The 57,221-nt window shown below is 44.9% G+C and carries 56 protein-coding genes (2 of these 56 cut by a window edge); 35 read left to right on the forward strand and 21 right to left on the reverse strand.

Features of this window, described 5'->3' with window-relative positions; all coding sequences use genetic code 11:
* Both ykgO and L4C44_RS09515 read left to right on the forward strand, forming a co-directional pair.
* Positions 1-24 carry the end of a type B 50S ribosomal protein L36 gene (ykgO, locus tag L4C44_RS09510; RefSeq protein ID WP_123301017.1) on the forward strand. Its footprint begins 102 nt before the window's first position, so only the last 24 of its 126 coding nucleotides appear in the window; its start codon lies beyond the left edge, outside the window; its stop codon occupies positions 22-24.
* A 388-nt stretch (positions 25-412) separates the two neighbouring features.
* Positions 413-1,999 carry an AbgT family transporter gene (locus L4C44_RS09515; protein ID WP_146492087.1) on the forward strand — a complete coding sequence of 529 codons (1,587 nt, stop codon included), beginning with the start codon at positions 413-415 and terminating at the stop codon, positions 1,997-1,999.
* A gap of 110 nt (positions 2,000-2,109) precedes the next feature.
* Here the strand turns inward: L4C44_RS09515 and L4C44_RS09520 are convergent, their stop codons facing one another.
* From L4C44_RS09520 to L4C44_RS09535, 4 genes are all read right to left on the reverse strand, one after another.
* Positions 2,110-3,039, reverse strand: a complete 930-nt coding sequence (locus tag L4C44_RS09520; protein WP_428804947.1) for a hypothetical protein — start codon at positions 3,037-3,039, stop codon at positions 2,110-2,112.
* 9 nt (positions 3,040-3,048) lie between these two features.
* Positions 3,049-4,212 carry a BamA/TamA family outer membrane protein gene (locus L4C44_RS09525; RefSeq protein WP_428804948.1) on the reverse strand — a complete coding sequence of 388 codons (1,164 nt, stop codon included), beginning with the start codon at positions 4,210-4,212 and terminating at the stop codon, positions 3,049-3,051.
* Between the two features lie 165 nt (positions 4,213-4,377).
* Positions 4,378-4,827, reverse strand: a complete 450-nt coding sequence (locus L4C44_RS09530; RefSeq protein WP_060982534.1) for a YaiI/YqxD family protein — start codon at positions 4,825-4,827, stop codon at positions 4,378-4,380.
* A 55-nt stretch (positions 4,828-4,882) separates the two neighbouring features.
* Positions 4,883-5,170: a hypothetical protein gene (locus L4C44_RS09535; protein WP_017069390.1), complete on the reverse strand. Its 288-nt coding sequence runs from the start codon at positions 5,168-5,170 to the stop codon at positions 4,883-4,885.
* 747 nt (positions 5,171-5,917) lie between these two features.
* On the opposite strand from L4C44_RS09535, the gene L4C44_RS09540 reads away from it, so the two are divergent.
* Positions 5,918-6,436, forward strand: a complete 519-nt coding sequence (locus L4C44_RS09540) for a GNAT family N-acetyltransferase (protein ID WP_146492090.1) — start codon at positions 5,918-5,920, stop codon at positions 6,434-6,436.
* Here the strand turns inward: L4C44_RS09540 and L4C44_RS09545 are convergent.
* Positions 6,402-6,710 (reverse strand): DUF3301 domain-containing protein, encoded by a 309-nt coding sequence (locus L4C44_RS09545; RefSeq protein WP_017060748.1) that lies wholly within the window; start codon positions 6,708-6,710, stop codon positions 6,402-6,404. The genes L4C44_RS09540 and L4C44_RS09545 overlap by 35 nt on opposite strands.
* A 114-nt stretch (positions 6,711-6,824) precedes the next feature.
* Complete coding sequence (locus L4C44_RS09550; RefSeq protein ID WP_428804949.1) at positions 6,825-7,865, reverse strand: DUF3549 family protein; 1,041 nt, start codon at positions 7,863-7,865, stop codon at positions 6,825-6,827.
* A gap of 87 nt (positions 7,866-7,952) precedes the next feature.
* On the opposite strand from L4C44_RS09550, the gene L4C44_RS09555 reads away from it, so the two are divergent.
* Positions 7,953-8,267, forward strand: a complete 315-nt coding sequence (locus tag L4C44_RS09555) for a YqcC family protein (protein WP_146492092.1) — start codon at positions 7,953-7,955, stop codon at positions 8,265-8,267.
* Entirely contained in the window at positions 8,267-9,016 is a 750-nt protein-coding gene (gene truC / locus L4C44_RS09560; protein ID WP_146492093.1) for a tRNA pseudouridine(65) synthase TruC, read from the forward strand. The genes L4C44_RS09555 and truC overlap by 1 nt, the downstream gene beginning before the upstream one ends.
* A 126-nt stretch (positions 9,017-9,142) precedes the next feature.
* Here truC and L4C44_RS09565 read toward each other — a convergent pair whose 3' ends face one another.
* The 3 genes from L4C44_RS09565 to map form a co-directional block, all read right to left on the reverse strand.
* Positions 9,143-9,526, reverse strand: coding sequence for a DUF3461 family protein (locus L4C44_RS09565; RefSeq protein WP_004734354.1), 384 nt, complete (start codon positions 9,524-9,526; stop codon positions 9,143-9,145).
* 181 nt (positions 9,527-9,707) lie between these two features.
* Entirely contained in the window at positions 9,708-12,329 is a 2,622-nt protein-coding gene (gene glnD / locus L4C44_RS09570) for a bifunctional uridylyltransferase/uridylyl-removing protein GlnD (protein ID WP_146492094.1), read from the reverse strand.
* A 139-nt stretch (positions 12,330-12,468) separates the two neighbouring features.
* On the reverse strand, positions 12,469-13,347 hold the full coding sequence (map, locus tag L4C44_RS09575) for a type I methionyl aminopeptidase (protein ID WP_146492095.1): 879 nt from the start codon (positions 13,345-13,347) through the stop codon (positions 12,469-12,471).
* Positions 13,348-13,804: 457 nt separating this feature from the next.
* Here map and rpsB point away from each other — a divergent pair, with 457 nt between their 5' ends.
* The 21 genes from rpsB to L4C44_RS09680 all read left to right on the forward strand — a co-directional run bounded on the left by rpsB (position 13,805) and on the right by L4C44_RS09680 (position 36,548).
* Positions 13,805-14,536, forward strand: coding sequence for a 30S ribosomal protein S2 (gene rpsB, locus L4C44_RS09580; protein WP_009847420.1), 732 nt, complete (start codon positions 13,805-13,807; stop codon positions 14,534-14,536).
* Positions 14,537-14,674: 138 nt separating this feature from the next.
* Positions 14,675-15,520: a translation elongation factor Ts gene (tsf, locus tag L4C44_RS09585; RefSeq protein WP_017630772.1), complete on the forward strand. Its 846-nt coding sequence runs from the start codon at positions 14,675-14,677 to the stop codon at positions 15,518-15,520.
* Between the two features lie 150 nt (positions 15,521-15,670).
* On the forward strand, positions 15,671-16,402 hold the full coding sequence (pyrH, locus tag L4C44_RS09590) for a UMP kinase (RefSeq protein WP_017630771.1): 732 nt from the start codon (positions 15,671-15,673) through the stop codon (positions 16,400-16,402).
* 97 nt (positions 16,403-16,499) lie between these two features.
* The gene (gene frr, locus L4C44_RS09595) at positions 16,500-17,057 is read left to right on the forward strand and encodes a ribosome recycling factor (RefSeq protein WP_017060741.1); all 558 of its coding nucleotides are present in this window, start codon (positions 16,500-16,502) and stop codon (positions 17,055-17,057) included.
* Between the two features lie 98 nt (positions 17,058-17,155).
* On the forward strand, positions 17,156-17,908 hold the full coding sequence (uppS, locus tag L4C44_RS09600) for an undecaprenyl pyrophosphate synthase (RefSeq protein ID WP_017063364.1): 753 nt from the start codon (positions 17,156-17,158) through the stop codon (positions 17,906-17,908).
* 15 nt (positions 17,909-17,923) lie between these two features.
* Positions 17,924-18,766, forward strand: a complete 843-nt coding sequence (locus tag L4C44_RS09605) for a phosphatidate cytidylyltransferase (RefSeq protein ID WP_146492096.1) — start codon at positions 17,924-17,926, stop codon at positions 18,764-18,766.
* Between the two features lie 51 nt (positions 18,767-18,817).
* Positions 18,818-20,026, forward strand: coding sequence for a 1-deoxy-D-xylulose-5-phosphate reductoisomerase (ispC, locus tag L4C44_RS09610; protein ID WP_285954316.1), 1,209 nt, complete (start codon positions 18,818-18,820; stop codon positions 20,024-20,026).
* A complete protein-coding gene (rseP, locus tag L4C44_RS09615; RefSeq protein WP_428804950.1) occupies positions 20,023-21,381 on the forward strand; it encodes a sigma E protease regulator RseP in 1,359 nt (452 codons plus the stop codon). The genes ispC and rseP overlap by 4 nt, the downstream gene beginning before the upstream one ends.
* A gap of 48 nt (positions 21,382-21,429) precedes the next feature.
* The gene (gene bamA / locus L4C44_RS09620; RefSeq protein ID WP_060982524.1) at positions 21,430-23,835 is read left to right on the forward strand and encodes an outer membrane protein assembly factor BamA; all 2,406 of its coding nucleotides are present in this window, start codon (positions 21,430-21,432) and stop codon (positions 23,833-23,835) included.
* A gap of 27 nt (positions 23,836-23,862) precedes the next feature.
* On the forward strand, positions 23,863-24,363 hold the full coding sequence (locus tag L4C44_RS09625; protein ID WP_004734343.1) for an OmpH family outer membrane protein: 501 nt from the start codon (positions 23,863-23,865) through the stop codon (positions 24,361-24,363).
* A gap of 5 nt (positions 24,364-24,368) precedes the next feature.
* Entirely contained in the window at positions 24,369-25,400 is a 1,032-nt protein-coding gene (gene lpxD / locus L4C44_RS09630) for a UDP-3-O-(3-hydroxymyristoyl)glucosamine N-acyltransferase (RefSeq protein ID WP_146492099.1), read from the forward strand.
* Positions 25,401-25,493: 93 nt separating this feature from the next.
* Complete coding sequence (fabZ, locus tag L4C44_RS09635; RefSeq protein ID WP_009847408.1) at positions 25,494-25,946, forward strand: 3-hydroxyacyl-ACP dehydratase FabZ; 453 nt, start codon at positions 25,494-25,496, stop codon at positions 25,944-25,946.
* Between the two features lies 1 nt (position 25,947).
* Positions 25,948-26,736, forward strand: a complete 789-nt coding sequence (gene lpxA, locus L4C44_RS09640; protein ID WP_146492100.1) for an acyl-ACP--UDP-N-acetylglucosamine O-acyltransferase — start codon at positions 25,948-25,950, stop codon at positions 26,734-26,736.
* Positions 26,737-26,865: 129 nt separating this feature from the next.
* Positions 26,866-28,062: a lipid-A-disaccharide synthase gene (gene lpxB / locus L4C44_RS09645; RefSeq protein WP_428804951.1), complete on the forward strand. Its 1,197-nt coding sequence runs from the start codon at positions 26,866-26,868 to the stop codon at positions 28,060-28,062.
* Positions 28,063-28,095: 33 nt separating this feature from the next.
* A complete protein-coding gene (rnhB, locus tag L4C44_RS09650; RefSeq protein ID WP_048606660.1) occupies positions 28,096-28,716 on the forward strand; it encodes a ribonuclease HII in 621 nt (206 codons plus the stop codon).
* Positions 28,717-28,858: 142 nt separating this feature from the next.
* Positions 28,859-32,338: a DNA polymerase III subunit alpha gene (gene dnaE, locus L4C44_RS09655; protein WP_019821617.1), complete on the forward strand. Its 3,480-nt coding sequence runs from the start codon at positions 28,859-28,861 to the stop codon at positions 32,336-32,338.
* Positions 32,339-32,383: 45 nt separating this feature from the next.
* Positions 32,384-33,343 (forward strand): acetyl-CoA carboxylase carboxyl transferase subunit alpha, encoded by a 960-nt coding sequence (accA, locus tag L4C44_RS09660; protein WP_017060731.1) that lies wholly within the window; start codon positions 32,384-32,386, stop codon positions 33,341-33,343.
* 124 nt (positions 33,344-33,467) lie between these two features.
* Positions 33,468-34,805, forward strand: a complete 1,338-nt coding sequence (gene tilS, locus L4C44_RS09665; protein ID WP_428804952.1) for a tRNA lysidine(34) synthetase TilS — start codon at positions 33,468-33,470, stop codon at positions 34,803-34,805.
* A gap of 58 nt (positions 34,806-34,863) precedes the next feature.
* The gene (locus L4C44_RS09670; protein WP_048661228.1) at positions 34,864-35,175 is read left to right on the forward strand and encodes a c-type cytochrome; all 312 of its coding nucleotides are present in this window, start codon (positions 34,864-34,866) and stop codon (positions 35,173-35,175) included.
* A 130-nt stretch (positions 35,176-35,305) separates the two neighbouring features.
* Complete coding sequence (glnB, locus tag L4C44_RS09675; RefSeq protein ID WP_004738609.1) at positions 35,306-35,644, forward strand: nitrogen regulatory protein P-II; 339 nt, start codon at positions 35,306-35,308, stop codon at positions 35,642-35,644.
* Positions 35,645-35,705: 61 nt separating this feature from the next.
* On the forward strand, positions 35,706-36,548 hold the full coding sequence (locus tag L4C44_RS09680; protein ID WP_146492103.1) for an endonuclease/exonuclease/phosphatase family protein: 843 nt from the start codon (positions 35,706-35,708) through the stop codon (positions 36,546-36,548).
* A gap of 40 nt (positions 36,549-36,588) precedes the next feature.
* On the opposite strand, the gene L4C44_RS09685 is transcribed toward L4C44_RS09680, so the two are convergent.
* The 3 genes from L4C44_RS09685 to gloB form a co-directional block, all read right to left on the reverse strand.
* On the reverse strand, positions 36,589-37,275 hold the full coding sequence (locus L4C44_RS09685) for a YIP1 family protein (RefSeq protein ID WP_061018600.1): 687 nt from the start codon (positions 37,273-37,275) through the stop codon (positions 36,589-36,591).
* Positions 37,272-38,843: a LysM peptidoglycan-binding domain-containing protein gene (locus L4C44_RS09690; protein WP_428804953.1), complete on the reverse strand. Its 1,572-nt coding sequence runs from the start codon at positions 38,841-38,843 to the stop codon at positions 37,272-37,274. The genes L4C44_RS09685 and L4C44_RS09690 overlap by 4 nt, the downstream gene beginning before the upstream one ends.
* 70 nt (positions 38,844-38,913) lie before the next feature.
* Positions 38,914-39,672 (reverse strand): hydroxyacylglutathione hydrolase, encoded by a 759-nt coding sequence (gene gloB / locus L4C44_RS09695; protein ID WP_146492105.1) that lies wholly within the window; start codon positions 39,670-39,672, stop codon positions 38,914-38,916.
* A 53-nt stretch (positions 39,673-39,725) separates the two neighbouring features.
* Between gloB and L4C44_RS09700 the strand changes: the two genes are divergently transcribed.
* The gene (locus tag L4C44_RS09700) at positions 39,726-40,508 is read left to right on the forward strand and encodes a class I SAM-dependent methyltransferase (protein WP_146492106.1); all 783 of its coding nucleotides are present in this window, start codon (positions 39,726-39,728) and stop codon (positions 40,506-40,508) included.
* Positions 40,509-40,627: 119 nt separating this feature from the next.
* On the opposite strand, the gene rnhA is transcribed toward L4C44_RS09700, so the two are convergent.
* A complete protein-coding gene (gene rnhA, locus L4C44_RS09705) occupies positions 40,628-41,092 on the reverse strand; it encodes a ribonuclease HI (RefSeq protein WP_017069372.1) in 465 nt (154 codons plus the stop codon).
* A 56-nt stretch (positions 41,093-41,148) separates the two neighbouring features.
* On the opposite strand from rnhA, the gene dnaQ reads away from it, so the two are divergent.
* Entirely contained in the window at positions 41,149-41,916 is a 768-nt protein-coding gene (dnaQ, locus tag L4C44_RS09710) for a DNA polymerase III subunit epsilon (protein WP_017060722.1), read from the forward strand.
* A gap of 9 nt (positions 41,917-41,925) precedes the next feature.
* Entirely contained in the window at positions 41,926-43,173 is a 1,248-nt protein-coding gene (locus L4C44_RS09715; RefSeq protein ID WP_285954322.1) for a TIGR03503 family protein, read from the forward strand.
* Between the two features lie 112 nt (positions 43,174-43,285).
* Here the strand turns inward: L4C44_RS09715 and fadE are convergent, their stop codons facing one another.
* Positions 43,286-45,751, reverse strand: coding sequence for an acyl-CoA dehydrogenase FadE (gene fadE / locus L4C44_RS09720; RefSeq protein WP_285954323.1), 2,466 nt, complete (start codon positions 45,749-45,751; stop codon positions 43,286-43,288).
* 329 nt (positions 45,752-46,080) lie between these two features.
* Between fadE and lpcA the strand changes: the two genes are divergently transcribed.
* Both lpcA and L4C44_RS09730 read left to right on the forward strand, forming a co-directional pair.
* Positions 46,081-46,656 carry a D-sedoheptulose 7-phosphate isomerase gene (gene lpcA, locus L4C44_RS09725; protein ID WP_017063379.1) on the forward strand — a complete coding sequence of 192 codons (576 nt, stop codon included), beginning with the start codon at positions 46,081-46,083 and terminating at the stop codon, positions 46,654-46,656.
* 67 nt (positions 46,657-46,723) lie between these two features.
* The gene (locus L4C44_RS09730) at positions 46,724-47,569 is read left to right on the forward strand and encodes a class II glutamine amidotransferase (protein ID WP_146492110.1); all 846 of its coding nucleotides are present in this window, start codon (positions 46,724-46,726) and stop codon (positions 47,567-47,569) included.
* Between the two features lie 125 nt (positions 47,570-47,694).
* On the opposite strand, the gene purN is transcribed toward L4C44_RS09730, so the two are convergent.
* Complete coding sequence (gene purN / locus L4C44_RS09735) at positions 47,695-48,369, reverse strand: phosphoribosylglycinamide formyltransferase (protein ID WP_327783583.1); 675 nt, start codon at positions 48,367-48,369, stop codon at positions 47,695-47,697.
* 132 nt (positions 48,370-48,501) lie between these two features.
* Positions 48,502-49,542: a phosphoribosylformylglycinamidine cyclo-ligase gene (purM, locus tag L4C44_RS09740; RefSeq protein ID WP_428804954.1), complete on the reverse strand. Its 1,041-nt coding sequence runs from the start codon at positions 49,540-49,542 to the stop codon at positions 48,502-48,504.
* 169 nt (positions 49,543-49,711) lie between these two features.
* Between purM and upp the strand changes: the two genes are divergently transcribed.
* Complete coding sequence (gene upp, locus L4C44_RS09745) at positions 49,712-50,338, forward strand: uracil phosphoribosyltransferase (RefSeq protein ID WP_017060716.1); 627 nt, start codon at positions 49,712-49,714, stop codon at positions 50,336-50,338.
* 141 nt (positions 50,339-50,479) lie between these two features.
* On the opposite strand, the gene L4C44_RS09750 is transcribed toward upp, so the two are convergent.
* Entirely contained in the window at positions 50,480-51,718 is a 1,239-nt protein-coding gene (locus L4C44_RS09750; RefSeq protein ID WP_146492112.1) for a uracil-xanthine permease family protein, read from the reverse strand.
* 277 nt (positions 51,719-51,995) lie between these two features.
* On the opposite strand from L4C44_RS09750, the gene L4C44_RS09755 reads away from it, so the two are divergent.
* Entirely contained in the window at positions 51,996-53,252 is a 1,257-nt protein-coding gene (locus L4C44_RS09755) for a DUF2066 domain-containing protein (RefSeq protein WP_146492113.1), read from the forward strand.
* Between the two features lie 112 nt (positions 53,253-53,364).
* On the opposite strand, the gene L4C44_RS09760 is transcribed toward L4C44_RS09755, so the two are convergent.
* The 4 genes from L4C44_RS09760 to bepA form a co-directional block, all read right to left on the reverse strand.
* Positions 53,365-53,802 (reverse strand): DUF2069 domain-containing protein, encoded by a 438-nt coding sequence (locus tag L4C44_RS09760; protein ID WP_146492114.1) that lies wholly within the window; start codon positions 53,800-53,802, stop codon positions 53,365-53,367.
* A complete protein-coding gene (gene wrbA / locus L4C44_RS09765; RefSeq protein WP_146492115.1) occupies positions 53,799-54,392 on the reverse strand; it encodes an NAD(P)H:quinone oxidoreductase in 594 nt (197 codons plus the stop codon). Before wrbA ends, L4C44_RS09760 begins: the two co-directional genes overlap by 4 nt.
* 6 nt (positions 54,393-54,398) lie before the next feature.
* A complete protein-coding gene (arsC, locus tag L4C44_RS09770; protein WP_061018581.1) occupies positions 54,399-54,749 on the reverse strand; it encodes an arsenate reductase (glutaredoxin) in 351 nt (116 codons plus the stop codon).
* A gap of 121 nt (positions 54,750-54,870) precedes the next feature.
* A complete protein-coding gene (bepA, locus tag L4C44_RS09775) occupies positions 54,871-56,325 on the reverse strand; it encodes a beta-barrel assembly-enhancing protease (protein ID WP_327783584.1) in 1,455 nt (484 codons plus the stop codon).
* A 178-nt stretch (positions 56,326-56,503) separates the two neighbouring features.
* Here bepA and L4C44_RS09780 point away from each other — a divergent pair, with 178 nt between their 5' ends.
* Both L4C44_RS09780 and L4C44_RS09785 read left to right on the forward strand, forming a co-directional pair.
* The gene (locus L4C44_RS09780; RefSeq protein ID WP_004738640.1) at positions 56,504-56,743 is read left to right on the forward strand and encodes a sulfurtransferase TusA family protein; all 240 of its coding nucleotides are present in this window, start codon (positions 56,504-56,506) and stop codon (positions 56,741-56,743) included.
* Positions 56,736-57,221: the 5' portion of an AI-2E family transporter gene (locus L4C44_RS09785; protein WP_146492117.1), read on the forward strand. Its footprint extends 591 nt past the window's final position; the window shows 486 of its 1,077 coding nt (coding positions 1-486); its start codon is at positions 56,736-56,738; its stop codon lies beyond the right edge, outside the window. Before L4C44_RS09780 ends, L4C44_RS09785 begins: the two co-directional genes overlap by 8 nt.

Consider the following 57,221-nt stretch of genomic DNA (forward strand, 5'->3'; position numbering starts at 1 on the left):
AGATTCAAAGCGGTTCAGAAATAAGCCGTCAATTTGATGTGACACGTGTGTAAAAAACGAGGGGAAAGTCAAACTTCATTCATTTGACTGCTTTTCTTTTCCCTCAAGAGGAACCGGATTAAAGATAGAGTGTTTATTTAGCGTACGATGTGTTTTATTTTTAAGTGAATCAATAGGTTATATCGTTAGATATATTTGTAGTGAATGCGTGGTTGTGAATTATAAATCTAGATTTTGTATTTAATGTAGATTTATTTGCTAATTAATTGTTCAAATAGAGTTAAAAATCACCGTTTGTTACACATTTTGTAACATTTTGAATTTCTAATTGATAATTTTGTCGCGTACCCTTCGCTGGCAATTTGAACATTTTTGTCACAATTGCATAGGAATCACTACAAGGAGGGAACTGATGAGTTCATCAGCTTCAATAAAAAACAACTCGCCAAAGAAACCTATTTTTACCCGTTTTCTCGATGGTGTTGAATATTTGGGGAACCTATTACCCCACCCAATCACTCTTTTCGCAATCTTCTGTGTCGCTATTCTAGTTACTTCAGGTATCGCTGGATATTTTGAAGTATCTGTTATGGACCCTCGCCCAGAAGGTGCTCCAGGTCGTTCTGCTGACGGAATGATCTATGTTGTAAGCTTACTGAATGCTGAAGGCTTACAACTCATCGTAACTAATCTAGTTAAAAACTTTGTTGGCTTTGCGCCATTAGGTACCGTGCTGGTTGCAATGCTAGGTGTAGCAATTGCTGAGCACTCAGGTCTATTATCTGCTGCGATGCGTGGCATGGTAATGGGCGCATCTAAGCGCATGGTTACGGTAACTGTAGTTTTTGCCGGTATCATCTCTAACACGGCTTCAGAGCTGGGTTATGTAGTACTTATCCCGCTTGCAGCAATGCTTTTCCACTCTTTGGGGCGTCACCCATTAGCGGGTCTAGCGGCAGCATTTGCTGGTGTATCTGGTGGTTACTCTGCAAACCTTCTGATCGGTACGGTTGACCCACTGCTTTCTGGTATCACAGAAACAGCAGCACAAATGATTGACCCGACTTACAGCGTTGGTCCTGAATCAAACTGGTACTTCATGTTTGTTTCTACTTTCTTCATCGCTATTACAGGTGCATTTGTAACTGAGAAGATTGTTGAGCCAAAACTGGGTAAGTACAACGACGAAGAAGCGTCTGAAGATTTATCAAATGATTCAATGGGCAAGCTAACAGACGTTGAGAAGAAAGGCCTTAAGCTTGCGGGTATCGCAGTGCTAGCGGTTTCAGCGCTTCTTGCTTGGACGATTGTTCCAGCTGATGGTGTTCTACGTTCAGCCGCAGGTACGGTTTCAGGTTCTCCATTCCTGAAAAGTATCGTAGCGTTCATCTTCGTATTCTTCGCGGTTCCTGGTTTTGTTTACGGTAAAGTTACCGGCACAATGAAAACAGACCGTGATGTGATCGAGGCAATGTCTAAGTCGATGTCTTCAATGGGCATGTACATCGTACTTGTGTTCTTTGCTGCTCAGTTTGTCGCTTTCTTCAAGTGGACTAACTTTGGTCAAGTATTCGCAGTTGCAGGTGCTACTTTCCTACAAGATATCGGCCTAACGGGTCCAATGTTGTTCTTCGCATTCATCCTAATGTGTGGCTTCATTAACCTGATGATCGGTTCAGCTTCTGCTCAGTGGGCAGTAACAGCGCCTATCTTCGTTCCAATGCTAATGCTAGTAGGTTACGCTCCTGAAACGATTCAAGCGGCTTACCGTATCGGTGATTCAACAACCAACATCATTACTCCAATGATGAGCTACTTCGGTCTTATCCTTGCGGTAGCGACGCGTTACATGAAGAACCTAGGTATCGGTACTCTGATTGCAACTATGCTTCCATACTCAATCGTGTTCTTGGTTGGTTGGAGCTTAATGTTCTACGTTTGGGTATTCGTATTTGGCCTACCAGTAGGTCCGGGCGCTGCAACGTACTACACGCCTTAGTCTTGAGTACTATATTTGTTTATAGACGGTTCGTTCTTATAGACAGTTCTCTATTAGAGAACAAAAAAACCTGCGTTTATCGCAGGTTTTTTTCGTTATGCCATTGGGAACTAGTAGGAGTAAGTCATGATGACATTGATGATTTTTCTACCCGGGCCTCCGATAAACTCTAAATTAGCTCCGTAAGTTTTCGTGATATTCCAGTTTGCTCCGATGATTGCAGAGTAGTCTTCAGCGCTCTGTTGAGATAATTGGTAAGACAGTCCATCCACACCTAGCGCGTTGTTTTCTTGGGTTAGCCCTTCGCTATGCATGTAAGCGGCACCAATATAGGGGAAAATGTTACCCCAGTTTTCAGTTTGGATAAGTTGGCCAACTCGTGGACTGAACAACATTGTTTTGGTGTTAGTACGCTCATCATCAGTGCGAGAGTGCGTCATACTGGCCGGAAGCACATAAGTGAAATCCCCAACTTGACCTACAATATTCATTGAGAAACCCCAATTCGAACCTTCAACATCGGGATAAAACTCCGGAGTGCTGACGGATTCTTTAGCGCAAGTGGGTAATCTTGGATGATTGTCGCAAGCTTTAAAGAGTGAGGTCGGTATTTCGGCTGTTAATTGTGTTCCTCCCGAGAAACGGCCTACATGCACACCCATTTGTAAGAAAGGAAACACCCAAGTCGCAGCGCGCAGTTGCATGCTTTTGCTCTCGATCTCAGGAGTACCAAAGGACACCTGAGAAAGCTCGTATCTGTCTCCTAAATCTACATCGCCAACTTGCACGCCCAAATCATACATTTCGATGTTTTGCTTAGAAGCGTTACCTATAAATGAAACAGAAAATGGTAGAGGCAGAGCGTAACCTAGATCAATTGCTTTTTGGGCATGAAAGGGCAAAGCATGCTCCCACTTTTTATTCAGCTTTTGCTGTGTTTCAGCATCAGGGAAATCGACTCGTGCACCGTCCTCTGCCTTACTTGGTGTTGAGCCTATAGCCAATGCGACAGCGGCACCTAACGTTGTGAATTTCGTCATGATGGCCTCTTAAAACGCTTCGTTGATCGACAAGTAAAGGCCTTGGGCATCATTGGATCCAAACCCGAGATCAACACGAACATTCATACGAGGTTGTAGTTCATAGCGATAACCAACGCCATAGCTGTAAATTTTATCTTGATACAGGTCATTGGTGTTTTCAGCTGTTGTAGCGAGACCTGCCCACATCGTAAAGCCATGTTTGGTGTAATCACCATTGTTCATAAATGACTGGCGATACTCCATGGTGTGCTCGATGCTGTGCATATCACGGTAGCGTCCGTAATAGATGCCACGCATAGAATCTTGGCCGCCAAAGGTCGGCAGTTCGTAATAGGGCACATCGCCTGTACTTAGGTTGGCAGTATTGAGAAAAGCGAAGGTGGCGCCTTTGATTGGTGTCCAATAAAGACGGTAATCGGCTTCGGCTTTTTCAAAATTGGAGTCACTGCCAAAGTTGTCCTGGTAGCTCGCGTATTCAAGGCTTAGAAACTGACCTTGACGTGCATTTACTGCGATGTCTCGAGTATCCCACTGTAAGGCTACCCCTAGCCCTAAAGTGAAGGGATTATCTTGACCGTAGACAAAATCGGCATCTTGAGCGACGTTTGATGAAATCGACTCTTCGATGGCCTTTTTGTACTGCAGGCGAAGTATTGGCCCTAGGTAAATGTTGTTACCTAAGTGCATTCCTAGATCGGCATTGTAAGTGACGAAATCATAGTCGACTAAGTTCTCTTCATCTTTGCCGGTATTTACCCCCGATTGATAACCTGTACCGAAATAGTACAAGCTTTGTTTTCCCATCGATAATTGGCCGAAGTAACGAAGTCGATTCTGTGGAGAAAATATTTTTTGCTTAGAGCGAACACCAAACCCTACACCGCTATCCATTTCATTGGCGATACCCACTAATGTGATAGAAGAGCGTTGAGTTTTGCTCGGTTGTTCCGGTGTGGTGTTAAATGAGTACAATCCTCCGATGGCAAGCATAAAGCCAGTTTCAGGCATGTAAGCTGGTCCCCCAAGCAGTGAAAATAATCCGTTATCTTTGTTATCTGGTGGCGAGGGGAGAACTGTATCTTCTTGTGCTAAAGAAGTAGAAGAGAATCCAAGGAGCAGGGAGCAGATCCATTGCAACGAGCCAAAAATAGTCGTTGTTTTATGTAGCATGGTGCACTCATGTGTTCACTAAAAGAGGGAGTATCTATGTCTGTGCTACGAGGAGGTAATGATCAGTTTCAATATCTGATATGTGTTAACTGTATATCTTTGTTGGGATAAGGCTTGGAGCACCATCTTGACCGGCTTCAAAATGGTGCACACAAAATAAATTGGCTATTTTGGTCGCTTAGCGAGGATTTTATCAAGGTGGTTGGCAAACTCTCGACGATCGGTTTGAGAAAGGGTACTTGGTCCGCCAGTTTGGATGCCACTTGAGCGCATAGTATCCATGAAGTCACGAATGTTCAGACGTGCTTTGATGGTCTCTTTGGTATAAAGCTCGCCACGAGAACTGAGTGCTTGCCCACCTTTGGTGATCACTTCGTCGGCCAGAGGGATATCGGATGTAATTACAAGGTCGCCAGGTTCAGTGCGTTTTACGATTTCATCATCAGCAATATCAAATCCGCTTGGCACTTGAATCGAGTGAATGTTATTGCGTTTAGGAACGGGAACCAGATGGTTTGCCACAAAGGTACATTCAACCCCTGTGCGCTCAGCTGCGCGTACGATTGTTTCTCGGATAACCTTTGGACAAGCGTCCGCATCAACCCATATCTTCATAGTGTTCTAATTTCTCTGTTAGCTTATTTATCGGTCAACTTATTGCTCAGTTGCCTTATTGATCAGTTAGTTTAGCTTCAAGCATGGCAACGCGAGCAGTGAGTTCAAGGATTTGCTTTTCCAGTTGGCTAACACGATCAAGTGCAGGCTCTTCTTGTGTCGCGACTTCAACTTTAGGAACGCGATTGGCGCTTTTCCAGCTCTTGATGGTCGTAATTAAAGCTGGCATCGGAACGGATGTGCTCATACGAGCCTTAACTAAAGCAACTGTCGGTTCTTTGCCTTGCGCTTGCAGTCCTTCAAGCACTGATTTCAACTCTTCAGAAACATCTTTTGTCAGCATGTTGATCTCCATTTTTAGTCTTCAGTCATTTTACTCGCTCTGGTGAATGATAGCGAATCATAAAACCGCCCATGGCTTGTGAGAGATCTCTTACAAAGGCTGTGAGATAACACGAATACATCGCTAGAGAGATTGATGTGCATATAGTTAAGGTATTGAATTTTATTTGTTTTATATAATTAACAACTTTTTCGGATTCAAAATGTGATGTAAATCTATTGTCCGAAACCCTAAATCGCGTAAATTAAACCTTGTCGGAAGGATTCTGACACGGAACAGGAAAGCACCAAGGATTTGGTTATCTTCAGGATGAAGATTTGGTTACTTAGGATTGAGTGATCAAGCATGGAGCGTAAGGATATTGTAGGGATACAGTCAGTTAACAGGAAGTTAGCTGCAACGGAATGACAATGGACACCTTTAGGATTAAAGGGTTGGATTAGCATCAGGATGATGTAAAGGACACCGCTCACGGAACAAGTGATGTGCGCTAACTAGGATTGTTAGCTTTCAGGAAGATTGGACACCGCTAGGACGGCGAAGTAAAGGAAAGAGCTGAAGGATTACAGCCACTATTATGGATGATGCATGGAGCATTAATTAGTAGCCGGACTGCTGCGAGTAAGACCCTAGCCCTGACACTTCGGTGTCGGGGCTTTTCTTTTCTTGGCGTTTTATTTAGGCGCTGCTCTTTATTTAAGAGCACTACATCTGCTTTCTGCTAATGGTCAACACAAGGAGTGTTTTATGACGATAGCAACCTCAAGAACGCTGTTGGTTCCTTATACCGAACAGCTACAACACGACTTTATCAAGTTGAATTGCTGCCCCATTAATCGTGCTGAAATGAATGGGCCGCACTCTATTGCCTCTGCTAAGCACTTATTTCAAGAGATACTGCAAGACAACGTCGGCTTCTGCCGTGCGATCATCCACAACCAAACCCGTGAATATCTTGGGCATGTCTTTGTTTCATCGGAAGAGGGGAAGCATGAACTTGGTTTTATTTTGGATAAAGAATACTGGAATCAAGGTCTTGCTAGTGAGGTGCTAAAACCTTTCTTTAGTTTGGTGTGTTTTGAAGAACGTCTAACGAATGTTGTCGCGACTGTAAATGTTGGCCATAACCCATCAATTAAATTATTGGAAAAATTAGGCTTTGCATTTAAAGAGACCAAACAAGATCAGTTTGGCCCTTACCATGAATATCTCTATACCGCGTATTGTGACGTTACATTCTATGAGGCTGTAGCTCAAACCGCATAGAGCGGAAGCCTACCATAGTCAGTTTGCCTTGGTACAGGTCATCACCTAACGCTGAAAATTCAAATTGGTACACTGTATGCCAGCGCCAAATCGTGGTTAACTCATGGCGCATCTTAAGCTTATGGCCACTGAAAGCAACACTCAACAATTGTAAATCCAGCTCTTTACACTTTCTCGCAATGGCAGCCTTCGCAAGCTCTGATTGCCTGCGCTGCTGCCAAAATAGAAAGCAAAAGAAGCACAGCATCAAAATAGCCAATAAGTTATCTATCATTTAATCCATACTTCCTTTTATCTCTCTATTCCAATCGTGATTTGAGCTTATTCTTACGAGCTATTGGGGTTGAGCCAGACTGCTATTAAGTCGTTCAGCTTTTGATTTATTCGACTATTGCGACTTAGCCGCTTGTTGTAACTCAACAAGTGCATTGGCGAGTTCTGGTGATGGGTTCGAGTTCAATAATGGTAAAAATACCATTCTCAGTGTCGGAATCATCACTAAATCTGCAAATAACTGATTGAACAGGTTCTGGTTGCCTGTTTGTGCGAGGCGCAACAAGAATTGCTCAGCAATCGCTGGATCTTGTAGTGCGTGCCAGCTGCGACCAGCCAAACCAATTAACACCTCTTGGTGGCTTAGGCGTGGGCTAGCCAAGACTTGATTAATCACGGCATTCGTTGTGTTTTGCTCTGCGCCAGAAAGGGCACGTACCAGTGCTGAAAGCAAGAACAGATCCGGTTCTTGGCTATTAATCTCGCTTTCAGTCATCTCTTGTAAGCGTTGAGCCAGCTTGTCATTGATTTGCGTGTGTTCAAGTGCCCCTAGTGTTGCGTATAGAGGTTCTGATGGCAGTTTGTTCAATGCTTTACGAATCGCGACACCGTTTTGCTGGCTGCCTAGGCGAGCACACATATCGGTGATGCCTTGAAGACCAACAGTTTTCCAGTTGTCCCAGCCTAGATCGCCAGTGAAGTAGCGTTGAGCGTGTTCGTAGTATTGGCTCGTCGCCAGATCTAAACCGGCTCTTACTTGGCTATGGAACACGGCCATCTTGTCTTCTGAAGGCTTAAACGTGTATGGGTTGTTAGACAGCTTTTGTTGTTGCTCTTCGCTGATCTCGCCGTTTAAACGTGTGCCCATTGCTTCGATAACAAACTTAAGGAAGTTGCCTACATCGCCTTGATGCAATAGGCCTCTTTCGTCCAGTTTAAACTTTAGGAACCAAATCCAAGGTTGCTTGTGTTCGTTCCAGTAACTAATCGCTAAGTGAGCTTGTTTCTGAAGTGGAAATGGGTACGGCTGTTTCCCTTGCTCAACATCAGAGAATAAGGTGTTGTCGATCTTCTGAATGCGACGACCTAGGTCGTAGATATCGTATTGGCAACCGCTATTCTTTAGTAACTGAGTGAGCGTGTGAATCGTTTCCATAGTAATAAAGCTCCTAACTTTCTTTCCTAAATAGATGGTACTCTATGCCCCAATTTCAAGGTCACTAGATAAATAACTTGGTGAAAAATGACAGCTGCCACAAAGTTACCTCCTTTACTTCAACAATTAGAACAACAAATGCGCCAATGTTCGCTGTGGAGCGATGTTTCGCCTTCGGATGAAGCGCTTGTAAGCGTTGAACCTTTCGCTATTGATTCGCTACAACCTGAAGAGTGGCTGCAGTGGATCTTCATCGTTAAGATCAATGCAATGATGGATGCACAAATGAGCCTACCTAAAGGCTTTGCTATTCATCCTTATTTTGGTGAAGTGTGGAAAAATGAGGCAGACAAAGCTGAACTGCTAGTGACGATTCTGAGCATTGATGAGGTATGCGCGTAATGTTAGAGATCATTTATCAAGATGAGTATTTTGTCGCGGTGAATAAGCCTGCGGGTATGCTAGTGCATCGCTCATGGTTGGATAAACACGAGACTCAGTTTGTGATGCAGACTCTGCGCGACCAAATTGGCCAGCACGTCTTTCCTCTGCATCGTTTAGACCGACCAACATCTGGTGTGTTGGTGTTTGCACTGTCGAGTGAGGTTGCCTCTGAGGTGATGCCGATGTTCGCCAACCACGAGATGCAAAAAACCTATCATGCGATTGTGCGTGGGTGGATAGAAGAGGGCGATACGCTCGATTATGCGCTTAAGGTTGAACTGGATAAGATCGCAGATAAGTTCGCGAAAGAAGACAAAGAAGCGCAAGAGGCGGTGACAGTTTATGAACCGCTAGCAAAAGTGGAAGTACCATATTCTACGGGGCGTTTCCCAACGAGCCGTTACTGCTTGGTTGAGATGATGCCAAAGACTGGTCGCAAACATCAGCTGCGTCGTCACATGGCTCACCTAAGACACCCAATTGTGGGTGATACTTCACATGGTGATGGTAAGCACAACCGATTGTTTCGTGATGATTTAGGTTCGCACCGTTTGTTGCTACATGCGTCTGAATTACGTTTCATTCATCCTTTCACTAAAGAAGAGTTGGTAATGAAGGCCAACCTAGATGAAACGTGGTTAAGGTTGTTTGAAACTTTTGAGTGGGACACCAACTTAATCAATGCTAAAGCGTGTTCGTCTAAGTAAAAATACACGCACCTAAGTAAGCATAGAAAGTAAAACAAAGGGCTGATAGTGATATCAGCCCTTTTTAATGTCTGCGTGATCTGAGCGTAACAACTCATCGTGGTTGTTAGTTATCTTTTCTCGGGATCATTTTAGCTTTTCTAGATCGGCTTCGATCTCAGCGATCTTACTTGATACCACTTTCTCTAGATGGCGTAAGTCGGTAAGGATCTTCTGCTTCACATCCACCTCAGCCGTTGGCGTAGGTTTGGTGATTTTGTTGAGCTCATCAATTACAAGAGTGAGGTTGCGGTTAATCTCGGTCACTTCTTTGTATTGATTATTGCCACCGCTAACAAGCACACTTTTTACTTGTCGTGGGTACTTAAACTTAACGCTTTTTGCGAACAGTTCACCTTTCTGCTTACGAAAGTAAATCTTCAGGATATCTTTGTGCGCTTCTTGGCGAAGGGAGTAACGTTCAATCTGTTTAGGTTCGTGGATACCTAAGCCAGTGAGGTTTGGATACATAAGCGACCTCTAGGTTATGAATGTAATACTTTTATGTAATTGACTTGATCAATGTAGCAGCCTAACGACGAGCTAGATAGTTGATATCTGTGAATTGATTGTAAGTTGTGGGCAAGATCGCTCTCTATCTTTACCCACTCTTATTTAGTTATTAAACCTGGTGATAGCCTGCATTAGCTTTCTAAGGTGCGAGTTCCGAAACGTGCTCGGTTAATCGTTCTCTTAGCGCCTGTTCTTGTTCTTCAGACAGCCTTCCCCCTGCTTCACTGGTCAGAATAAACAAATCTTCTGCACGTTCACCGATGGTTGTGATTTTCGCACCGTGTAAGTTGATGTCTAGTTCCGCAAAGGTTGCACCCACTTGAGCCAATAACCCCGGCGTATCAAGGGCTCTTAACTCCATCAAGGTGCGCTTTTTGCTCTTGGTTGGCAGGAACTCAACTAAGGTTTTGACCTTAAAGTGCTGCAAGTTACGTGGCGTGCGACGCGTCTTTATCTTCGTCGGGCGGCCATCAGCCAATACATGAGTCAAATGTTTAGCAACGGCTTTGTGTCTCGCTTCATCAATCGCTTCACCATGTTGGTCTAGTACGATAAAGGTATCCAAAACATGGCCATCTTTGCTGACCATGACCTGCGCGTCATGAACGTTAAAGTTGCGCCTGTCGAGTTCGGCAACCACGGTCGCAAACAGTGCCGCTTGGTCTTTACAGTAAACGAACACCTCGGTACCGCCCCGTGTCGCTTTCTTACTGATCAGTACTAATGGTTGGCTTGGATTTTCCAGGCGAAGTAAGTGCTCACAATGCCAAGCGATTTGTTTGTGCGTATGACGTAAGAAGTAATCGGCCTTGAAACGCTGCCATAGCACTTCAATTTCACGAGCTGTGAAGCCTTCTTTACGCAGCAGTGCCGATGCCATTTGTTGATTGTGACGAATACGATCTCTAACATCGACCGGGTTTTCCAAGCCACGGCGCAGCGCACGCTGAGTTGAGTGGAATAACTCTGCGAGTAGGGTCCGTTTCCAACTGTTCCATAACTCAGGGTTCGTCGCACAGATATCAGCCACGGTTAAACAAACCAATAGTTCGAGTGACTCTTCATCACGAACTTTTTTGGCGAATTCGGTGATCACATCTGGGTCATAGATATCACGGCGCTGAGCCGTTACTGACATCAACAGGTGATTTTGTACCAACCACGCCACTTGTTTAGCTTCAGGTTTCGATAGCCCGTGCTCGATACAGAAAGAATAAGCCTCAACTGCACCAATCTCAGAGTGGTCTCCGCCACGGCCTTTGCCGATGTCGTGGAAGATAGCAGCAAGGATTAATAACTCTTTCTTTTGTACTCGTGGGTACACTTCACAGCAGATAGGGTGCTTATCGTGGTTTTCAATTTGACCAAAACGGTTGATATGCTTGAGTAGGCGAATGCTGTGTTCATCCACGGTGTAAACATGGAACAGGTCGAATTGCATCTGACCTACTATCTGACTCCATTGCGGTAAGTACGCTGAGAGCACGCCGAGTTTATGCATTAAGCTAAAGGCTTTGTGCAGTGCATTCGGGTGGCGAACTAACGCCATGAACTTGTCTCGAGCTTCAGGAATGGTATGTAGGAATCGGTTCAATCGACGACGCGCCGTACGCAGTTGTCGTAATGTTGGAGGGCTAACACCTTCGATGGAAGAGTCATTCGCGATGTGGATGAACATATCGAGAATCGTTTCTGGTCTTGCTTGGAATAGAGCTGGTTTACGCGCTTCGATCAATGACCCTCGACGTTGGAAGTCATTATCGAGAATCTCCGCATCTTGGGTCTGACCGCCATTGATGATCGCTTGATCGAACAGTTTCAGAAGCATTTTATTAAGCTCAGCTACGCGACGAAGCGTGCGGTAGAACTCCTTCATCATCATCTCGACGCCACGATTCCCTTCGCCCGTATAACCCAGATGTTCAGCTACCTGGGCTTGATGGGCAAAGGTGAGACGGTTGTCGTAACGGCGCAGTTCAATGTGCAGCGCAAAACGAACGCGCCATAGGAAATCTTGGCACTCAACTAATTCACGATACTCCGCATCGGTTAGAAAGCCGTATTTGCTCATCTCTAACAAAGAGGTCGCACCGAAATGGCGACGCGCAACCCAGCTCAGAGTGTGGATGTCTCTTAATCCACCCGGAGTCGATTTGATATCGGGTTCTAGATTGTAAGTGGTGTCGTGGTAGCGAGCGTGACGCTCTCTTTGTTCTTGAATCTTAGCCTTGTAGAAGGTTTCACTAGGCCAAAATGAATCAGAGTGAATCTTCAGTTTCAGTTCTTGGAAGGTGTCTTCGCTGCCACACAACAAGCGTGACTCTTGCAGGTTGGTAGCAACGGTTAAATCATCAATGCCTATATCAAGACATTCGGCAATGGTACGTACCGCGTGACCAACTTCGAGTCTCAAATCCCAGAGTAGGGTGATGAACTGGCTGACTTTTTCGCCGAGTGCTGGTGGCAATGTTTTCTGCGAGACGATAAGGATATCAATGTCAGACAAGGGGTGAAGTTCGCCACGGCCATAGCCGCCCACTGCGACCAGTGAGATATGAGGCAGTTTGCTGAATCCGAAGTGATCCCATAATCGACTGAGAAGCAAATCCATGTACTCGGAGCGCAACAGAACTAAGTCGGTAACTGGGTGGTGATTCAGAAATTCATTTTTTTGATACTGCGTGAAGATCTCGAGCTGATTTTTTAATTCGCAGATTTCAATTTGTTCGTCATTGAACGTAAGAGGGCATTGATAAGGCATAGTCTGCTATCCGTGCAAGCAAATGAGAATAGTAAACAATTTAACAGAAGCTGATGGAAAGTCGAAATTGAGCGGATAAAAAAATATCCTCGATAATGCGAGGATATTTTTAAAAGGCGGATGCGTTCAGTTCGGCGAACTAAGCGTTCTTCATGATGCGTGGAATCGTATCGTCGCTGCGTAGTGTCAGTACTTCACAACCAGTATCCGTCACAACTAGTGTGTGTTCCCACTGCGCCGAGTTCTTGCTGTCGGCTGTGTAAACGGTCCAGCTATCTTGGTCATCAAGACGGCAGCCAAATTTACCTGCGTTGATCATTGGCTCGATAGTGAAGCACATACCTGCTTTTAATACAGTGCGGTCGTTGTTTTTGTAGTGAACGACTTGTGGGTCTTCATGGAATTCAGCCCCAATGCCGTGACCACAGTAATCTTTAACAATTGAGAATTTTGCGCGTGGGTTGTTCTTATTGTTTGTTTTGATGTACTTCTCGATAGCAGTACCTATTTGGCCAAGCTGGACACCAGGCTTTACTTGGCGCATGCCTTCGTAAAGTGCTTCTTGAGCAACCATACATAGACGCTTGTTTGCTGGTGAAACTTCACCCACAAGGAACATCTTAGAGGTGTCGCCATGGTAACCTTGTGGACGAACGCTTAGGTCTGCGTTTTCGTCATCAGGGATGATTACCGTGATATCAACGTTAAGAATGTCGCCATCTTTTAATACAGCCGGTTTGAATTGACCTGTGCTACCAGTTTCGTCTTGTGATGCTGGAATACCATGGCACACAATGTGGTTGATAGACGTACAGATTGACTTAGGGAAACCGTGGTAATCAAGTGGTGCTGAGTATGCGCCTCTTTCCGTAGCGTACTCGTGACAGATTTGGTTTAGCTCTTCTGTCGTTGTACCTACTTGGATATGAGGTTCAATCATCTCTAGAATTTCAGAAGCCAGTTTGCCGGCGACGCGCATCTTTTCAATTTCTTCAGCAGTTTTAATTTTTACAGCCATTGCATATCTCTTAATTGGGTAGCACCTAAGTGTGCATATTGGGGCTATTCTATCAGTGCAGCATTTTAGCGCAACATTCCCATATCCGCACAATACCGATGGATACTGTTTAACCTGAGTAAATAATGTTCGGTTAAAAGATGTAGAAGCAACTTGATATGGATGCCATTTATAGAGGAAATTCGTCTTTAGAGGTCAGTATAGCAGTCGCCATTTTTCGATTTTTTTCTAGCCATAGATAGACAAAATATGGTATAAAGCGCGCCGGACATCAGGAGTGTTTTCTCCAATTGGCGAAACAAGCTTTGTGTCCACTAACTTATTTCTTTAAATCACACACATTCCGACACATGTTCCGGGGTGCCTCAACAACACAAATAACGGCTGAAAAGTGGTTAGTTGTTAGGGGTCGGATTCATGGGGGATGTGGAGGCCTAACCCCATAGAGGATTTTAAAATGGCAACTGTATCAATGCGCGATATGCTTAAAGCTGGTGTTCACTTCGGTCACCAAACTCGTTACTGGAACCCAAAAATGAAGCCATTCATCTTTGGTGCTCGTAACAAAGTACATATCATCAACCTAGAAAAAACTGTACCAATGTTCAACGACGCTCTAGCTGAAATCGCTAAAGTTGGCGAGAAGAAAGGTAAAGTTCTTTTTGTTGGTACTAAGCGCGCTGCATCTGAAGCTGTTAAAGAAGCTGCTATCAACAGCAACCAGTTCTACGTTAACAACCGCTGGTTAGGCGGTATGCTAACGAACTACAAAACTGTTCGTCAGTCTATCAAGCGTCTGAAAGAACTTGAAGCGCAAGCTCAAGACGGTACTTTCGACAAGCTTACTAAGAAAGAAGCTCTAATGCGTACTCGTGAAATGGAGAAGCTAGAGAAATCTCTTGGTGGTATCAAGAACATGGGCGGCCTTCCAGACGCTCTATTCGTAATCGATGCTGATCACGAACACATCGCAGTTAAAGAAGCAAACAACCTAGGTATCCCAGTTTACGCTGTAGTTGATACTAACTCTAACCCAGACGGCGTTGACTTCGTTATCCCTGGTAACGACGATGCAATCCGTGCAGTACAGCTTTACCTAAACGCTGCTGCAGACGCGGTTAAAGAAGGTCGCAACAAAGATGTTGCTGCTGTAGCTGCTGAAAAAGACGGTTTTGTAGAAGCTGAATAATAGCGGCTCTGAGCCATATTTAGTTCATATTAAGCGGTCATAATCGGTGGCTTAACGGACTGAATACAGTCAATATCAGGGGCCAATTAATTAGGCCCCTGTTTTTTATCTTTTTTAGAATTTACTGAGGAATAGAGAATGGCAACTGTAACTGCAGCTCTAGTTAAAGAACTTCGCGAGCGCACTGGCGCTGGCATGATGGAATGTAAGAAAGCGCTTGTAGAAGCAAACGCTGACATCGAACTAGCAATTGAAAACATGCGTAAGTCTGGCGCAGCGAAAGCAGCTAAGAAAGCTGGTAACGTTGCTGCTGAAGGCGCAATCATCATCAAAGAAGAGAACGGCGTAGCTGCTCTTCTTGAAGTTAACTGCCAAACTGACTTCGTAGCAAAAGATGCTAACTTCACAGCATTCGCAGAAGAAGTTGCAGCTGCTGCAGTAGCTTCTCAAGCAACTGTTGAAGAGCTACAAGCACAGTTCGAAGAGACTCGTGTTGCTCTAGTTGCAAAAATCGGCGAAAACATCAACATCCGTCGCGTACAGTACGTTTCAGGTGTTGCACTAGCTTCTTACCGTCACGGTGAGAAAATCGGTGTTGTTGTTGCTGGTGAAGGCGAAGCTGAAACTCTTAAGCACGTTGCAATGCACGTTGCTGCATCACGTCCTGAGTTCCTAAACCCAGAAGACGTACCTGCAGACGTAGTTGCTAAAGAAAAAGCAGTTCAAGTTGAAATCGCTATGAACGAAGGCAAACCAGCTGAAATCGCAGAGAAAATGGTTGTTGGCCGTATGAAGAAATTCACGGGCGAAATCTCTCTAACTGGTCAAGCTTTCATCATGGAGCCTAAGCAAACTGTTGGCGCTATCCTTAAAGAGAAAGGCGCTTCAGTATCTAACTTCGTACGTCTAGAAGTTGGTGAAGGCATCGAGAAAGCAGCTGAAATGAGCTTTGCTGACGAAGTTGCAGCGGTACAAAAAGGTTAATCCTTAGCGTATTGTTTGAAAAGAGACCGTGGCAAATGCTGCGGTCTTTTTATGAATAGTGAATTATTTTTTAGCTGTTATGAATGCAAACTGAGCTATTCAGTTTTTATCCATGACTGTTAATCATCAACTCTTTGGAAGGTAAACTCCATGACTACGAACCCTAAACCGGCGTATCAACGTATTCTGTTAAAACTTAGCGGTGAAGCACTACAAGGCGAAGAAGGTTTTGGTATTGACCCGACGATCCTTGATCGTATGGCTCAAGAAGTGAAAGAATTGGTTGAACTAGGTGTTCAAGTAGGCGTTGTTATCGGTGGTGGTAACCTTTTCCGTGGTGCAGGCCTTGCTGAAGCAGGTATGAACCGCGTTGTTGGTGACCACATGGGTATGCTTGCAACGGTAATGAACGGCCTTGCAATGCGTGACGCTCTTCACCGTGCTTACGTAAACGCACGTGTAATGTCTGCAATCCCTCTTAAAGGTGTGTGTGACGACTACAACTGGGCAGACGCAATCAGCCAACTACGTCAAGGTCGCGTTGTGATCTTCTCTGCTGGTACTGGTAACCCATTCTTCACTACGGATTCTGCTGCATGTCTACGTGGTATCGAAATCGAAGCTGACGTAGTTCTAAAAGCGACAAAAGTAGATGGTGTATTTACTTCTGACCCTGTAGCAAACCCAGACGCAGAGCTGTATGATACGTTGTCTTACAACACAGTTCTTGATAAAGAACTTAAAGTAATGGACTTGGCTGCATTTACGCTAGCACGTGATCACAAAATGCCAATCCGCGTATTTAACATGAATAAACCAGGCGCACTACGTCGCGTGGTTATGGGTGAAACTGAAGGTACATTAATCAGCGACGCTGACTAATTTTTCGGGCTTACTGAGGTGTTAGACTTTGGTAAGCTTATCCTTATCACTCAAATAAAAAGCTTTCTTGAAGAAAGAACATAATCAAGGTGAAATTGTGATTAACGAAATCAAAAAAGACGCTCAAGAGCGCATGGTAAAAAGTGTTGATGCACTAAAAAACAGCCTGCAAAAGATTCGTACAGGTCGTGCGCACCCAAGCTTACTTTCTGGTCTTACTGTTGAGTACTACGGTGCTCCAACGCCTTTGACTCAAGTAGCTAACGTTATCGCTGAAGATGCACGTACACTAGCTATTACAGTGTTTGATAAAACACTGACTCCTCTAGTTGAAAAAGCAATTCTGACATCTGACCTAGGCCTAAACCCTATGTCTGCTGGCACAGTTATCCGTGTTCCACTTCCTCCGCTAACGGAAGAGCGTCGTAAAGACCTAGTTAAAATCGTTCGTGGCGAAGCTGAAGGTGGCCGTGTTGCTATCCGTAACATCCGTCGTGACGCGAATGGCGATCTAAAAGCACTTCTTAAAGATAAAGAAATCTCTGAAGATGAAGATCGTAAAGCACAAGACGAAATTCAAAAGCTAACTGATGCTGCGGTTAAGAACGTAGACGAAGTTCTAGCTGTTAAAGAAAAAGAGTTGATGGAAGTTTAATTTTCCATATTCTTTTCTTTCCGGAAAAACGCTGTACTCACGGTGCAGCGTTTTTTTATGCTACTCTGTTCGACTATTAGAATTTGATTCACTCTTTTATGCATAATTCTCAAGCGTTCACAGACTCTCTTCCTAAACACATTGCTATCATTATGGATGGTAATGGTCGCTGGGCAAAAGCTCAGGGCAAGCCTCGCGTCTTTGGCCATAAAAACGGTGTTCAAGCCGTTCGTAAAACTATCTCTTCTGCAGCCAGACTTGGCATTAAAGCCGTTACTCTTTTTGCGTTTAGTAGCGAGAACTGGCGTCGTCCTGAAGAAGAAGTCGGTATTTTGATGGAACTGTTTATTTCAGTGCTATCGAGTGAAGTAAAAAAGCTTCATAAAAATAATCTACAACTTCGTGTTATTGGTGATAAAAGTCGTTTCAATGATCGACTACAAAAGAAGATAGAAGAAGCGGAAGCTTTGACTAGCACCAATACCGGTATGGTTATTAATATTGCGGCTAACTACGGCGGTAAGTGGGATATTCAGCAAGCAATGACCTCTATTGCTCAACAGGTAAAGTCTGGTGATATTAATGTAGATGACATTGATGAAGCTATGATTACACAGCATCTGACGATGGCAGATATTCCTGAAGTCGATCTACTTATCCGTACCAGTGGTGAATGCCGCATTAGTAATTTTATGCTTTGGCAGTTGGCTTACGCCGAAATGTATTTCACTGAACAATTCTGGCCAGACTTTAATGAAGACAGCTTAGTAGAAGCTGTGACTTGGTTTGTAAACCGTGAGCGTCGTTTTGGATGCACCGGTGAGCAAATCAAAGCTCTGATGGACAGTTAATAAGGATTTTTTGGTTTGAAACAACGAATTATTACGGCGTTGATTTTAGCTCCCCTAGTTATTCTAGGCATTTTCGAGTTATCACTTCCTACATTTATTCTTTCATTAGCGGTGATCTCGCTATTAGGTTTTTGGGAGTGGACTCAGTTTATTGAAAGCAAATCGCGTTATTTAGCGTTGATTCCAACGGTTGTGGTTAGTGCCGCAAGTTTTGCTTTTATCCCTTTTGATGCATTTAGCCTTAATAACTTGTCTACTGCTCACTACGCCATTCTAACGATTGGCTCAATTTGGTGGGTAATAGCGAGTGGTATGGCGGTGACTTATCCTAAGTCTATGCCTGCATGGAAAGATTCTTCTCTTCTTCGTCACGCCTTTGGTGTGCTGACTCTGCTGCCATTCTTCTGGAGTGTGGTTATCCTGCGTGCTAACGGTATCGATGTTGATCCCTACCACGGTGCAAAATTGGTGATGTTTGTTTGCTTGCTCGTTTGGGCGGCGGACAGCGGTGCTTACTTTTCAGGAAAGAGCTTTGGTAAGCGCAAAATGGCCCCGGCGGTAAGCCCGAATAAAACGATTGAAGGTCTTATTGGTGGCATCATTACTGCAGTGATCGTGGCTTGGATCTTTGCTGACTTGTTTGATATCCAATTCACAAGTCCTCTTCACATGATTGTTATTACTCTTGTGACCGTCGTTATCTCTGTTCTTGGTGACCTTGTTGAAAGCATGTTTAAGCGTGTGTCTGGGGTGAAAGACAGCAGTAATCTGATTCCTGGTCATGGTGGTATACTAGATAGAATAGATAGCTTAACGGCTGCATTCCCTGTCTTTGCTCTGCTTTATTTAGCATTCTAATAAAAAAGGGCAGTGATTCTGCCCTTTATTACATTTCTACGGTCATATGTGATGCGAAATCTAACTATCCTTGGCGCTACCGGCTCTATTGGTGCAAGTACACTAAAAGTCGTTGAGCAAAACCCAGATCTTTATACGGTCGTGGCACTAGCCTCCGGTTCGAATGTTGAAAAGATGCTGGCGCTAGTTGAAAAGTGGCAACCAAGCTATGTTGCGATGGCTTGCCCCGATGCAGCGTCTCAACTGAGTGATGTGTTGTCTTCGGATTACCCAAACATCAAAGTGCTTTCAGGCTCAGAAGGCATGTGTCAGGTCGCTTCCCTAGATGAAGTAGACACTGTTATGGCTGCGATTGTTGGCGCAGCAGGCTTGCTTCCTACTATGGCTGCGGTTAAGGCTAGTAAGCGTATCTTGCTTGCTAATAAAGAAGCCTTGGTGATGTCTGGACAGTTGTTTATAGACGCCGTGGAAAAGTACGGTGCTGAGCTACTTCCTGTCGACAGTGAACATAATGCTATCTTCCAGTGTTTGTCGCAAAACGTCCAAACCAATCTAGGTCGCTGTGATTTAGAAGCCAACGGTATTAACCATATTCTACTAACTGGTTCTGGTGGTCCTTTCCGTTATACCGATGTGGCTGAGTTGGAATCAGTGACTCCTGAACGCGCTATCGCACACCCTAACTGGTCTATGGGCCCTAAGATCTCTGTCGATTCAGCGACCATGATGAATAAAGGCTTAGAGTACATTGAAGCGAAATGGTTATTTAATGCCTCTCAAGAACAGTTGAAAGTGATTATTCATCCTCAATCTGTGATTCATTCTATGGTTCAGTACAAGGACGGCTCTGTGCTTGCTCAAATGGGCGAACCGGATATGGCGACGCCAATCGCTTTAACGATGTCTTACCCTGAGCGAACAGAAGCGGGCGTTAAGCCTCTGGATTTCACTAAAGTGGGCGAGCTTACTTTTCTAGAACCAGACTTTAGTCGTTACCCATGTTTAAGGTTAGCGATTGAAGCTTGCTACTTGGGTCAGCATGCTACAACCGCAATTAACGCGGCAAACGAAATTGCCGTCGATGCTTTCTTGAACAATCGAGTGAAGTTTACCGATATTGCTGTCATTAACGAACATGTTATGAGCAAAGTATGTGAACAACATAACTCTGAGGGCTTAGATAGCTTGGAAAGCCTTCTCGAGCTAGATAATATGTCTCGTCAATTAGCCAATCAATTTATTAAAGAGCAGCTAGCATGAGTGGAATTCTGTGGAACTTCGCATCCTTTATAGTAGCGCTTGGCATTCTGGTCGCTGTTCATGAGTTTGGACATTTCTGGGTTGCTCGTCGCTGTGGTGTGAAAGTTGAGAAATTCTCGATTGGTTTTGGTAAATCAATCTGGAGCAAAGTTGGCCGTGATGGTACGGAATACAGCTTGTCAGTCATTCCATTGGGCGGCTACGTTAAGATGCTTGATGGTCGTGTTGACGACCTTTCTGAAGACGAACAACAATACGCTTTTGATAAGAAGCCATTGTGGAAAAGAACGGCGATAGTTGGTGCAGGTCCTGCGTTTAACTTTATCTTTGCCGTCTTTGCATATTGGCTAGTGTTTCTGATTGGCGTGCCGGCGGTTAAACCTGTAATCGGTGAAGTCACTCCGCAATCTATTGCTGCACAAGCCGGAATTGAAACTGGAATGGAACTTAAATCTATTTCAGGAATCAAAACCGCAGATTGGGAATCAGTCAATATGGGTTTGATATCACATATTGGTGATCAGTCCATGACTGTAACGGTTTCTTCTCAAGACGATATCGGCTTTGAACAGCAGATGACATTGGATATTTCAGACTGGTCATTCAACCCAGAAACTGAATCTGCAATGACAACGCTGGGCTTTAGACCGTATTCTCCAGAGATATCGACAGTGCTTGCTCAAGTCATTGATGACGGTGCGGCATACGATGCCGGAGTAAAGGCTGGTGACAAAATTGTTGAGATTAATGGACAGCCTATTCAACAGTGGCAGTCGGTTGTTGAGTTAATTCGTGCAAATCCAATGACATCATTGGACTTGGTCGTATTGCGAAATGGGGTTGAACAGCCATTAGTTATGACGCCAAAAAGTCGCGAGCTTTCTGATGGTTCGACAATTGGCTATGCAGGTATTGCTCCAGAAGTCGCAGAATGGCCAGAAGATTATCGCTTTGAGTTACAATTTGGTGTAATTGAGTCTGTAGGAAAAGCATTTGATAAAACAGGTCAAATCATTGGATTGACGCTGACAATGCTTAAGAAGCTCATCGTTGGTGATGTTGGCTTAAATAACTTGAGTGGCCCGATTTCAATAGCTAAAGGTGCAGGGACAACCGCCGATTACGGTTTGGTTTACTTCTTAGGCTTTTTGGCTCTGATTAGTGTTAACTTGGGTATTATTAATTTGGTTCCGCTGCCTATGCTTGATGGCGGACATTTGCTCTTTTTCGCTATTGAGGCCATTACTCGTAAACCAGTCCCTGAGAAAGTTCAGGAAATGGGATACAGAGTGGGAGGTGCAATCCTCTTCTCTTTGATGGCTCTGGCAATATTTAATGATTTTACTCGTCTGTGAATGGTTTCTCACAGGCATTGGTAGTAGCAAGGAATAATTAGAATAAGTATGGCGATTAAGCAAATTCTGTTCGCAAGTCTATTAGCCACTAGTGTGGCAGCGAATGGAGCACAAAACTTTGTAGTTCAAGATATCAAGATTGAAGGTTTACAGCGTGTTGCACTTGGTGCAGCTCTACTGAAAATGCCAGTACGTATTGGCGATGAAGTGGATGAAAGCGATGTATCTGAGATCATTCGTGCATTGTATGCTTCGGGTAACTTTGAGGATGTTAAAGTCCTTCGCGATGAAGGTGTTTTAGTTGTTCAAGTGAAAGAACGACCGACTATCGCAAGTATCTCATTCTCGGGTAACAAAGCGATCAAAGAAGAACAACTTCAACAGAACCTAGATGCGTCTGGCGTTCGTGAAGGTGAAGCCCTTGACCGTACTACGCTAAGCAACATCGAGAAAGGTCTTGAAGATTTTTACTACAGTGTTGGTAAGTACAACGCGACAGTAAAAGCGGTTGTGACGCCTTTGCCTCGTAATCGTTCTGACCTTAAGTTTGTCTTTACTGAAGGCGTATCTGCTAAGATTCAGCAAATCAACTTTATCGGTAACGAAGTCTTCTCAGACGCTGAGCTACTTAGCCGCTTTAATCTGAATGTTGATGTTGCATGGTGGAACTTCCTTGCGGATGAAAAATATCAGAAGCAAGTATTAGCGGGTGATATCGAAGCGCTGAAATCTTACTACCTCGACCGTGGTTACCTTAAGTTTAAGGTAGACTCTACTCAGGTTGCGATCTCTCCAGATAAGAAAGGCGTTTATATCACGCTTGGTATTGATGAAGGCGAAGCCTACACCGTTAAAGATGTCGCATTTCGTGGTGAACTCATCGGCCGTGAGGCTGATTTTGAAGCGCTAGTGCCATTTGAAGACGGTGATACTTATAACGGTTCATCGGTAACGTCTTTAGAAGAGAGCGTAAAACGAATTCTTGGTGAATCTGGTTATGCGTACCCACAAGTTCGTACGATTCCTGAATTCAATGATGAGACCAAAGAAGTGTCGTTAGTTATCAATGTAGAAGCGGGTAGCCGTATCTATGTTCGCGACATTCGATTCACGGGCAATAACTCAACGAAAGATGAAGTTCTTCGTCGTGAAATGCGTCAAATGGAAGGCAGTTGGCTTAACTCTAAGTCAATTGATACTGGTAAGAGCCGTCTTAACCGTTTAGGTTTCTTTGAAACGGTTGATGTACAAACAGTTCGTGTTCCTGGTAGTGAAGACCAAGTTGATTTGGTTTACAACGTTAAGGAAGCTAACTCAGGCAGCATCAACTTTGGTGTCGGCTACGGTACGGAATCAGGTGTCAGTTTCCAAGTTGGTTTACAACAAGACAACTTTGCAGGCTCAGGTAACCGTGTTGGTGTAAGTGCCATGATGAACGATTACCAAAAGAACGTGAGCTTAGACTACCGTGACCCATACTGGAACCTTGATGGTGTGAGTCTAGGCGGTAAGATCTTCTACAACGAATTCGAAGCCTCTGAAGCGGGTATTGTCGACTATACCAACCAAAGTTATGGTACTAGCCTAACATGGGGTTTCCCTATGGATGAGCTGAACCGTATCGAGTTTGGTGTTGGCTATACACACAACAAAATCGGTAACGTTCCGACCTATATCCAAGTTGAACAGTTTGCGAGAAGTATTGACCAATATGGTGACGAGCACATCTTAACTGATGACTTCGATATCAATATTTCTTGGACGCGTAACAACTTGAACCGTGGTTTCTTCCCAACTGAGGGTAACCACCAACGTGCTTTCGCTAAAATGACAGTACCAGGCTCTGATGCTAAGTACTTCAAAGCACAGTACGATGTAAAACATTACATCCCGCTGACCAAAAAGCATGAGTTCACACTATTGATGCGTGGCCGATTAGGCTATGGTAATGGTTATGGTCAAACGGATGGTAATGATAACTTGTTCCCATTCTACGAGAACTACTACGCGGGTGGCTTTACAACCCTACGTGGCTTTGGTTCTAACTCAGCAGGTCCGAAAGCCGTTTACGGAAGCAGCACAGGAAATAACCCTACGTACAGCTCTGCAACCGATGATTCAGTTGGTGGTAACGCGGTTGCTTTGGCCAGTTTAGAGTTAATTGTCCCAACGCCGTTTGCTTCTGATGAAGCGCGCAGCCAGATTCGAACCAGTGTCTTCTTCGACATGGCAAGTGTATGGGATACAGAGTTCGTAGACCGTGGCGCACCTAACAGTGGCAGTCAGTACTACTACGATTACTCTGATCCAACAAATTACCGTTCATCTTATGGTGCTGCCCTGCAATGGATGTCACCGATGGGCCCACTGGTTTTCTCTCTAGCGAAACCAGTTAAAATTTACGAAGGTGATGATGAGGAATTCTTCACATTTACCATTGGTAGAACTTTCTAATATTTAAAGGACAATATTTTGAAAAATATGATTAAAGCAGCAGGTTTAGGCCTTGTAGTTCTTAGTTCTTCTTTCTTTGCAACAGCTGCCGAAGCTGCGCAAAAAGTGGGTTATGTAAACACTGCACAAGTATTCCAGGCTCTACCTCAGCGTGAAGTTGTTCTTCAAAAAATGCAGGAAGAGTTCAAAGATAAAGCGGCTGAGTTACAGAGCATTCAAGCTGAAGCAAAGACTAAGATTGAAAAGCTTAAGCGTGATGGCGAACTACTTGGTCCTGACGAAGTTGAGAAGCTTCGTATTGAAGTAGGCCAACTAGACAGCAAGTACAAAATCAAAGCTCAAGCACTAGAAAAAGCAAGTCAACGTCGTGAAGCACAAGAGAAGCAGAAGCTGTTCAAAGTGATTCAAGATGCTGTAACTAAAGTTGCCGAGAAAGAAGGCTACGACATGATCGTTGATATTCAAGCTCTACAATACGGTAAGCCTGAATACAACATCTCTGAGCAAGTAATTAAATCACTGAAATAAGTTTTATGAAGAACCTGACTTTAGCCGAATTGGCAACGATTACTGGGGGAGAGCTACACGGAGACGGTACGATTACCGTCTCAGCAGTCGCTCCTATGGATAAAGCGCAAGAAGGTAACATTACGTTCCTTTCTAACGTGAAGTACAGCAAGCACCTAGGTGACTGTAAAGCATCTGCTATTATGGTTAAAGAGAGTGAGCGCGAACTGTGTAAGACCAACGTTATTGTGGTTAGTGACCCTTACGTTGCTTTTGCTAAGGTAGCTCAAGCGCTTGATACTACTCCTGCACCCGCAGCGACTATTGCTGATTCTGCTTCAATCTCTAGCGATGCAACCATTGGGCAAAATGTGTCTATTGGTGCGAACGCCGTGATTGAGTCTGGTGTGGTACTAAGTGATGATGTGATCATCGGTGCTGGATGCTTTATTGGTAAGAATGCGAAAATTGGCACAGGCACTAAGCTATGGGCTAACGTAAGCGTTTACCATGAAGTTGTGATTGGTGAAGCATGTTTGATTCAATCAAGCACTGTTATTGGTTCTGACGGCTTTGGTTATGCGAACGAGAAAGGTGAGTGGGTTAAGATCCCACAAGTTGGTTCTGTTCGCATTGGTAACCGCGTAGAAATTGGCGCGTGTACTACCATCGACCGAGGCGCATTAGATGACACAATCATTGAAGACAACGTTATCCTAGATAACCAACTTCAGATTGCTCACAATGTTCACATCGGATATGGTTCAGCTCTTGCTGGTGGTACTATCATTGCAGGCAGCACGACGATAGGTAAGTACTGTATTATTGGTGGTGGTAGTGTGATTAATGGTCACATTGAAGTTACTGATGGCGTTACAATCACCGGTATGGGGATGGTAATGCGCAGCATCACTGAGAAAGGCATGTACTCTTCGGGTATTCCTTTACAGCCAAACAAAGATTGGCGTAAAACAGCAACGCGTGTTCATCGTATTGATGAAATGAACAAGCGTTTGAAAACCGTTGAAAAACTTATCGAGAAGAGCGCGGAATCATAATTCCAGCATTTCTAATAAAAGGCTCGCGTACAGCGAGTCTTTTTCGTTTATAATCCTTCTAATTAAATAAAGAATATACATAGGAATACGACTTTGACTACTGAACAGACAACGATGAACATTACTGAAATTCAGGAACTATTACCTCATCGCTACCCATTCTTAATGGTTGATCGTGTGACTAGCTTTGAAAAAGAAAAAACACTGACTGCAATTAAGAATGTCTCTGTTAACGAACCTCAGTTCACAGGCCACTTTCCTCAGCTTCCTGTATTCCCAGGCGTGTTGATCTTAGAAGCAATGGCACAAGCAACAGGCCTTCTAGCATTTAAATCTTTCGGTGCGCCTTCTGGTAACGAGCTGTACTACTTTGCTAGTGTAGATAAAGCTAAATTCCGTAAGCCAGTAGTGCCAGGTGACCAACTGGTTATCGAAGTAGAATTCTTAAAAGAGCGTCGTGGCATCGCATCGTTTAACGGTGTTGCTAAAGTTGACGGCGTAGTTGTATGTTCAGCTGAACTTAAATGTGCTCGTAGAGAGTTTTAATATGATTCATGAAACAGCGAAAATTCACCCGGCAGCAGTAATCGAAGGTGATGTAACTATCGGTGCTAACGTGACAGTTGGGCCTTTCACTTACATTGCTGGTAACGTGACAATTGGTGACGACACTGAAGTGATGTCGCATGTTGTGATCAAAGGTCATACAACCATTGGCAAAGAAAACCGTATCTTCCCACATGCTGTTATTGGCGAAGAAAACCAAGACAAGAAATACGGTGGTGAAGAGACAACAGTTGTGATCGGTGATCGCAACGTGATCCGTGAAGCGGTTCAAATCCACCGTGGTACGGTTCAAGACAAAGCAACCACAGTAATTGGTGATGACAACTTACTTTGTGTTAATGCTCACGTAGCACACGATGTTATTGTTGGTAACCACACTCATATTGGTAACAACGCTATTCTTGGCGGTCACGTTACGGTTGGCGACTACGCTGGTGTGATGGCGCTTTCTGCGATTCACCCATTCTGTTCTATTGGTGCTTACGCGTACATTGGTGGCTGTTCTGCTGTAGTTCAAGATGTACTGCCGTACGTGCTTGCACAGGGTAACCATGCTGCTCCATTCGGTCTTAACTTAGTGGGCTTGAAGCGTAACGGATTTGAGAAACCAGAAATTCGTGCACTACAGAAAGCATACAAAGAGTTATACCGTTCAGGTAAAACACTTGAAGAAGCGAAAGTGGCTTTAGTTGAAATGGCAAAAGAGTTTGCTTCGGTAGCTCCTATGCTAGAAATGCTAGAGAGCTCTGAGCGCGGTATTATTCGTTAATACTTGATGTGGTTATGTACCAATCAATGTGAGTATGACAATAATTACTTCATCAGAATGGTATAACAAAAAGATCGCTACTTGTTAGGCGATCTTTTTTGTTTTAGGCAAGAAGGGAATTGGAAAACTATGGCACAGCAAGAAGCAGCAACCAATAGCTCGGACTTTGTTTCGAATGAACCACTGCGCGTAGGTATTGTTGTCGGCGAACTCTCTGGCGACACGCTTGGTGAAGGCTTTATTAAAGCGATCAAATCACAGTACCCAAATGCTGAGTTCGTTGGCATTGGCGGGCCAAAAATGAAGGCGCTCGGTTGTGAGTCTCTTTTCGAGATGGAAGAGCTGGCCGTTATGGGCTTAGTTGAAGTACTTGGCCGTTTACCTCGTTTGTTGAAGGTAAAAGCAGAGCTAGTTAAGTATTTCACTCAAAACCCGCCAGATGTGTTTGTAGGTATCGATGCGCCCGACTTTAACCTAAGGCTTGAGTTAGACCTTAAAAATGCTGGTACCAAAACGGTGCATTACGTGAGCCCCTCAGTATGGGCTTGGCGTCCAAAGCGTATCTTTAAAATCGATAAAGCAACTGACTTGGTATTGGCTTTCTTGCCGTTCGAAAAAGCGTTCTACGATAAATATAACGTTGCCTGTGAGTTTGTTGGTCACACGTTGGCAGATGCGATTCCTTTAGAGCCAAGTAAACAGAATGCGCGAGAGCTTTTAGGTCTTGATCAAGACAAGCAGTGGTTGGCCGTATTGCCGGGCAGTCGTGGTGGTGAGATGGGTTTGATTGCTCAACCATTTATCGAAACTTGCCAGCGTATTAAGCATAAGTATCCGGATATCAATTTTGTTGTTGCGCTCGTTAATGAGCAGCGTAAAAAGCAGTTTACTGAAATCTGGCAATCGACCGTACCTGAGCTTGAATTCACGTTAGTCGAAGATACGGCAACCAACGTGATTACCGCTGCTGATTCTGTGCTCTTGGCTTCAGGTACCGTGGCTCTTGAATGTATGTTACTTAAGCGCCCTATGGTGGTTGGTTACAAAGTAAATAAGCTGACAGGTTACATTGTTAAGAAGTTGGCGATCACTGAGTTTGTATCATTGCCGAATATCTTGGCTGGGGAAGAGATCGTCAAAGAGCATATTCTTGAAGAGTGTCACCCAGACTTTTTGTTCCCATCTGTCGATAAGATGCTATCAGCCGATAACAGTGCCTTGATCGAACGTTTTACTGAGATGCATCATTGGATCCGCAAAGACGCAGACAAACAAGCCGCTAACGCGGTATTGAAGTTGATTGACCGACCTTTTGTTGAAGCATAAAGCGCTTACTTACAGAACATTAAGAGATTAGTTATGGCAGTAAAAGAGAAAAAAGAGCTTCCTCCTTTTGAGTACCCGCAAGGTTACCAGTTGTTTGCTGGTGTGGATGAAGTAGGCCGTGGCCCTTTGGTTGGCGATGTAGTGACCGCTGCGGTTATCCTCGATCCAAACAACCCAATCGAAGGCTTGAACGACTCAAAGAAATTATCTGAGAAAAAGCGCCTAGCTTTGCTTCCAGAAATTAAAGAGAAAGCTCTGGCATGGTCTGTTGGTCGTTGTTCTCCACAAGAAATTGATGAGTTGAATATTCTGCAAGCGACGATGGTTGCTATGCAGCGAGCTATCGCAGGGTTGAGCGTTCAACCTGATATGGCACTAATCGATGGAAACCGTGTCCCAGAACTGCCAATGGACGGTCTTGCTATTGTAAAGGGTGACTTGCGAGTGGCTGAAATCAGTGCGGCGTCGATTATCGCTAAAGTCGTTCGAGACCAAGAGATGGAAGAGCTTGATAAACTTCATCCAGAGTTTGGTTTTGCTAAACATAAAGGTTACCCGACTAAAGCGCATTTCGAAGCGATTGAAAAACATGGCGTAACCGAGCACTACCGTAAAAGCTTTAAGCCAGTAAAACGTATTCTTGGCATAGATTAGAGCGTATTGATTAAGCTCTATATAGACTAGAGCTTACGTTAACTAGAGCTGGGCTTCGAATAAAGTTGCTAACTTGCGGTAGAAAAAAATAGAATACACACAGTTGTAATCCTAGGCTCAAACCTAGAACTCAGGAAAAATAATGTCAGATCCAAAATTTGTTCACCTACGCGTACACAGTGACTTTTCGATGGTGGATGGCCTATCCAAGGTGCCTCCATTAGTTAAAAAAGTCGCTGAAATGGGTATGCCTGCTCTAGCACTTACCGACTTTACCAACCTGTGTGGTTTGGTTAAGTTCTACGGTACTGCTCATGGGTGCGGGGTTAAACCAATTATTGGTGCTGACTTCCTAATGCAGTCTCCAGAGTTCGGTGACGAGTTGACCAAGCTCACCGTCATTGCAACCGACAATAAAGGTTATAACAATCTAACGCTGCTTATCTCAAAAGCCTACCTTCGCGGTCATGTTCAGCATCAGCCTGTTATTGATAAAGAGTGGCTAATTGAGAATGCCGAAGGCCTAATTATCCTATCGGGTGCGAAGGAAGGTGAGATTGGTAAGGCGTTACTGAAAGGCAACCGTGAGCTAGTGGCAAGCAGCGTCGAGTTTTACAAAACGTACTTCGCCGATCGTTTTTACTTGGAACTGATTCGTACTGGACGTCCGGATGAAGAGTCTTACCTGCACTTCGCGTTAGAGCTTGCTGAGCAAGAAGACTTGCCTGTTGTTGCGACCAACGAAGTAGTATTCCTTACTGAAGACCTTTTTGATGCCCATGAAATCCGCGTGGCGATTCATGATGGCTTCACGATGGTCGATCCTCGTCGTCCTAAAAATTACAGCGCGCAACAGTATCTTCGTAGCGAAGAAGAGATGTGCGAGTTGTTCTCAGATATACCTGAAGCACTTGAGAATAGTGTTGAGATCGCTAAGCGTTGTAATGTAACGGTTCGTCTGGGCGAATACTTCCTGCCTAACTTCCCAACGGAAGGTTTGGCGATTGAAGACTTCCTGATCAAGAAATCTGAAGAAGGTCTTGAGCGACGTCTAGCGTTCCTATTCCCAGATGAAAAAGTTCGTGCTGAGCGCAGGCCGGAATACGATGAGCGACTTAAGATCGAGCTCGAAGTTGTCAATAACATGGGTTTCCCAGGTTACTTCTTGATCGTAATGGAGTTTATCCAGTGGTCAAAAGACAACGATGTGCCCGTAGGTCCAGGGCGTGGTTCTGGCGCCGGTTCTTTGGTGGCTTACGCGCTTGATATCACCGACCTTGATCCGCTTGAGTACGATCTACTTTTCGAACGTTTCTTGAACCCAGAACGTGTATCGATGCCCGATTTTGATATCGACTTCTGTATGGATAAACGTGACCAAGTAATTGATCACGTTGCTGAAATGTATGGTCGTGATGCGGTATCTCAGATCATCACTTTTGGTACCATGGCGGCAAAAGCGGTAATCCGTGACGTAGGCCGTGTACTGGGTCACCCGTTTGGTTTCGTCGATCGAATCTCAAAGCTTGTACCGCCAGATCCGGGCATGACGCTCGAAAAAGCGTTCCTTGCTGAACCGGCATTGCCAGAGCTTTACGATGGCGATGAAGAAGTCCGTGAGCTAATTGATAAGTGTCGCATCCTTGAAGGTTGTACGCGAAATGCCGGTAAGCATGCGGGTGGTGTTGTTATATCACCTACCACGATCACCGATTTTGCACCAATTTATGCCGATGCTGAAGGTAACTTCCCAGTAACGCAATTCGATAAGAATGACGTTGAAACAGCTGGCTTGGTTAAGTTCGACTTCTTGGGTCTGCGTACCCTGACCATCATCGACTGGGCGTTAGGCCTAGTGAACCCACGTTTGAAGAAAGAGGGTAAAGAACCGGTTCGTATCGAGTCGATTCCTCTTGATGACCAAGCGTCGTTCAATCTATTACAAAATTCTGAAACCACTGCGGTATTCCAGCTGGAATCGCGTGGTATGAAAGACCTGATCAAACGTCTACAGCCCGACTGTTTTGAAGATATCATCGCATTGGTAGCCCTGTTCCGTCCGGGTCCTCTGCAATCAGGCATGGTAGATAACTTTATCGACCGTAAACACGGCCGTGAAGCGGTATCTTACCCTGATGAAACGTGGCAACACGAATCACTGAAAGAGACACTAGAACCTACCTACGGCATCATCCTGTACCAAGAACAGGTAATGCAGATTGCACAGATTCTGGCAGGCTATACGCTTGGCGGCGCGGATATGTTGCGTCGTGCGATGGGTAAGAAAAAGCCAGAAGAGATGGCGAAACAGCGTGGTACCTTTAAAGAGGGCGCTGAAGCCAACGGTGTTGATGGCGAACTTGCCATGAAGATCTTTGACTTGGTAGAGAAATTTGCGGGCTACGGCTTTAACAAATCTCACTCGGCTGCATACGCACTGGTTTCTTATCAAACTCTATGGCTGAAAACGCACTACCCAGCGGAATTTATGGCTGCGGTAATGACGGCGGATATGGATAACACCGAGAAGGTTATCGGCCTTGTTGATGAATGTTTCCGTATGAAGCTCAAGCTTTTGCCACCAGATATCAACTCGGGTCTGTACCGCTTTAACGTCGATGAAGATGGCGCGATTGTTTATGGCATCGGTGCGATAAAAGGGGTCGGTGAAGGCCCTATTGAAGCGATCATTGAAGCGCGAAACAAAGGCGGTTATTTTAAAGACTTATTCGACTTCTGTGCACGCCTTGATCTGAAGAAGGTCAACAAACGTGTTATCGAAAAGTTGATTCTATCCGGAGCCTTAGATAGATTAGGTCCTCACCGAGCGGCGATGATGGCATCTTTGAAAGATGCGGTGAAGGCGGCGAGCCAACATCACCATGCCGAGTCTTTTGGTCAATCTGATATGTTTGGTGTGTTGACCGACGCTCCGGAAGAGGTTGAGCACAAGTATACCCAAGTGCCTAAATGGCCTGAGAAGGTTTGGCTTGAGGGGGAGCGTGAAACGCTTGGTTTGTATTTAACGGGTCACCCGGTTAACGCTTACATCAAAGAGTTAGCGAAATACACCAGCTGTCGCTTAAAAGATGCCACGCCAACGCGTCGTGACCAATCACTAACGATTGCTGGCTTGGTGATTGCTGCGAGAGTGATGACGACAAAGCGCGGTACGCGAATCGGTTTGATGACACTTGATGACCGTTCGGGCCGAATGGAAGTGATGTTGTTCTCGGATGCGCTCGATCGCTACGCAGAATTGCTCGAAAAAGACAAAATTGTGGTCGTTTCCGGACAGGTCAGCTTTGATGATTTCAATGGCGGGCTTAAAATGTCCGCGCGCGAGGTCATGGACTTAGGAAGCGCCCGTGAGAAATATGCTCGTGGGGTGTCGATATCTATCGACCAATCCCAAATTAACGGTCAATTTTTTGAACGCTTTAGTCAAATCTTAGAACCTTATAGAGCCGGAACGGTCCCAGTCAATGTATACTACCAGCGTGCCGACGCTAGAGCGCGGTTAACATTGGGCACAGAATGGCGTGTGACGCCAAGTGATACATTACTAGACGAATTAAAACAGCTGCTTGGAAATAGCCAAGTAGAACTCGAATTTAACTAAAATTTAGCTTCGTGAATGCGGAGCTGAATCAACAAGGATTCATAGATGAGCCTGAACTTTCTAGAATTTGAAAAGCCTATCGCTGAACTTGAAGCAAAAATCGAAGCGCTACGTGACGTTTCGCGTCACGGTGGTGACACAGCGGTAGATCTAGACAAAGAAATCGAACAACTAGAGAAAAAAAGCTTAGAGCTTAAACAGAAAATCTTTAGTGACTTAGGTGCATGGCAGGTAGCTCAACTTGCTCGTCACCCTCAACGTCCTTACACCAAAGATTACCTGGAGCATGCATTCACAGAGTTTGAAGAGATGGCGGGTGATCGCGCTTACGCTGACGACAAAGCTATTGTGGGTGGTATGGCTCGTCTAAATGGCCGTCCTGTTATGGTTATTGGCCACCAGAAAGGTCGTGAGACTAAAGAGAAAGTGATCCGTAACTTTGGTATGCCAAAGCCAGAAGGTTACCGTAAGGCGCTTCGTCTAATGGAAACCGCTGAGCGTTTCAACATGCCTATTATTACTTTCATCGACACTGCGGGCGCATACCCAGGTGTTGGCGCTGAAGAGCGTGGTCAATCTGAAGCTATCGCTAAAAACCTAAAAGTGATGGCTGGCCTTTCAGTTCCTGTTATTTGTAACGTTGTGGGTGAAGGCGGTTCTGGTGGTGCACTAGCGATTGGTGTTGGTGACTACGTGAACATGCTTCAGTACTCTACGTACTCAGTAATCTCTCCAGAAGGTTGTGCTTCAATCCTATGGCGCGATTCAGATAAAGCACCACAAGCAGCTGAAGCGATGGGCCTGATTGCTCCTCGTCTTAAAGAGCTTGAGCTTATCGACGAAATCATTCCAGAGCCTCTAGGCGGCGCGCACCGTGACCCTGCACAAACGGCTCAGAATATGAAAGACATGTTAGTTAAACAGCTAGAAGAGCTAGAGCAGTTCGACAACGAAACGCTGCTTGAGCGTCGTTACCAGCGCCTAATGAGCTACGGCTACTGCTGATAAGTTGCCTTAGCGATAAGCCTAGCTATACGAACAAAAGATGAAAGGGTTGGACTCAGTGCCAACCCTTTTTTATTATTAAGACATTATCCCGTCACACACGATTTCTTGGTTTATTAGTCTCATGACACACTTAATTGATACCTTCACATTTGTACTTAGCCAAAGCGAGCTCAAACCCTGTCGGTTGGTGGTTGCTTTTAGTGGTGGTGTCGATTCACGAGTTTTGTTGGAGCTAGCTGCACAATACGCTAAGTCCCATCACATTGAGTGCTGTGCGGTACATGTTCATCATGGCTTAAGCAACAATGCTGATCACTGGGCAGGGCAGTGCCAAGCATGGTGTGATGCTTTGTCGGTTTCCTTGTTCATTGAACGAGTCTCGCTAGATATCAGCAGTGGAGAAAGCGTTGAGAAGCTGGCTCGAGACGCGCGATACCAAGCCTTTAAAAAGCATATTAGACAAGGTGATGTATTAGTTACAGGTCAACACATCGATGACCAAGTCGAGACTTTCTTGTTGGCGTTGAAGCGTGGCAGTGGTCCGAAAGGGCTCTCTTCAATGGCGAAAGTGATGCCGTTTGCTAATGCTTATATCGTTCGCCCACTGCTGTCGGTGACGAGAACGGATATTGAAGGGGCGGCGCGCGATATGGCTTTAACTTGGGTAGAAGATGAGAGTAATCAAGACGTTCGCTTTGACCGCAATTTTATTCGTCATCAAGTCACTCCGGCACTGACCGAGCGTTGGCCTAGTTTCCGAGAGTCGGTCAGTCGCAGCGCTCAGCTATGTGCAGAGCAAGAGTTACTGTTGGATGAGTTGTTAGAATCCCACTTACAGCAAGCTTTAGGTGGCAACCAGAATCAAAGCTTAAGCATTGAAGCGTTATACCAGTACTCTGATTTACTACGCGCACGTTTATTAAGAATGTGGCTTAACCATTGTAATCAACCGATGCCGAGTCAAAAGCAACTCCAGCTTATCTGGGAGGAAGTGGCGTGTGCTCAGCTTGATGCTAACCCTAAGCTGGTGTTAAACGGCGTTGAAGTTAGGCGTTTTAATCAAAAACTCTATTTGGTTCGAGAGACTAAAGATCTATCGGGCTGGCAAGGTGACGTTTCTGTTGGAGGAAGGTTGGTTCTGCCTGATGGCTTGGGAGATGTCAGCTTGCAAGTGGGGGGACCTGAGTCCGAACCTAGTCGTCGTGTACAAACGTTCAGCTTACCAAACCAAAATGCGGTATTACGTGTTACCTTTAACCCCGAAGGATTATCGGTTCACCCTGTTGGGCGCGGTCATAGCAGGAAGCTGAAGAAGTTGTTTCAAGAGTACCAAGTACCCAGTTGGTTAAGACGCAGAACGCCGATATTAATGGATGGCGATCGAGTGATCGCTGTTTTAGGCTTATTCGTAGATAAAAACTACGAAGGTCAAGATTGTGAAGCGCTTTGGAGCAAGTAGAAAAAGTTTGTGTCACAATTCACCGTCACTTTAATAAAAATAATTAATGGAATATGCAATGAAGAAAATTACACTAGGATTAGTTCTTGGATTTGGACTATTGAGTGGTAACGCTCTGGCGGGTGATGTTGCTGCGGGTCAAGCTAAAGCAGCAATCTGTGCAGCATGTCATGGTGCTGACGGTATCGCAGTGATCCCAGGCTACCCAAACCTTAAAGGTCAAAACGAGCAATACATCGCTTCATCAATTAACGCATATAAGAACGGCCAGCGCACCGGCGGTTTGGCTGCTGTAATGCAGGCTCAAGCTTCAATGCTGAATGATGCAGATATTGCTAATCTAGCCGCTTACTACGCAAGCCTTAAGTAAAACCTTCTTAAAGCGCTGATTAAACAAGATGATAAATTTCGAGCCAGAGCTTTAATGCTCTGGCTTTTTTCATTGAATGTTTACTATAGCTAACCGATAATGAGCCATTCGCACAGTTTAAGGGATGAACATGAAAAAGATTGAAGCCATTATCAAGCCATTCAAACTTGATGATGTACGTGAAGCACTTGCAGAAGTGGGTATTACGGGTATGACAGTATCTGAAGTTAAAGGCTTTGGACGTCAGAAAGGTCATACTGAGCTATACCGTGGCGCAGAGTACATGGTCGACTTTTTACCTAAAGTGAAATTGGAAATTGTTGTGACTGACGAAGTGGCTGACCAGTGTGTTGATACCATTATCGAAACAGCGCAAACAGGTAAAATCGGCGACGGTAAGATCTTCATTACTGACGTTGAACGTGTGGTACGTATTCGTACTGGCGAAGAAGACGAAGACGCCGTATAAAAAAACTATTACCCTAAAAGGAGCGTTTATCGCTCCTTTTTCATTTCTGGTAGGGTGCTGTATGTTTAAGAAAACCATCATTGTTATCACACTGCTGATAACGCTTGTTGTCGTTAGTTTTCATTTTATCTTTGTGATACCGAATAAACCCAACCTGATCACTTCCTCTCAAAGTACCAGCAACGACATCTACAGCTGTTACCAAAACTCTGCACCGAAAGCGATTGATGTGTCTGACGGCTTAGATATTACCGTGTGGAATATCTACAAGCAAAACCGCAGTAATTGGCAGAGTGAGTTGAATAAGCTGTCAGCAGGTAGCGATTTAGTTTTGCTGCAAGAAGCGAGTATGACAGAAGGGCTTCGCCAGTGGGTGACAAGTGGTCAGTGGGGAAGTACACGAGTTAATGCGTTTGAAGCCTTTGAGAAAAGTGCTGGTGTACTTAACTTAGCGACGCATTTACCGATCGAAGCTTGTGCTTATACTCATGAAGAACCTTGGCTTCAATTGCCTAAATCCGCGCTTTGGTCTCGTTACCTGCTCAGTAATGGCGAAGAACTGGCGGTGATTAATATTCATGCTGTGAACTTTACCTTTGGTACCGAAGATTACGAGGCTCAGCTCAAGAGCTTAACTGACAATCTGCAAAAGTATCGTGGGCCTGTTATTTTTGCTGGGGATTTTAATAGTTGGAGTGAGGCTCGCTTCGCTGTATTGAAAGATGCGTTGGAAAAGGTTGGTTTGACAGAGGTTGCTTTTGATCCAGATGATCGCACTCAATTTATTACGGGTTTAGTGCTAGACCATGTGTTCTATCGAGGGCTCGAGGTAGAAAAAGCAAAAGCGCCCATTACGGACGCTTCTGATCATAACCCAATGCGAGTGACGTTTAAGGCTAAATAGACGAGTGAATTTTCGCCAGCCTTCTTTTTATCTCTTCAGCTTAGAAGATTAAAATGTAGAGCGCCCAGATTAGGTAGTAGCCAATCCATGGTAAGCCAGAAATTACCAATGCTTGACCACGTTCAAACTCAGTCCAAGTTAATACCGCTGCATAACCCAGTACGATGTACCATGGTAATAATAGTGGCAACGAGCTAGCAAACTGTGACCACTCATTGGTTAGTGGTAACTTAATTAAGCCGTTTAAGCTGTTCAAGTCAGCAGCGTAGTTCATCACATGCCCATGCTTAAGTATCAGGCTTGCGTAGCTCGCAATGTCGCCTAAAACTGCAGGGAAGATGATAACGGATGCCGCTGCAAACCATCGCCAAAAGCTATGTTGATGTTGACTTGGCTTAGTTGCGAGGTTAAACCAGAATGCCAACAAAACGATGGTTAGCGTTCGGCTAAATACGTCGTTGATGATTTCACTTGCGAGTAGGGTGTTGCTGTCGAGTAACGCCAATTGGTCAGGGTTAGTTTGAGCCAGTTGTTGTGACAATTCAGCACTTAGCCATGCAAAATCTACATTCGAAAAATAAGCACCCCAAAACAAAAAGGGGCTGAGCATTAATACGACGTAGGGTTGCCATCCCCAAGCACTTCGTTGATAAAGCGCTAAGAAACACGCTGTTGGTGAACGGAATATATCCAACAGCATGACGAGTGGGTTACTTGACGGGTTCATACACTTACCTTAGTTACATCAACATACAGCTTCAGTTTTTGTCCTGGCTGTAGGTATTTCTTGTTCTGCAAAGCGTTCCATTTTACAACATCTGCACTTTTTACTTTGAACTTTGATGCAATACCGCTGACTGTGTCACCTGATCTTACGTTATAGAAGATGGTGCGGATGATGGCACCGTCAGAACCGTTCTTCCAAATGACCAACTCTTGACCAACTCGTAACGTGTCGCGTGGCCCCATACCATTCCACTTAGCAAGTGATTGGTGAGATACCTTATTTGCGCGTGCAATCGTCCATAAGCTGTCACCACTTTTTACTTTGTGGGTTAGCTTATATTGACCGCGACTCTTTGACTGTGTGCTTGCTAGACGGTTTGAAGCGCTGAGAGCGTAAGCTTTATCATCTTTAGTCGAAGTCGGGATCAGTAGGTGCTGACCAATACGAATATTGTTGTTGGTCAAACCGTTCGCTGAGCGAATCACTTTGCTGGTGGTGTTGTATTTATTTGCCAGTACGCTGATGCTGTCGCCAGATTGAACCTTGTAACGTACTAGCTTCATGCCTTTGCCTTTATTGGCCGTGACTTCTCTGTTGAACTTTTCAACTGAATCTAAGGGAAGCAGTAATTGTTGGTGTTTTTCTGGTGCCGTCGCCCACTGGTTATAGGCAGGGTTATAGCCTTGCAGCTCTTTTACTGGAATGCCTGCGTAGTTAGCTGCGATTGCTAAATCCAGTTGCTCTTCCGGGTTAACTAGAGTCAGCACCGGCTTGTTTGGAATTGCAGGAATATCAATGCCATATTTTTCTTGGTTGGCAATTACGTCGGCCAGTGCCAGCAGTTTAGGTACGTAGCTGCTAGTCTCTTTTGGCAGGTCCAGTGAGAAGAAGTCGATTGGCTTACCAAGCTTCTTGTTCTTGCGGATTGCGCTGTTTACACGTCCACCACCACTATTGTAGGCAGCGATTGCGTGTTGCCAGTTGCCATCAAAACGTTTGTTTAGGTCGGTTAGGAAATCCAATGCAGCATCGGTTGAAGCGGCAACATCTCGGCGGCCGTCGTACCAGAAGTTCTGTTCTAGCCCGTAAGCTTCACCGGTGCCTGAAATGAACTGCCATAAGCCAGCGGCGCTACCGTGAGAATACGCAAATGCATCAAATGAGCTTTCAACAACGGGCAACAGTGCCAGTTCTAAAGGCAGGTCTCTTTCTTCAATCTTGGTGGTGATCAAATAAAGGAAAGGCTCAGCACGTTTTGATACGGTTTTTAGATGACTAGGGTGTTTAAGATACCAAGTTCGGTAGTAGTCGACCTTCTTTTGGTCGGGCACTTCCATTTCAAGTTGCATAGCAATACGTTTCCAAACATCTTCTTGTGTTTGTGGAGTAACGACAGGTGCTTCAACTTTTGGCTCTTTGTTGGTCGCATCTGGTGAAACGTTCGCTTGAGAAACTTCTTTAGTAGGAGAGGTGTTGGTTTGCTTGGAAGCTTGGTCTGGATTCTCTGACTGAGTTAATTGGCAACCAGAAAGTAGTAATACCAAAGCCCAGCTGTACTTAACTCGCATGTTACAGCCTTTTTAATAAACGGCCGATGATAATACTTGCCACCCCCTATGAGTGACAAGTCTGTATTTGTTAAAATTCGTTCTTCCACGCACGTAAAGCGGTAAATACTGATAAAGGATCAGTTTGCTCAGTACGATTAGACACTGATTTCACTACACTTGGCTCGGTATAGCGCAAGAAGGGGTTAACAAACTTCTCTTGTCTCAAATTTGTGGGGATGGTCGACTTATTTTGGGCACGCAGTCGGTTCACTTGGTCGCGATATTGCTGCAAATGTTGGTTATCAGGCTCAACCGCTAATGCGAAAGCGATATTGGCAGCAGTGTATTCATGTGCACAATACACTTCGGTTTCTTGAGGCAGCGCTGTGATCTTATTCAGCGCATCGAACATCTGTTGTGGTGTGCCTTCCATGATTCGGCCACAGCCTGCTGAGAACAATACATCACCACAAAATAGTTTGGCATCACCCACATAGCCAATATGACCAGCAGTGTGTCCGCTTAGTCCTAACACGAGGAAGACTTCACCAAACAGTTCTAACTGGTCACCATCATCAACCGGATGCGTTAATGTCGGGATAGGTTCATTTCGAGGGCCAACAACATCGACGCCGGGAAATTGTCTTACCAGCTCTGGAACGCCACCAATGTGATCGTGGTGGTGGTGTGTAATCAAGATTGCATCTAAAGTTAGCTCATGGTTCGCTAAGTACTCTAATACTGGAGCCGCATCACCAGGGTCGACGACAGCACAACGGCGATCGCTATTTTCAATCAGCCAGATGTAATTGTCGTTAAATGCAGGTATGCTTTTGATATGTAACATTATTGGTTCTCCAGTCACTTTCAGTGCGACAGAATAAGTGAGACAGATTATTGATGAAGCCAGCACGTAGCAGAAAGAAGTTTGAACATCCCTACACTTGGGCACAGTTGCACAATGGGGACTGGTTGAGAGAATCTATTCAAACTCGACTCGATGAGTGGTGCCCAAAGCTATTTGGTTACCATATGCTCAAGCTCGGCGGCCTCAGTAGTGAGATTTCTAGCTGCACATGCAACATTCAACATCAAGTAAACCTAGATATCCAGAACCCATTACATAATGTGATAGCAGATGGCTATAATTTGCCCTTTTTGGAGAAAAGCTTTGATGTTGTGGTGCTCAGTCATCAATTAGATTATAGCAATGACCCGCATCGATTATTGAGAGAAGTCGACCGAGTGATGATGGACGATGGCTATATCATCATTACTGGCTTCAACCCTTTCAGTGTGACGGGGCTCGCCAGTTTGATGCCTTGGCGAAAGAACAGCTTGCCTTGGAGTGGGCGCATGTACACGCCAAATCGAATTAAAGACTGGCTCGGTGTGCTTAATTATGAAGTGATTCATTGTGATACCTACGCGTTGTTTCCTATGAGTAAGTATCAAGCGATGTGGACGTGGTTGGAGAACGCTTTAGGTGGCTGTGCATCTTTTGCTGGCAGCCAATACTTTATTGTTGCTCGCAAGCGTACTTACCCGCTCAAACCTATCAAGCCGCATTGGCACCTTAAGCGACGCTTCTCGCCTGTTGGAGCGAGTTTTAGAACCAACACGCGCCGTACAATGGATTCAGCTAAAGCTTCATATCCGTTAAAAACAGAAAAAGCCGACTAGTTGTCGGCTTTTCATCTATTAGTTCTGTTAAGAAACTATCCAATAGTTTAAGGCGTTATCAATTAGTTCCAGGAACAATAAATCGTTTTCTGAAATGTACGTCTAACTTCAAAAGATGATTAGCTTGGTTGATAGCCCGTATCTTCTTGAGTCGGATTTTCCGCTGCGTTTCTTGCTAAATCATCACACATCTCGTTTTCTCTGTGTCCTGCGTGTCCTTTTACCCAGCGCCAATCCACGCTATGGCGAGCGGTTTCTTTATCGAGCCTTTGCCACAGATCGGCATTTTTAACCGGTTTCTTATCGGCTGTTTTCCAGTCACGCTTTTTCCAGTTGTGAATCCACTGTGTGATGCCTTGACGCACGTATTGGCTATCTGTGGTCAGAATCACAGAGCAAGGTTCTTTGAGGGCTTGGAGAGCAACGACAGCGGCGAGCATTTCCATACGGTTATTGGTTGTTAGCGTGAAGCCTTCTGCTAGCGTCTTCTCGACTTTTTTGTAGCGAAGTACGATGCCATAGCCACCCGGACCAGGGTTACCTAAACAAGAACCATCAGTGAAAATTTCAACTTGTTTCGTCATGATTTGATACTATTACCTCAAGCACATTATCGGCATAGTCTGACACAGTTATCCTTATGAATACCAGTAGCACTCCAGAACAAAGCACGAACGAAAAAAACAGTTCGAACGAAAATAAGCGTATTGTTGTACTCGATACCGAAACCACCGGTATGAATACAGAAGGTGGTCCTCACTATATGGGGCACCGCATCGTTGAGATTGGTGCAGTAGAGATCATCAACCGTAGGTTGACCGGACGTCACTTTCACGTCTATATCAAGCCTGATCGTGCGATTCAAGAAGAGGCGATTGGCGTTCACGGTATTACCGATGAATTCTTGATTGATAAGCCTGAGTACCAAGACATACATAAAGAGTTTCTCGACTTTATCAAAGGTGCTGAGCTGGTGGCTCATAACGCGCCCTTCGATACGGGTTTTATGGACTATGAGTTTGAGAAGCTTAATCCAGCGATAGGTAAAACGGATGACTACTGTAAAGTTACCGATACCTTGGCGATGGCGAAGAAGATATTCCCAGGTAAAAGAAACAACCTAGATATCTTATGTGACCGTTATGGTATTGATAACTCGCACCGTACTCTTCACGGCGCATTGCTCGATGCGGAGATCCTCGCCGACGTCTACTTATTGATGACGGGTGGTCAAACTTCGCTGCAATTTAACGCTGGTCAACAGGAAGGCGAAGCGGAAAGCATACGAAGAGTAGAAAGTGGTCGAAAATCCCTAAAGGTTTTACGAGCTACGGCCGATGAAGTAGAAGCGCATCAAAGTCGTTTAGATCTCGTCGAGAAAAGCGGAAGCTGCCTCTGGCGTCAGTAGGGAGAAAGTATGTTAAGGGTATTGGCTACCGGTTGCTTATTGCTGTTAAGCTTTGGCTTACATGCAGCAACAGAATCCGTAATGAGTTTATTGGACAACCGTTTTCGAGTTGATCCCAGTATTGAACAAGTCACCTTTGTGATTTATCGAGCCGATAACTCTAAATCTGTCGTTTTGGTTCGCCCGGATGGCAAGAAATACTACTCTTGGCGCAATGCTGATAATGTCCGTTGGTACGAAGAATCGTCCATGGACATTATCTCTATCGACAACCCGATGCCCGGCCCTTGGCAAGCAATAGGTAATGTCTCACCTAAGAACAATATCAAGCTCCTATCTCACCTAGTTTTAGATGCTAATGAGTTTCCCGACAAGTTGTATCAGACAGAACGCATCAAATTTACCGCTCGACTGACTTCTGATGGTAAGCCGCTTGTGCTACGCGATTTTCTCGATCGCGTGAAGCTTAAAGTCACCTTTACTAAGTTTGTTGAAAACGAAGAGTCTTTAGTAAGAGAAGCGCGCCCGGTGCCTGTTGTGATGGGCGAGTTTGCCGATGATGGCGCTGATCTTGATGAAAAAGCCGGAGATGGTGTGTTCACTGTCTCTTTACCAATTGATATCGAGCCTGGTAAATACAGAGCGCGTATTACTTCTGGCAATGGCGTTTTCCTGCGAGCGCAAGAGCAAGAAGTCTTGGTTTACCCAACACCAATTACTACCACCTTCATTCAGTCACGAAAAGAGGGCTTACCTCATACTATTGTGGTGTCTGGTGAGCAGGGGATGATCGCACCGAGCTCGTTAGCGGTTCATGTTGAGCACAAGGCTCCTGATGAGTATGTGATGTACAAGCAGGGGCAAGCTGAAGTTGACGCAATGAAAGTCGCTTTAGAGGTGCCTTACAATGGCGATTTAGGGATATATAATTGGTCAGGGATGGTTTATGCCACTGATACTTCAAGTCAGCGCCCACTGACCTTTCCAATTACCGAGCAGTCGTACAGCGTTGTTGAAGATATCGACTTAGCAGAGTCACGACGTCTTCAAGAAGAAGCACTTGCTGAACAGAAGCGTATCGCAACAGAGTTGATGATCCTTCAAAAACGTGAAGATGACCGACAACGAAGTATGATCATTATTGCGGTGGGTAATGTGGTCGCGATTCTATTGGGTTTACTGATTTGGTTTGTGATTCGTAAAGTGACAGCCAAGAAAAGAGCGCTACCTGAGATGCAGCTCAAGGCACCAAAGTAATTCGTTCGCGTCATTGAGCTATTCGGAGATTAAAAACATTCGTGCACATAATAGTGCTGAGAATAAAAAAAACGGGACTCATAGGAGTCCCGCTTTTGTTCTAGTCCAGAGCCTAGGCGACGTTATCAATCGATTGTTCTGGGTACTGAGACTTTGCTGCAAGCTCCTCTGGTGAGAAGTCATCCACGTTAATCGTGTACAGTCTATGTTCCTCTGCGCTAATCAGAAGGTTCGCTTCTTCTTGCGTTAAGATACCTTTTTCAAGTCCTAACTGAGCAACAAGATCAAGTCGTAAGAAGGCACGTTTTTGATGTGTCTCTTTGCAGACTTTGTCGAACAGAGGTTCAGCTTGAAGAATCACTTCTAGCGCTTTTTCAATCTTACCTACTGGGTTGTATTCCGTTGCTTCCAGGTATTGGCCGCGACCGATACGAGAGCGTGTTTCACTTGGTGTTTGTAGAATGTGCGCGACTTTGCTATCCAGTTTGTCGTTTGGTGCACGACGGATACGGCCAAATGGCATTAGCACAACACGAAGTAGACGACCAATCACAGGGTTAGGGAAGTTCGCTAAGAACTCATCAATCGCCACTTCAGTCTGACGTAAGCTATCTTGCATACCCCAATGTACTAACGGCAGATCTTCAGCGTGGCTGCCTTCGCTTTCAAAGCGTTTCAGCGTTGCTGATCCGAGGTAAAGTTGACTCAGGATATCCCCCAGTCTTGCTGATAAACGTTCTCTACGCTTAAGTGAGCCACCTAGAACTGCCATTGAGATATCAGACAGTAGCGCTAGGTTTGCACTGTAGCGGTTTAGCTGTTGGTAGTAACGTTGTGTCTGTTTATCTGTTTTATTTGAAGGTGTTGGCGCATCTGAACCACGACCATCGGTTAAACCAAACCACAAGCTGCGGACTAGATTACTCATAGTAAAGCTAACGTGTCCTGCTAACGCTGAATCGAACTTATCAAGCGCATCACTACTTTCAGAATAAGCCGCTTCCATTTCATTAAGAACATAAGGGTGGCAACGAATCGCCCCTTGACCATAGATGATCATTGAACGAGTTAGGATGTTTGCGCCTTCAACCGTAATCGCGATAGGCGAACCTTGGTAACCACGAGCTAGGAAGTTCGAGGGGCCCAAACAAATGCCTTTACCGCCAACGATATCCATCGCATCAATGATGCTGCGTTGGCCACGGTGAGTACAGTGGTACTTAACGATTGCAGAGATAACTGAAGGCTTTTCGCCAAGGTCGATACCTGCAACGGTTAGGTTACTCGCAGCGTCCATTACATAAGCGTTACCTGCAAGGCGTGCAAGTGGCTCTTCAACCCCTTCCATGCGACCAATCGGTTGTTTGAACTGACGACGGATACGAGCGTAAGCACCTGTTGCAAGCGCTGCTGATTTAATACCACCCGTTGAGTTTGAAGGCAGTGTGATACCACGACCAACCGACAGACACTCAACCAGCATGCGCCAGCCTTGGCCTGCCATTTTCTGGCCACCAATGATGAAGTCGATAGGCACGAAGATATCGTCGCCTTGCGTTGGACCGTTCTGGAAAGGTACGTTTAGCGGGAAGTGGCGGTTGCCAATTTCTACGCCTTTTAAATCTGTTGGGATAAGCGCACAAGTGATGCCTAGATCTTTTTGATCACCAAGCAGACCATCAGGGTCACGCAGTTTAAAAGCCAAGCCTAATACCGTCGCGACAGGTGCTAGGGTGATGTAACGCTTGTTCCAAGTTAGGCGCATGCCCAATACTTCTTCGCCTTGCCATTCGCCTTTGCATACAACACCGTAATCTGGGATTGAACCTGCATCTGAACCGGCTTCTGGACTGGTTAGGGCAAAACAAGGGATCTCTTTACCTTCCGCTAGGCGCGGCAGGTAGTGGTTTCTTTGTTCTTCAGTACCGTAGTGTTGTAATAGCTCACCAGGGCCTAATGAGTTAGGTACGCCAACCGTTGATGACAATACGCTAGAAACGCCGGTTAGCTTCTGAAGAACCAAAGATTGAGCGTAAGCCGAGAATTCTAAACCGCCGTATTTTTTCTTGATGATCATGGCGAAGAATTTATGGTCTTTCAGGTATTGCCATACTTCTGGTGGCAAATCAGCAAGCTCATGTGTCACTTGGTAATCGTTGACCATTTCACACACGGTATTCACTGGACCATCTAAAAATGCTTGCTCGGCTTCAGAGAGTTTCGGGTCAGCAATGTTCTGAAGCTTCTTCCATTCAGGTTTGCCTTTGAACAGCTCTGCTTCCCACCATACAGTGCCAGCTTCTAGTGCTTCTTTTTCTGTCTGAGACATCGCCGGAAGAACTTTCTTAAATAAAGAGAGCGCTTTTTGGCTGATTAGGGTCTGACGAATGGTCGGTACAGCAAAGATCGCAACGGCTAACAAGTAACAAAGCCAGCCAGTGACTGCCACGCCGCCAAACATTGTTAATGCTACCATTGCGCCGGTTAATACAACTAACGCACGTACCAGACTAACTCTATGGTAAAGACAGACGCCTAAGATGGCTGTCATGCCGAGTAGGGAGAGCAATATGTTCATGATCGATTTCCTTTTCAGAGATCACTTATTGTTATTAAGTTTTAGGTAAGAGGTCTAACCAGTCAAGTGTAAACAGAATATTAAATATTTGTAAAACTCCAAAGTGAATAAAAAGTGATCTCAATAGAGCTAAAGTTCTAATTGTGAGAGGTTGGTGGCGAATATTTGGACGGATTTACAGTGAGACCCTAATTAAGGTGGCAATCTTTGGGCTTAAGTGTCGACACTATTTCATGTTTGTGGGTAAACTCAGATATAAAGAGGGGAAAACCCTCAGCTCTCATTTCACGTACTTTAAGTTGCGTAAAAAAATATAAGAGATAAGCCTTATGTACCAAGACCTAATCAAAAGTGAATTGAACGAAGCTGCTGACGTTCTGAATAAGTTCCTGAGTGATGACCATAACATCGCTCAAATTGAAGCGGCGGCAAAACTGATTGCTGATTCATTCAAGCAAGAGGGCAAAGTGCTTTCTTGTGGCAACGGTGGTTCACACTGTGATGCAATGCACTTCGCGGAAGAGCTTACTGGCCGATACCGTGAAAACCGCCCAGGTTACGCTGGCATTGCGATTTCAGACCCAAGCCACCTGTCTTGCGTGAGTAATGATTTTGGCTACGACCACGTATTTTCGCGTTATGTAGAAGCGGTAGGTCGTAAAGGTGATGTGTTGTTCGGTCTGTCGACTTCAGGTAACTCGGCCAATATTTTAAAAGCGATTGAAGCCGCTCAAGCTAAAGGCATGAAGACGATTGCATTGACGGGTAAAGATGGCGGTAAAATGGCTGGTTGTGCTGATATCGAAATCCGAGTGCCACATTTTGGTTACGCAGACCGTATCCAAGAGATTCACATTAAGATCATTCATATTGTGATTCAGCTTGTCGAAAAAGAGATGGAATAATAATTTTACAGATATTTAGAGCCTAGGTTTGTGGCTCTATTGGTTTTAATAGGGAGTAGATTAAACCATGTGTGAATTGCTCGGTATGAGCGCGAATGTGCCAACTGATATTTGTTTTAGCTTTACTGGTCTTATGCAGCGTGGAGGCAATACTGGCCCGCATCGCGATGGCTGGGGTATTACCTTCTATGAAGGAAAGGGTTTTCGTACATTTAAAGATCCTAACCCTAGCTGTGAATCTAAGATCGCTGAGTTGGTTCAAAACTATCCAATTAAAAGCCAAGCCGTTGTCAGTCATATCCGTCAAGCGAACCGTGGTGGTGTTAATCTAGAAAATACACACCCTTTTACCCGTGAGCTGTGGGGCCGATACTGGACCTTTGCTCATAATGGTCAGTTAACAGATTACGACGATCTGGTTAGTGGTCGTTTCAGACCGGTTGGTGAGACAGACAGTGAGCTCTCTTTCTGTTGGCTCCTCAAACAACTCGAAGAGCGTTTTCCGGAACCACCTCAAGATATGGAAGGCATGTTTCGCTTTGTGGCTGAGTGTTGTGACCAGCTAAGAGAGAAAGGCGTTTTTAACATGTTACTCAGTGATGGTGAGTATGTGATGACATACTGTACTAACCATTTGTACTGGATAACAAGACGTGCGCCTTTTGGCAATGCGAGTCTGATTGATGAAGATGTTGAGATCAACTTTCAAGAAGAGACCACGCCTAATGATGTGGTAACGGTGGTGGCAACTCAGCCTCTAACTGACAATGAAGAGTGGTTTAGAATGAAGCCGGGCGAATATGCACTGTTTCATTTTGGTGAGCTGATTGGTAATAACCATCAAGCGTTGGAAGATGTTGCTTATGCGCCGAAAAAGGTCGCGAGCCAAGCACCGACAGAGCCATTAAGTTAATGCTATAAATCATATTGCTTTAACCAGAACATTGAAAGGCCGCTTACTGCACTAATAAGTCAGTAAGCGGCCTTTTTGTTTTCTATTTGAGTGATTGTCGGTTTGTTTAGCGGATCACTCTGATATTACTCTTCTGCGTAACCGTGTTTGCCCAATGCCTTACCGTCTAAGACAGCCTGCCCATTTAGCATTGATAAACGATCTTCCGCGAACCATTTGCAGACCATAGGGTAAATGCAGTGTTCTTGAGTAAGCACTCGGCTTGCCAGCATATCAGCATCATCATCTTCAAATACTGGAACCTTAGCCTGTAAGATCACAGGGCCACCATCAAGTTCTTCGGTAACAAAGTGGACGCTAGTACCGTGTTCTTTGTCTTGCGCATCAATAGCACGCTGGTGGGTGTGTAGACCTGGATATTTAGGTAACAGGGAAGGGTGGATGTTGACCATTTTACCCGCATAGTGACGAACAAACTCTGAACTTAGGATACGCATGTATCCTGCTAGTACGATTAAATCGGGTTGGTAGGCATCGATCTGAATCATCAATTCATGGTCAAACTTTTCACGTGAACCAAAGTCTTTTGGATTCACTGAATGTGCGTCAACACCTGCGGCTTTCGCTCGTTCTAATCCAAAAGCCTCTGCTTTGTTCGAGAAGACCGCCTTAACTGAAGCATCAATCATATTGCTATCACAGGCATCCAAAATTGCCTGTAAATTACTTCCGCTTCCTGAAACTAACACAACGATGTTTTTCTTAGAGTGACTGGTTTTATTTGAGTGATTGTTTTTCATAGAGTGGGTCATACGATTGATTAACGGGACTGTTTACAATGTACCTACATAAACTAAGGTTTTCTGCGGGCTAAATAGCAAAATGAGGACCATTAGGTCCTCATTGATTAACTAAGTAAGTGCGCGTATCACTTATTTGATTTCAACTTGCTCTTCGCCAGCTTCAGCGTTTGCGATCTCACCGATAACCCAAGCGTTTTCGCCTTCAGTTTTCAGTAGTTCAACAGCAGCGTCTGCTTGATCTTTAGGTAGAGCAACAACTAGGCCTACACCACAGTTGAAAGTGCGGTACATTTCAAATGTCTCCACGTTACCTTTCTCTTGTAGCCAGTTGAAGATAGCAGGCCATTCCCAGCTCTTGCCATCAATGACTGCTTTAGTACCTTCAGGAAGTACGCGTGGGATGTTTTCCCAGAAACCACCACCTGTGATGTGCGAGATAGCATGAATGTCATGCTCTGTAATCATCTTAAGTGCCGATTTGATGTAAATCTTAGTGGGTTCTAGTAGGTGCTCACCGATAGTGCGACCTTCTAGTTCTTCACTCTTATCAGCACCAGAAACTTCTAGAACTTTACGAATTAAAGAGTAACCGTTTGAGTGTGGACCACTTGAGCCAACAGCGATAAGTGCGTCACCTGCTGCTACTTTAGTACCGTCGATGATGTCAGCTTTCTCTACAACACCAACACAGAAGCCAGCTACGTCGTAGTCGTCGCCTTCGTACATGCCTGGCATTTCAGCCGTTTCACCGCCGATTAGTGCACAACCAGCTTGAACACAACCTTCAGCGATACCAGAAACAACGTCTGCTGCTGTATCTACATCTAGCTTACCTGTTGCGTAGTAGTCTAGGAAGAATAGCGGCTCACCACCTTGAACGATTAGGTCGTTCACACACATTGCCACTAGATCGATACCAATGGTGTCGTGTTTTTTCAGATCCAAAGCAAGGCGAAGTTTAGTACCAACACCATCAGTACCTGAAACAAGTACTGGCTCTTTGTATTTCGTTGGAAGTTCACATAGGGCGCCAAAGCCACCAATACCGCCCATTACTTCAGGGCGACGAGTGCGTTTAACAGCACCTTTAATACGGTCTACTAGTGCATTACCTGCGTCGATATCAACACCAGCGTCTTTGTAGCTTAGAGAAGAAGTATTACCACTCACGGGATAGTCCTCGAACTTAAGTTGGATGTGAAAACGGCGCTATTCTAACAGGGCTTGATTACCAAGAGCAAACGTTTGCGCGGTTTTTTTTATTAGAATAAAGATTCTGAAATAACCACAAAGTTCGTGTATAATCTACAGGTTTGTTTAAATATTGCCGGAGTTGGAAATGAAAGTTGTTGAAGTGAAACACCCGCTAGTAAAACATAAAATTGGCCTGATGCGTGAAGGTGAGATTAGCACTAAGCGTTTTCGTGAGCTAGCGACAGAAGTGGGTAGCCTTCTAACATACGAAGCGACATCAGACTTTGAAACTGAGCGCGTAACGATTAACGGTTGGAACGGTCCAGTTGAAGTTGACCAAATTAAAGGTAAAAAAGTAACTGTAGTGCCAATCCTACGTGCTGGTCTAGGCATGATGGACGGCGTTCTTGAGCACATCCCAAGTGCACGTATCAGTGTTGTTGGTATCTACCGTGACGAAGAAACGCTTGAGCCAGTACCATACTTCAACAAGCTTGCATCTAACATCGACGAGCGTATTGCTCTAGTCGTAGATCCAATGCTTGCGACAGGTGGTTCTATGATCGCGACTATTGACCTGATGAAAGAGAAAGGTTGTAAGCACTTTAAGATTCTTGTGCTTGTTGCTGCTCCTGAAGGTATCGCTGCTCTAGAAAAAGCGCACCCAGACGTTGAGCTTTACACTGCTGCAATCGATGAGAAGCTAAATGACAAGGGCTACATTGTTCCTGGTCTTGGCGATGCTGGTGATAAGATCTTCGGTACTAAGTAATTCGGTTTCAGCTTAAGTGACTCTAAACCGTTTCTTAACTCGCTGAATTAGCCGTATTAATAAAAAGGGAGAGCATTCAATGCTCTCCCTTTTTTGATCTGGTTGGTTTGTGATTCTTTTGAATCTACGGTTACCTATTCATTAATCGATTTGAGCTTTATCTACCACAGTGTTGTCACCTAGCTCATCTGGAAGTACTAAGTTAAGTAGAATCGCGACGATACCGCATAAGCTTACGCCTTGTAGGCTAAAGTCGCCGATGCCAAATGCCATGCCGCCAATACCGAAGACTAACGTAATGCCCACAATCACAAGGTTACGTGATTTGTGTAGATCGACTTTGTTCTGAATTAGAGTATTCAAGCCTACGGTTGCGATAGAACCAAATAGTAGAATCATGATGCCGCCCATCACAGGAACCGGAATTGTTTGGAGTAGTGCGCCTAGCTTGCCAACCAATGCAAGAACAATGGCTGTTACCGCAGCCCAAGTCATGATCACCGGGTTGAATGCTTTAGTCAGCATTACCGCGCCTGTTACTTCACTATAGGTTGTGTTTGGTGGAGCGCCCAGCATCGATGCAGCAATCGTTGCCACGCCGTCGCCTGTGATTGTGCGGTGCAGGCCTGGCTTCTTAAGGTAGTCTTTACCCGTCACGTTGGAAATCGCAAGCATGTCACCTACGTGCTCAACGGCTGGTGCAATCGCGACAAACACCATGAAGAAGATAGCGTTGATGTTGAATTCAGGCATAGTGAAGTTTGGCAGTGCCAACCACGACGCTTGTGCAACAGGTGCGAAGTCGACTGCGCCATAAACCAGGCTTGTTATGTATCCCGCAACAATACCACCGAAGATTGGTAGTAGCTTAAGGAAGCCTTTAGAGAACACACTGATGACAATTGTCACTAACAGTGAAATCGAAGAGATCCACAGTGCTGCGTCTGCATCAACCAGTTGAACTGCGCCATCACCTGTTTTACCTAGCGCCATGTTTACCGCCACAGGCGCAAGGCCTAGACCGATAACCATGATTACAGGGCCAACGACCACAGGTGGAAGTAACTTGTGGATGAAGGCTACGCCACGTACTTTAATCAACGCACCCATTAATACATACACAACACCCGCCGCCATAAGACCGCCCATGGTTGCACCTACACCCCAAGTTTGAATACCAAACATGATAGGCGCGATGAATGCAAAAGAAGACGCTAAGAAGATTGGCACTGAACGGCGTGTAATAAGTTGGAATAAAAGGGTACCGATACCTGCGCCAAAGAGTGCAACGTTAGGATCGAGTCCAGTCAGTAGCGGCACGAGTACAAGCGCACCAAAAGCTACGAACAGCATTTGTGCACCTTGCAGAGCATTCTTCATGTTATGTCCTTAAAAATGGTCGTTATATGAAAAGTGAAAAATAAAATTCGCAGGATTCTATCACTTAGCAATCGATTGCCGCACCAAATAGATCAAATTTATTTATCTTAGTGATGTTTTATATTTATCAAGGCTCGGAAATTCAGCCTATAAGTGAGCGATTTATCATGGCCAGGTGATATTTTGTGGTTATTAAACAGAGTGGGTGTTATCGACCTTGCCCCTCAATCCATAGTTGCTTATCATCTAGGCACAAGATTTGAATATTAGGATCAGTATGCGCTATATAGCATTGTTGTTGATGGGACTATTAGCCTCTCCGAGTTACGCCTTAACTCAAGTAGATATCTTTAGTGCTGAAGTTGCGATTAACGCTGAAGACAAACAGCCAGAACAAGTGGCAAGAAATACAGGTATGGAGCAGGTATTGATACGTGCGACTGGCCAAACTGATGTCGCTTCGAATGAGACAATTCAAAAGGCGATGCGCAAGAGTGCGCAGTACATGTCTCAAATGAGTTTTGGCGAAAGCAACGATCAATCAACATTGCGCATGCGTTTTAACGGTGCTCAAATCCGCTCTCTGTTGACTCAAGCGCAGTTACCGTACTGGCCTGACACGCGCTCAAACATCCTTGTTTGGCTGGTGGAAGAGGACAACTACGATAAGAACATCGTGTGGGAACACTCTAACTCACAGTTGGCCGCTGGCTTACAAGCGAACGCAAAAGAGCGAGGTTTGCCTTTGACGCTGCCTGTTGGTGATTTTGACGATATTACAGGTATTGCGACTTCTGATTTGTGGGGCAGCTTTGTTACGCCAATCAGTAAAGCAAGTCAGCGTTACCCTGTTGATGCTGTGTTGGTGATAAAGGCTCAATCTTCAGGTCTACGTTGGACTCTATACGATCAAAAGCCAAGTCAATTGACGAGCACACCAAAATCGCCAGTGAGTGGTTCGGTCTCGGGCAACAGCGCAACAACTTCCAAGAAGTTAGTTGACCAAATCAGCAACTACTATGCAGGCAAAAGTGCTGTGACGGTAGCAAGTGAGTCATCAGAATCGATTTTGACGCAGTTTATTAGCTTGAATAATGCTCAAGACTTCTTCCAGTTGGAGAACGCACTTAAGCGTCTAAACTCGGTTGCAAGCCTAGATATTCTGAAGATTCAGAACAATGAAGTGACTTTCCGAATTCACTTATTGTCGACTCAACAAGAGTTTGAGCAAGAAGTGGAAAGCATTCGCCAAGTTGCGAAGGTTGAAGAATCTTACATTGAACCTGAAGTGAGCCCTGAATTTGAAACTCAAGACAACACCATGTCTGTTGGTGATGATTTAACAGGTGCTGCTGAAGTAGCTGGTGACGAAGCTGACTCAGGCGTACAAGTGAGTAAGGGCAACGAGGTATCTGTGGATGCTGAGCTAACCAACACGTCTGACGCAACGTTAGAGGAATCTAACACAGAAGATCTAACCATTACTGCGCCAGTACATGCTAAGCCAAGCTTAGTCTACGAGTGGGTTCGTTAATAATTATTAGCTGGCATAAGTGATTGAAATGAAAGTATGAAAAAGCCCTGCAAGAGGTTTCTCGCAGGGCTTTTTGTTTGTAAGCGGTCAGTTTGAAAGCATCAAATCAATATTATCGCTCGAACTTAGCTTTCTCTTTCTTTTCTACTTCAGAAAGGCGCTTAAGTTTGATGCCTAATTCTTTGGCACGAAAGCGAGTAAATAAGATATTGCCCGCGAACCCTAGAGTAGTCAGAAGCAGTTCAACCGCAGCTAGTAAGCGCTCACCACCGTCTACATACAAGATAGTTAATGCGTGTAGGAAGTAGAGCATTAAGACGAAATTAGCCCAAGCATGCGTATAAGGCTTACCTGCTAAAATCCCCGGTAATGGCAGTAACAGTGGTATAGCCCAAGCAATCGCAAGCGTTACATTACTCAGGTGAGGGTGCGGCGAAAGTGTCATCTGCCAAGCCACCACCCAGAATAAAAGCGACAAGTTACCCGCTAAAGCAAGGTAGCGAAATAACTTGGTTTTGGGAGACATAGCCTTCTCTGGCATATACATCATTGAGAAATTCCCTTCTGGTTTAGTGCGATACGTGCAAGGCGTTTGCCTAGATTTTGCGCCAACTCAACCTCTTCTTTGCTAAGTGAAGCGCTCTCTCCAGTACTGCTTGCACCATAAGGCGTACCACCAGTTTGAGTGGTGTGCAGCGCAGGTTCTGAGTAGGGGATGCCCACGATTAACATGCCGTGATGCAGCAGGGGTAACATCATGCTTTGTTGTGTCGTTTCTTGACCACCATGCAGTGATGAAGAAGAAGTAAATACACAAGCTGGCTTATCGATAAGATCGCCATTGATCCACAGTGATGTCGTGCTATCCCAAAAGTGCTTCATCGGCCCGGCCATATTGCCAAACCAAACTGGGCTGCCTAGCGCCAAACCATCACAAGATCGAAGTTCTTGTAACGAGGCGATAGGATCTGTTGGTTGATGACGCGAATCGGGCTGCTCTTCTACCGTGTACACGTCGTTCACTGTTCTCAGCATAGCTTCACACTCAGGGATGGACTCCACCCCTCGTGCAATCTGTCTTGCTAAAGCTTGTGTGTTGCCGTGGCGACTGTAATAAAGAACAAGAATGTTAATGCTCATATTGGATTACAGAATCTCTAGCACTTGCTCTGGTGGGCGACCAATTTTTGCTTTGTTGTTCGCAACAACCACAGGGCGTTCAAACAGTTTTGGGTTTGTTGCCATTGCTGAAAATAGATCTTCATCAGTAACCGAAGCATCACCAAGGTTTGCTTCTTTGTAATCCGCTTCTTTGGTGCGCATCATGTCGCGAACACTCTCAAACCCAAGCTGAGTGAACAGTACTTTCAGCTGTTCAACCGTCAAAGGATTTTCTAGGTATTTGATTACCTCTGGCTGTACGCCGTTTTCCTGAAGCACTTCTAGAGTTTGACGGCTCTTTGAGCAACGTGGGTTATGATAAATCACGACAGACATGGTTCTTCCTCATTATTATTTTTTGATTTAATTGTTTAGCTGAAGCCACCAGAGGTGACTTCTTTTTTTCGTAACGTTGAGCTTTCTTTTTATACTGGCAACGAGCGTTACCAGTAACATATTATTGTAGCGACAAGAAGCGTTCTCTCTGAATCATGAGTTGATCAATTCGTGCGTCGTAGCGTGCTTGTTTTAGGCTACCAAGCTCAGCGATTTGACTTGCTTGCGTGTAGTACTGAATCGCTTTGTTCCAGTTGGCTTGTAGTGCCAAAATTTCTGCACGAGCAGCTAGTTCTTCGTCGCTATTACCAAGGCTCGTATTTACTTTTGAAAGTAGGTGCCAGCCATTGGTGTCGTTCGGATTATCGTGCGTGTAACGTTGCAATACGCGAACGGCTTCTTGTAGATCTTCATTTTCAATCAGGGCATTGGCGTAGTTAATGGTCAGAACCGGGTTGTTTGGCTGGCGAACCAGTGCCGATTTAAGTTCTTTAATAGCAATCTCAGGCTGCTTCTTCTCGATGTGTAGGTCCGAAATAGCGTCTAGATAAAACAGGTTGGTTGGGTCGCTGTTAATCAGCTTGTTCAGAATTGGCTCTGCTTTGTCTAATTTTTTAGAATCTAGGTAAACCAGTGCTTGGCCATATTCTAATGACGGAACCATAGCTTTAGGGGCTTTCTTCAACTTACGCTCAAACCAGTCAAGAGCTGCATCATTATTAATGCCAGCATAGCGCGCGACAATACGGGCTCTTGCTAGATGGTAATCCAGTGATGGAGCCAGCTTCAGAGGCGGATAGCTGCGAGCACGTGCGCGTGAATCTGTGATTCGGTCTTCTGGTAATGGGTGAGTCAATAACATTGGTGGTGGTGTGCTTGCATAGCGGTATTCATCAGCCAAACGGCCAAAGAAACGTGGCATAGCATTCACATCGAATCCTGCTTTTGCAAGCGTGTTGATACCAAAACGGTCAGCTTCTTTTTCATTGCTACGCGTGTAGTTGATTTGGCTTTGCATGTTGCCCGCAGTAGTCGCAGTTAGGGCTGCGATCCCCGCTTCTGGTGCAGCAATTGCCAGTAATACAGAAGCAGCAAGTGCTGCGATGGTTACAGGAGAGCGGCGAGCTTGATCTTCCATACTACGTGCCAAGTGACGCTGAGTAACGTGCGCGATTTCGTGCGCTAATACAGAAGCCAGCTCACTTTCAGACTGTGCATGCAGGAATAGACCTGAGTGCAAAGCAACATAACCACCAAAGAAAGCAAAGGCGTTAATGTTGCGGTCACGGATCATAAAGAACTGAAAAGGTGTCTTTACATCATTCGCGTTTGCGACAAGGCGGTGGCCAAGCGTATCAATATACTGATTTAGAACAGGGTCGTTTACGATAGGTTGGCTGCTTCTGATGATACGCATATAGGCATCACCATAGATAAGTTCTTGATCGATAGTGAGCGTGCCGCCAGCAGCGGTGCCGATGTCCGGTAAATCCAAGCTATTGGTGTTCGCCAACGTTGGGGTGCTTAATGTGGCTGCGATGCATAAGCAAGCAATTGAACGAGCGCGTTTAAACATATTAGTCAGTAATACTCCGTTTCTTCTGACAGTAGGACAAGGGCAATGCAAATTGGTTCTTTATCTAATTTAACCTTTGTTAAGTGCGTGCGCTATCCTGAAGGAAGATGAATCAATGATGGCACGTTTTTAAAAACAGATTACAATACGCCCCTTATAATAAGCATCGAGCCCAAGAATGACACCTAATATTCTAGATTTACGCCAAGAGCGCTGCCCAATGGCGTTATTATTAGCCAAGCGTCACAGTGTAAAGTTAGAAGTAGGGCAATCTTTGTCAATTTATGTATCAGATAACAGTTCGATGAAAGATATTGTTACTTTTTTGTCTAAGCAAGCTTATGTTGTCATGACAGAGGTTTGTTCTAATTACCATCATCTCCTCGTCACTAAAAAGGAATCGCAGTCAGATGCTTGAAATGGTCAGTCGTTGGTATAAACGACGTTTCTCTGATCCACACGCTGTCAGTTTGGTTGCCATCATTCTATTCGGCTTTATTACCATCTATTTCTTTGGTCACTTGATCGCACCATTATTGGTTGCGATTGTGTTGGCTTACTTGCTTGAGTGGCCTGTGACTCAACTTCAACGATTGGGTGTTCCAAGAACGCCGTCGGTGATGTTGGTGATCTTAATGTTCTTTAGCGTGATGCTATTGGCGATATTTGGTTTGGTGCCAACCATTTGGGAGCAAGTAGGCAACCTAATCAATGATATTCCAAGCATGTATGGCGGCTTACAGAAGTTCATTGCGACGATACCTGAACGCTATCCTGAGCTAGCAAACTTACAAATTGTTGAATCTATTGTGTCTAACGCGAAAAATAAAGCTCTAGGCTTTGGTGAAAGTGTGGTGAAGGGCTCTTTAGCTTCTCTCGTTAGCTTGGCTACGCTT

This window comes from Vibrio satsumensis (genome assembly GCF_050337435.1).
Lineage (GTDB): Bacteria > Pseudomonadota > Gammaproteobacteria > Enterobacterales > Vibrionaceae > Vibrio > Vibrio satsumensis.

What these genes read in the sequence shown, in the direction of transcription:
- L4C44_RS09515 (WP_146492087.1), top strand. Translation starts at nt 413, where the DNA reads ATGAGTTCATCAGCTTCAATAAAAAACAACTCGCCAAAGAAACCTATT.
- L4C44_RS09520 (WP_428804947.1), bottom strand. Translation starts at nt 3,039, where the DNA reads ATGACGAAATTCACAACGTTAGGTGCCGCTGTCGCATTGGCTATAGGC.
- L4C44_RS09525 (WP_428804948.1), bottom strand. Translation starts at nt 4,212, where the DNA reads ATGCTACATAAAACAACGACTATTTTTGGCTCGTTGCAATGGATCTGC.
- L4C44_RS09530 (WP_060982534.1), bottom strand. Translation starts at nt 4,827, where the DNA reads ATGAAGATATGGGTTGATGCGGACGCTTGTCCAAAGGTTATCCGAGAA.
- L4C44_RS09535 (WP_017069390.1), bottom strand. Translation starts at nt 5,170, where the DNA reads ATGCTGACAAAAGATGTTTCTGAAGAGTTGAAATCAGTGCTTGAAGGA.
- L4C44_RS09540 (WP_146492090.1), top strand. Translation starts at nt 5,918, where the DNA reads ATGACGATAGCAACCTCAAGAACGCTGTTGGTTCCTTATACCGAACAG.
- L4C44_RS09545 (WP_017060748.1), bottom strand. Translation starts at nt 6,710, where the DNA reads ATGATAGATAACTTATTGGCTATTTTGATGCTGTGCTTCTTTTGCTTT.
- L4C44_RS09550 (WP_428804949.1), bottom strand. Translation starts at nt 7,865, where the DNA reads ATGGAAACGATTCACACGCTCACTCAGTTACTAAAGAATAGCGGTTGC.
- L4C44_RS09555 (WP_146492092.1), top strand. Translation starts at nt 7,953, where the DNA reads ATGACAGCTGCCACAAAGTTACCTCCTTTACTTCAACAATTAGAACAA.
- truC (WP_146492093.1), top strand. Translation starts at nt 8,267, where the DNA reads ATGTTAGAGATCATTTATCAAGATGAGTATTTTGTCGCGGTGAATAAG.
- L4C44_RS09565 (WP_004734354.1), bottom strand. Translation starts at nt 9,526, where the DNA reads ATGTATCCAAACCTCACTGGCTTAGGTATCCACGAACCTAAACAGATT.
- glnD (WP_146492094.1), bottom strand. Translation starts at nt 12,329, where the DNA reads ATGCCTTATCAATGCCCTCTTACGTTCAATGACGAACAAATTGAAATC.
- map (WP_146492095.1), bottom strand. Translation starts at nt 13,347, where the DNA reads ATGGCTGTAAAAATTAAAACTGCTGAAGAAATTGAAAAGATGCGCGTC.
- rpsB (WP_009847420.1), top strand. Translation starts at nt 13,805, where the DNA reads ATGGCAACTGTATCAATGCGCGATATGCTTAAAGCTGGTGTTCACTTC.
- tsf (WP_017630772.1), top strand. Translation starts at nt 14,675, where the DNA reads ATGGCAACTGTAACTGCAGCTCTAGTTAAAGAACTTCGCGAGCGCACT.
- pyrH (WP_017630771.1), top strand. Translation starts at nt 15,671, where the DNA reads ATGACTACGAACCCTAAACCGGCGTATCAACGTATTCTGTTAAAACTT.
- uppS (WP_017063364.1), top strand. Translation starts at nt 17,156, where the DNA reads ATGCATAATTCTCAAGCGTTCACAGACTCTCTTCCTAAACACATTGCT.
- ispC (WP_285954316.1), top strand. Translation starts at nt 18,818, where the DNA reads ATGCGAAATCTAACTATCCTTGGCGCTACCGGCTCTATTGGTGCAAGT.
- rseP (WP_428804950.1), top strand. Translation starts at nt 20,023, where the DNA reads ATGAGTGGAATTCTGTGGAACTTCGCATCCTTTATAGTAGCGCTTGGC.
- bamA (WP_060982524.1), top strand. Translation starts at nt 21,430, where the DNA reads ATGGCGATTAAGCAAATTCTGTTCGCAAGTCTATTAGCCACTAGTGTG.
- L4C44_RS09625 (WP_004734343.1), top strand. Translation starts at nt 23,863, where the DNA reads ATGATTAAAGCAGCAGGTTTAGGCCTTGTAGTTCTTAGTTCTTCTTTC.
- lpxD (WP_146492099.1), top strand. Translation starts at nt 24,369, where the DNA reads ATGAAGAACCTGACTTTAGCCGAATTGGCAACGATTACTGGGGGAGAG.
- lpxA (WP_146492100.1), top strand. Translation starts at nt 25,948, where the DNA reads ATGATTCATGAAACAGCGAAAATTCACCCGGCAGCAGTAATCGAAGGT.
- lpxB (WP_428804951.1), top strand. Translation starts at nt 26,866, where the DNA reads ATGGCACAGCAAGAAGCAGCAACCAATAGCTCGGACTTTGTTTCGAAT.
- rnhB (WP_048606660.1), top strand. Translation starts at nt 28,096, where the DNA reads ATGGCAGTAAAAGAGAAAAAAGAGCTTCCTCCTTTTGAGTACCCGCAA.
- dnaE (WP_019821617.1), top strand. Translation starts at nt 28,859, where the DNA reads ATGTCAGATCCAAAATTTGTTCACCTACGCGTACACAGTGACTTTTCG.
- accA (WP_017060731.1), top strand. Translation starts at nt 32,384, where the DNA reads ATGAGCCTGAACTTTCTAGAATTTGAAAAGCCTATCGCTGAACTTGAA.
- tilS (WP_428804952.1), top strand. Translation starts at nt 33,468, where the DNA reads ATGACACACTTAATTGATACCTTCACATTTGTACTTAGCCAAAGCGAG.
- L4C44_RS09670 (WP_048661228.1), top strand. Translation starts at nt 34,864, where the DNA reads ATGAAGAAAATTACACTAGGATTAGTTCTTGGATTTGGACTATTGAGT.
- glnB (WP_004738609.1), top strand. Translation starts at nt 35,306, where the DNA reads ATGAAAAAGATTGAAGCCATTATCAAGCCATTCAAACTTGATGATGTA.
- L4C44_RS09680 (WP_146492103.1), top strand. Translation starts at nt 35,706, where the DNA reads ATGTTTAAGAAAACCATCATTGTTATCACACTGCTGATAACGCTTGTT.
- L4C44_RS09685 (WP_061018600.1), bottom strand. Translation starts at nt 37,275, where the DNA reads ATGAACCCGTCAAGTAACCCACTCGTCATGCTGTTGGATATATTCCGT.
- L4C44_RS09690 (WP_428804953.1), bottom strand. Translation starts at nt 38,843, where the DNA reads ATGCGAGTTAAGTACAGCTGGGCTTTGGTATTACTACTTTCTGGTTGC.
- gloB (WP_146492105.1), bottom strand. Translation starts at nt 39,672, where the DNA reads ATGTTACATATCAAAAGCATACCTGCATTTAACGACAATTACATCTGG.
- L4C44_RS09700 (WP_146492106.1), top strand. Translation starts at nt 39,726, where the DNA reads ATGAAGCCAGCACGTAGCAGAAAGAAGTTTGAACATCCCTACACTTGG.
- rnhA (WP_017069372.1), bottom strand. Translation starts at nt 41,092, where the DNA reads ATGACGAAACAAGTTGAAATTTTCACTGATGGTTCTTGTTTAGGTAAC.
- dnaQ (WP_017060722.1), top strand. Translation starts at nt 41,149, where the DNA reads ATGAATACCAGTAGCACTCCAGAACAAAGCACGAACGAAAAAAACAGT.
- L4C44_RS09715 (WP_285954322.1), top strand. Translation starts at nt 41,926, where the DNA reads ATGTTAAGGGTATTGGCTACCGGTTGCTTATTGCTGTTAAGCTTTGGC.
- fadE (WP_285954323.1), bottom strand. Translation starts at nt 45,751, where the DNA reads ATGAACATATTGCTCTCCCTACTCGGCATGACAGCCATCTTAGGCGTC.
- lpcA (WP_017063379.1), top strand. Translation starts at nt 46,081, where the DNA reads ATGTACCAAGACCTAATCAAAAGTGAATTGAACGAAGCTGCTGACGTT.
- L4C44_RS09730 (WP_146492110.1), top strand. Translation starts at nt 46,724, where the DNA reads ATGTGTGAATTGCTCGGTATGAGCGCGAATGTGCCAACTGATATTTGT.
- purN (WP_327783583.1), bottom strand. Translation starts at nt 48,369, where the DNA reads ATGAAAAACAATCACTCAAATAAAACCAGTCACTCTAAGAAAAACATC.
- upp (WP_017060716.1), top strand. Translation starts at nt 49,712, where the DNA reads ATGAAAGTTGTTGAAGTGAAACACCCGCTAGTAAAACATAAAATTGGC.
- L4C44_RS09750 (WP_146492112.1), bottom strand. Translation starts at nt 51,718, where the DNA reads ATGAAGAATGCTCTGCAAGGTGCACAAATGCTGTTCGTAGCTTTTGGT.
- L4C44_RS09755 (WP_146492113.1), top strand. Translation starts at nt 51,996, where the DNA reads ATGCGCTATATAGCATTGTTGTTGATGGGACTATTAGCCTCTCCGAGT.
- L4C44_RS09760 (WP_146492114.1), bottom strand. Translation starts at nt 53,802, where the DNA reads ATGATGTATATGCCAGAGAAGGCTATGTCTCCCAAAACCAAGTTATTT.
- wrbA (WP_146492115.1), bottom strand. Translation starts at nt 54,392, where the DNA reads ATGAGCATTAACATTCTTGTTCTTTATTACAGTCGCCACGGCAACACA.
- arsC (WP_061018581.1), bottom strand. Translation starts at nt 54,749, where the DNA reads ATGTCTGTCGTGATTTATCATAACCCACGTTGCTCAAAGAGCCGTCAA.
- bepA (WP_327783584.1), bottom strand. Translation starts at nt 56,325, where the DNA reads ATGTTTAAACGCGCTCGTTCAATTGCTTGCTTATGCATCGCAGCCACA.
- L4C44_RS09780 (WP_004738640.1), top strand. Translation starts at nt 56,504, where the DNA reads ATGACACCTAATATTCTAGATTTACGCCAAGAGCGCTGCCCAATGGCG.